Source organism: bacterium (genome assembly GCA_030652805.1).
GTDB lineage: Bacteria > JAHJDO01 > JAHJDO01 > JAHJDO01 > JAHJDO01 > JAHJDO01.
Window position 1 is genome coordinate 1 of the sequence record JAUSPT010000092.1, and the last position, 56,790, is coordinate 56,790.

Annotated in this window: 68 protein-coding genes, 2 tRNA genes and 2 pseudogenes (1 of these 72 only partly in view); 46 read left to right on the forward strand and 26 right to left on the reverse strand. The window is 36.5% G+C overall.

Annotated elements, in window-relative coordinates; translation table 11 throughout:
• The 41 genes and pseudogenes from tuf to Q7J67_09015 all read left to right on the forward strand — a co-directional run.
• On the forward strand, positions 1–127 hold a 127-nt coding region (gene tuf / locus Q7J67_08815; GenBank protein ID MDO9465383.1), incomplete at its 5' end, for an elongation factor Tu.
• Between the two features lie 37 nt (positions 128–164).
• Positions 165–473, forward strand: coding sequence for a 30S ribosomal protein S10 (gene rpsJ / locus Q7J67_08820; protein ID MDO9465384.1), 309 nt, complete (start codon positions 165–167; stop codon positions 471–473).
• A 14-nt stretch (positions 474–487) separates the two neighbouring features.
• Entirely contained in the window at positions 488–1,129 is a 642-nt protein-coding gene (gene rplC, locus Q7J67_08825) for a 50S ribosomal protein L3 (GenBank protein ID MDO9465385.1), read from the forward strand.
• A 109-nt stretch (positions 1,130–1,238) separates the two neighbouring features.
• Complete coding sequence (locus Q7J67_08830) at positions 1,239–1,523, forward strand: nucleotidyltransferase family protein (protein ID MDO9465386.1); 285 nt, start codon at positions 1,239–1,241, stop codon at positions 1,521–1,523.
• Entirely contained in the window at positions 1,520–1,864 is a 345-nt protein-coding gene (locus Q7J67_08835) for a DUF86 domain-containing protein (GenBank protein MDO9465387.1), read from the forward strand. The genes Q7J67_08830 and Q7J67_08835 overlap by 4 nt, the downstream gene beginning before the upstream one ends.
• Positions 1,865–1,922: 58 nt before the next feature.
• A complete protein-coding gene (gene rplD / locus Q7J67_08840) occupies positions 1,923–2,555 on the forward strand; it encodes a 50S ribosomal protein L4 (protein MDO9465388.1) in 633 nt (210 codons plus the stop codon).
• A complete protein-coding gene (rplW, locus tag Q7J67_08845; GenBank protein ID MDO9465389.1) occupies positions 2,552–2,833 on the forward strand; it encodes a 50S ribosomal protein L23 in 282 nt (93 codons plus the stop codon). The genes rplD and rplW overlap by 4 nt, the downstream gene beginning before the upstream one ends.
• A 9-nt stretch (positions 2,834–2,842) precedes the next feature.
• On the forward strand, positions 2,843–3,673 hold the full coding sequence (gene rplB, locus Q7J67_08850) for a 50S ribosomal protein L2 (GenBank protein ID MDO9465390.1): 831 nt from the start codon (positions 2,843–2,845) through the stop codon (positions 3,671–3,673).
• Positions 3,674–3,675: 2 nt separating this feature from the next.
• A complete protein-coding gene (gene rpsS / locus Q7J67_08855; protein ID MDO9465391.1) occupies positions 3,676–3,978 on the forward strand; it encodes a 30S ribosomal protein S19 in 303 nt (100 codons plus the stop codon).
• Positions 3,979–3,988: 10 nt separating this feature from the next.
• Positions 3,989–4,315 (forward strand): annotated as a pseudogene (gene rplV, locus Q7J67_08860) (50S ribosomal protein L22).
• Between the two features lie 100 nt (positions 4,316–4,415).
• The gene (gene rpsC, locus Q7J67_08865; protein MDO9465392.1) at positions 4,416–5,039 is read left to right on the forward strand and encodes a 30S ribosomal protein S3; all 624 of its coding nucleotides are present in this window, start codon (positions 4,416–4,418) and stop codon (positions 5,037–5,039) included.
• 1 nt (position 5,040) lies between these two features.
• The gene (gene rplP, locus Q7J67_08870) at positions 5,041–5,469 is read left to right on the forward strand and encodes a 50S ribosomal protein L16 (GenBank protein ID MDO9465393.1); all 429 of its coding nucleotides are present in this window, start codon (positions 5,041–5,043) and stop codon (positions 5,467–5,469) included.
• Positions 5,469–5,696 (forward strand): 50S ribosomal protein L29, encoded by a 228-nt coding sequence (gene rpmC / locus Q7J67_08875; protein MDO9465394.1) that lies wholly within the window; start codon positions 5,469–5,471, stop codon positions 5,694–5,696. Before rplP ends, rpmC begins: the two co-directional genes overlap by 1 nt.
• The gene (gene rpsQ / locus Q7J67_08880; GenBank protein ID MDO9465395.1) at positions 5,668–5,928 is read left to right on the forward strand and encodes a 30S ribosomal protein S17; all 261 of its coding nucleotides are present in this window, start codon (positions 5,668–5,670) and stop codon (positions 5,926–5,928) included. Before rpmC ends, rpsQ begins: the two co-directional genes overlap by 29 nt.
• Before the next feature lie 2 nt (positions 5,929–5,930).
• Positions 5,931–6,299, forward strand: coding sequence for a 50S ribosomal protein L14 (gene rplN, locus Q7J67_08885; protein MDO9465396.1), 369 nt, complete (start codon positions 5,931–5,933; stop codon positions 6,297–6,299).
• A 20-nt stretch (positions 6,300–6,319) separates the two neighbouring features.
• Complete coding sequence (gene rplX / locus Q7J67_08890; protein MDO9465397.1) at positions 6,320–6,652, forward strand: 50S ribosomal protein L24; 333 nt, start codon at positions 6,320–6,322, stop codon at positions 6,650–6,652.
• Positions 6,653–6,654: 2 nt separating this feature from the next.
• Positions 6,655–7,203, forward strand: a complete 549-nt coding sequence (gene rplE / locus Q7J67_08895; GenBank protein MDO9465398.1) for a 50S ribosomal protein L5 — start codon at positions 6,655–6,657, stop codon at positions 7,201–7,203.
• A 15-nt stretch (positions 7,204–7,218) separates the two neighbouring features.
• On the forward strand, positions 7,219–7,404 hold the full coding sequence (locus Q7J67_08900; protein ID MDO9465399.1) for a type Z 30S ribosomal protein S14: 186 nt from the start codon (positions 7,219–7,221) through the stop codon (positions 7,402–7,404).
• Between the two features lie 15 nt (positions 7,405–7,419).
• A complete protein-coding gene (gene rpsH, locus Q7J67_08905) occupies positions 7,420–7,815 on the forward strand; it encodes a 30S ribosomal protein S8 (protein ID MDO9465400.1) in 396 nt (131 codons plus the stop codon).
• A gap of 9 nt (positions 7,816–7,824) precedes the next feature.
• Positions 7,825–8,376, forward strand: a complete 552-nt coding sequence (gene rplF / locus Q7J67_08910; GenBank protein ID MDO9465401.1) for a 50S ribosomal protein L6 — start codon at positions 7,825–7,827, stop codon at positions 8,374–8,376.
• A 12-nt stretch (positions 8,377–8,388) separates the two neighbouring features.
• Positions 8,389–8,742, forward strand: a complete 354-nt coding sequence (rplR, locus tag Q7J67_08915) for a 50S ribosomal protein L18 (protein MDO9465402.1) — start codon at positions 8,389–8,391, stop codon at positions 8,740–8,742.
• Between the two features lie 17 nt (positions 8,743–8,759).
• Entirely contained in the window at positions 8,760–9,251 is a 492-nt protein-coding gene (gene rpsE, locus Q7J67_08920) for a 30S ribosomal protein S5 (GenBank protein ID MDO9465403.1), read from the forward strand.
• 1 nt (position 9,252) lies between these two features.
• Positions 9,253–9,693, forward strand: a complete 441-nt coding sequence (gene rplO, locus Q7J67_08925; protein ID MDO9465404.1) for a 50S ribosomal protein L15 — start codon at positions 9,253–9,255, stop codon at positions 9,691–9,693.
• Complete coding sequence (secY, locus tag Q7J67_08930) at positions 9,693–11,006, forward strand: preprotein translocase subunit SecY (GenBank protein MDO9465405.1); 1,314 nt, start codon at positions 9,693–9,695, stop codon at positions 11,004–11,006. The genes rplO and secY overlap by 1 nt, the downstream gene beginning before the upstream one ends.
• 18 nt (positions 11,007–11,024) lie before the next feature.
• Positions 11,025–11,684 carry an adenylate kinase gene (locus Q7J67_08935; GenBank protein MDO9465406.1) on the forward strand — a complete coding sequence of 220 codons (660 nt, stop codon included), beginning with the start codon at positions 11,025–11,027 and terminating at the stop codon, positions 11,682–11,684.
• Positions 11,677–11,895, forward strand: a complete 219-nt coding sequence (gene infA / locus Q7J67_08940; GenBank protein ID MDO9465407.1) for a translation initiation factor IF-1 — start codon at positions 11,677–11,679, stop codon at positions 11,893–11,895. Before Q7J67_08935 ends, infA begins: the two co-directional genes overlap by 8 nt.
• 2 nt (positions 11,896–11,897) lie before the next feature.
• On the forward strand, positions 11,898–12,011 hold the full coding sequence (gene rpmJ / locus Q7J67_08945) for a 50S ribosomal protein L36 (protein ID MDO9465408.1): 114 nt from the start codon (positions 11,898–11,900) through the stop codon (positions 12,009–12,011).
• A gap of 20 nt (positions 12,012–12,031) precedes the next feature.
• Positions 12,032–12,430 carry a 30S ribosomal protein S13 gene (gene rpsM / locus Q7J67_08950; protein MDO9465409.1) on the forward strand — a complete coding sequence of 133 codons (399 nt, stop codon included), beginning with the start codon at positions 12,032–12,034 and terminating at the stop codon, positions 12,428–12,430.
• A complete protein-coding gene (gene rpsK / locus Q7J67_08955; protein MDO9465410.1) occupies positions 12,430–12,828 on the forward strand; it encodes a 30S ribosomal protein S11 in 399 nt (132 codons plus the stop codon). The genes rpsM and rpsK overlap by 1 nt, the downstream gene beginning before the upstream one ends.
• A 19-nt stretch (positions 12,829–12,847) precedes the next feature.
• Positions 12,848–13,474 carry a 30S ribosomal protein S4 gene (gene rpsD / locus Q7J67_08960; GenBank protein MDO9465411.1) on the forward strand — a complete coding sequence of 209 codons (627 nt, stop codon included), beginning with the start codon at positions 12,848–12,850 and terminating at the stop codon, positions 13,472–13,474.
• A gap of 9 nt (positions 13,475–13,483) precedes the next feature.
• Positions 13,484–14,512, forward strand: coding sequence for a DNA-directed RNA polymerase subunit alpha (locus tag Q7J67_08965; protein ID MDO9465412.1), 1,029 nt, complete (start codon positions 13,484–13,486; stop codon positions 14,510–14,512).
• A 5-nt stretch (positions 14,513–14,517) separates the two neighbouring features.
• Positions 14,518–14,871: a 50S ribosomal protein L17 gene (gene rplQ / locus Q7J67_08970; GenBank protein ID MDO9465413.1), complete on the forward strand. Its 354-nt coding sequence runs from the start codon at positions 14,518–14,520 to the stop codon at positions 14,869–14,871.
• A 45-nt stretch (positions 14,872–14,916) separates the two neighbouring features.
• Positions 14,917–16,104 carry an electron transfer flavoprotein subunit alpha gene (locus Q7J67_08975; GenBank protein MDO9465414.1) on the forward strand — a complete coding sequence of 396 codons (1,188 nt, stop codon included), beginning with the start codon at positions 14,917–14,919 and terminating at the stop codon, positions 16,102–16,104.
• Positions 16,101–17,033: a signal recognition particle-docking protein FtsY gene (gene ftsY, locus Q7J67_08980; protein ID MDO9465415.1), complete on the forward strand. Its 933-nt coding sequence runs from the start codon at positions 16,101–16,103 to the stop codon at positions 17,031–17,033. Before Q7J67_08975 ends, ftsY begins: the two co-directional genes overlap by 4 nt.
• Positions 17,026–17,259, forward strand: a complete 234-nt coding sequence (locus Q7J67_08985) for a hypothetical protein (GenBank protein ID MDO9465416.1) — start codon at positions 17,026–17,028, stop codon at positions 17,257–17,259. Before ftsY ends, Q7J67_08985 begins: the two co-directional genes overlap by 8 nt.
• 50 nt (positions 17,260–17,309) lie before the next feature.
• Positions 17,310–21,824 (forward strand): M28 family peptidase, encoded by a 4,515-nt coding sequence (locus Q7J67_08990; protein MDO9465417.1) that lies wholly within the window; start codon positions 17,310–17,312, stop codon positions 21,822–21,824.
• 80 nt (positions 21,825–21,904) lie between these two features.
• Positions 21,905–23,896 carry a peptide transporter gene (locus tag Q7J67_08995; GenBank protein MDO9465418.1) on the forward strand — a complete coding sequence of 664 codons (1,992 nt, stop codon included), beginning with the start codon at positions 21,905–21,907 and terminating at the stop codon, positions 23,894–23,896.
• 33 nt (positions 23,897–23,929) lie between these two features.
• Positions 23,930–24,265, forward strand: a complete 336-nt coding sequence (locus Q7J67_09000; GenBank protein ID MDO9465419.1) for a PqqD family protein — start codon at positions 23,930–23,932, stop codon at positions 24,263–24,265.
• The gene (locus tag Q7J67_09005) at positions 24,265–24,912 is read left to right on the forward strand and encodes an FtsX-like permease family protein (protein ID MDO9465420.1); all 648 of its coding nucleotides are present in this window, start codon (positions 24,265–24,267) and stop codon (positions 24,910–24,912) included. The genes Q7J67_09000 and Q7J67_09005 overlap by 1 nt, the downstream gene beginning before the upstream one ends.
• Before the next feature lie 15 nt (positions 24,913–24,927).
• Positions 24,928–25,659: an ABC transporter ATP-binding protein gene (locus Q7J67_09010; protein ID MDO9465421.1), complete on the forward strand. Its 732-nt coding sequence runs from the start codon at positions 24,928–24,930 to the stop codon at positions 25,657–25,659.
• A gap of 132 nt (positions 25,660–25,791) precedes the next feature.
• A complete protein-coding gene (locus Q7J67_09015) occupies positions 25,792–26,778 on the forward strand; it encodes a sensor domain-containing diguanylate cyclase (protein MDO9465422.1) in 987 nt (328 codons plus the stop codon).
• Positions 26,779–26,781: 3 nt separating this feature from the next.
• Here Q7J67_09015 and Q7J67_09020 read toward each other — a convergent pair whose 3' ends face one another.
• The 14 genes and pseudogenes from Q7J67_09020 to Q7J67_09085 all read right to left on the reverse strand — a co-directional run bounded on the left by Q7J67_09020 (position 26,782) and on the right by Q7J67_09085 (position 43,374).
• Positions 26,782–27,867, reverse strand: coding sequence for an LptF/LptG family permease (locus Q7J67_09020; GenBank protein MDO9465423.1), 1,086 nt, complete (start codon positions 27,865–27,867; stop codon positions 26,782–26,784).
• 202 nt (positions 27,868–28,069) lie between these two features.
• A complete protein-coding gene (locus tag Q7J67_09025; GenBank protein ID MDO9465424.1) occupies positions 28,070–28,609 on the reverse strand; it encodes a hypothetical protein in 540 nt (179 codons plus the stop codon).
• Positions 28,610–28,681: 72 nt separating this feature from the next.
• On the reverse strand, positions 28,682–31,867 hold the full coding sequence (locus tag Q7J67_09030) for a type ISP restriction/modification enzyme (protein MDO9465425.1): 3,186 nt from the start codon (positions 31,865–31,867) through the stop codon (positions 28,682–28,684).
• Between the two features lie 141 nt (positions 31,868–32,008).
• Positions 32,009–33,100 (reverse strand): LptF/LptG family permease, encoded by a 1,092-nt coding sequence (locus Q7J67_09035; GenBank protein MDO9465426.1) that lies wholly within the window; start codon positions 33,098–33,100, stop codon positions 32,009–32,011.
• 19 nt (positions 33,101–33,119) lie between these two features.
• Entirely contained in the window at positions 33,120–34,376 is a 1,257-nt protein-coding gene (locus tag Q7J67_09040; GenBank protein MDO9465427.1) for an MlaD family protein, read from the reverse strand.
• A 56-nt stretch (positions 34,377–34,432) separates the two neighbouring features.
• Entirely contained in the window at positions 34,433–35,173 is a 741-nt protein-coding gene (locus tag Q7J67_09045; protein MDO9465428.1) for an ABC transporter ATP-binding protein, read from the reverse strand.
• A 27-nt stretch (positions 35,174–35,200) separates the two neighbouring features.
• Positions 35,201–35,566 (reverse strand): annotated as a pseudogene (locus tag Q7J67_09050) (PilZ domain-containing protein).
• A gap of 4 nt (positions 35,567–35,570) precedes the next feature.
• Positions 35,571–36,344, reverse strand: coding sequence for an ABC transporter permease (locus Q7J67_09055; GenBank protein ID MDO9465429.1), 774 nt, complete (start codon positions 36,342–36,344; stop codon positions 35,571–35,573).
• Between the two features lie 29 nt (positions 36,345–36,373).
• Positions 36,374–36,447 (reverse strand) — tRNA-Arg (locus Q7J67_09060).
• A gap of 4 nt (positions 36,448–36,451) precedes the next feature.
• A tRNA-His gene (locus Q7J67_09065) sits at positions 36,452–36,528 on the reverse strand.
• A 68-nt stretch (positions 36,529–36,596) separates the two neighbouring features.
• The gene (locus tag Q7J67_09070) at positions 36,597–38,786 is read right to left on the reverse strand and encodes a PKD domain-containing protein (GenBank protein ID MDO9465430.1); all 2,190 of its coding nucleotides are present in this window, start codon (positions 38,784–38,786) and stop codon (positions 36,597–36,599) included.
• A gap of 71 nt (positions 38,787–38,857) precedes the next feature.
• Entirely contained in the window at positions 38,858–40,288 is a 1,431-nt protein-coding gene (locus Q7J67_09075) for a hypothetical protein (GenBank protein ID MDO9465431.1), read from the reverse strand.
• Between the two features lie 4 nt (positions 40,289–40,292).
• The gene (locus Q7J67_09080) at positions 40,293–41,873 is read right to left on the reverse strand and encodes a sugar-binding protein (GenBank protein ID MDO9465432.1); all 1,581 of its coding nucleotides are present in this window, start codon (positions 41,871–41,873) and stop codon (positions 40,293–40,295) included.
• Positions 41,874–41,889: 16 nt separating this feature from the next.
• Complete coding sequence (locus Q7J67_09085) at positions 41,890–43,374, reverse strand: NTP transferase domain-containing protein (GenBank protein MDO9465433.1); 1,485 nt, start codon at positions 43,372–43,374, stop codon at positions 41,890–41,892.
• Positions 43,375–43,488: 114 nt separating this feature from the next.
• Between Q7J67_09085 and Q7J67_09090 the strand changes: the two genes are divergently transcribed.
• Complete coding sequence (locus tag Q7J67_09090; protein ID MDO9465434.1) at positions 43,489–44,226, forward strand: ABC transporter ATP-binding protein; 738 nt, start codon at positions 43,489–43,491, stop codon at positions 44,224–44,226.
• A gap of 7 nt (positions 44,227–44,233) precedes the next feature.
• On the opposite strand, the gene Q7J67_09095 is transcribed toward Q7J67_09090, so the two are convergent.
• The 7 genes from Q7J67_09095 to larE form a co-directional block, all read right to left on the reverse strand.
• Positions 44,234–44,932: a hypothetical protein gene (locus tag Q7J67_09095; GenBank protein MDO9465435.1), complete on the reverse strand. Its 699-nt coding sequence runs from the start codon at positions 44,930–44,932 to the stop codon at positions 44,234–44,236.
• Between the two features lie 25 nt (positions 44,933–44,957).
• Positions 44,958–45,725, reverse strand: coding sequence for an ABC transporter permease subunit (locus Q7J67_09100; protein MDO9465436.1), 768 nt, complete (start codon positions 45,723–45,725; stop codon positions 44,958–44,960).
• Entirely contained in the window at positions 45,722–46,648 is a 927-nt protein-coding gene (locus Q7J67_09105; protein ID MDO9465437.1) for an ABC transporter ATP-binding protein, read from the reverse strand. Before Q7J67_09105 ends, Q7J67_09100 begins: the two co-directional genes overlap by 4 nt.
• 70 nt (positions 46,649–46,718) lie before the next feature.
• Positions 46,719–47,630: a quinolinate synthase NadA gene (gene nadA / locus Q7J67_09110; protein ID MDO9465438.1), complete on the reverse strand. Its 912-nt coding sequence runs from the start codon at positions 47,628–47,630 to the stop codon at positions 46,719–46,721.
• Between the two features lie 16 nt (positions 47,631–47,646).
• Complete coding sequence (mnmA, locus tag Q7J67_09115; GenBank protein ID MDO9465439.1) at positions 47,647–48,729, reverse strand: tRNA 2-thiouridine(34) synthase MnmA; 1,083 nt, start codon at positions 48,727–48,729, stop codon at positions 47,647–47,649.
• Positions 48,730–48,731: 2 nt separating this feature from the next.
• A complete protein-coding gene (nifS, locus tag Q7J67_09120; protein ID MDO9465440.1) occupies positions 48,732–49,895 on the reverse strand; it encodes a cysteine desulfurase NifS in 1,164 nt (387 codons plus the stop codon).
• Positions 49,892–50,710 carry an ATP-dependent sacrificial sulfur transferase LarE gene (larE, locus tag Q7J67_09125; protein MDO9465441.1) on the reverse strand — a complete coding sequence of 273 codons (819 nt, stop codon included), beginning with the start codon at positions 50,708–50,710 and terminating at the stop codon, positions 49,892–49,894. Before larE ends, nifS begins: the two co-directional genes overlap by 4 nt.
• Positions 50,711–50,825: 115 nt before the next feature.
• On the opposite strand from larE, the gene Q7J67_09130 reads away from it, so the two are divergent.
• Together Q7J67_09130 and Q7J67_09135 are read left to right on the forward strand one after the other, a co-directional pair.
• Positions 50,826–51,047 (forward strand): helix-turn-helix transcriptional regulator, encoded by a 222-nt coding sequence (locus Q7J67_09130; protein MDO9465442.1) that lies wholly within the window; start codon positions 50,826–50,828, stop codon positions 51,045–51,047.
• 1 nt (position 51,048) lies between these two features.
• The gene (locus tag Q7J67_09135) at positions 51,049–51,750 is read left to right on the forward strand and encodes an MvaI/BcnI family restriction endonuclease (GenBank protein MDO9465443.1); all 702 of its coding nucleotides are present in this window, start codon (positions 51,049–51,051) and stop codon (positions 51,748–51,750) included.
• Here the strand turns inward: Q7J67_09135 and lexA are convergent.
• Positions 51,747–53,612, reverse strand: a complete 1,866-nt coding sequence (lexA, locus tag Q7J67_09140) for a transcriptional repressor LexA (protein MDO9465444.1) — start codon at positions 53,610–53,612, stop codon at positions 51,747–51,749. The two genes, Q7J67_09135 and lexA, sit on opposite strands and share 4 nt — an antisense overlap.
• A gap of 93 nt (positions 53,613–53,705) precedes the next feature.
• Here lexA and Q7J67_09145 point away from each other — a divergent pair, with 93 nt between their 5' ends.
• Both Q7J67_09145 and Q7J67_09150 read left to right on the forward strand, forming a co-directional pair.
• A complete protein-coding gene (locus Q7J67_09145; GenBank protein MDO9465445.1) occupies positions 53,706–53,981 on the forward strand; it encodes a thermonuclease family protein in 276 nt (91 codons plus the stop codon).
• Between the two features lie 28 nt (positions 53,982–54,009).
• Positions 54,010–54,969, forward strand: a complete 960-nt coding sequence (locus Q7J67_09150; GenBank protein MDO9465446.1) for a radical SAM protein — start codon at positions 54,010–54,012, stop codon at positions 54,967–54,969.
• A gap of 21 nt (positions 54,970–54,990) precedes the next feature.
• Here the strand turns inward: Q7J67_09150 and cysK are convergent, their stop codons facing one another.
• The 4 genes from cysK to Q7J67_09170 all read right to left on the reverse strand — a co-directional run.
• Positions 54,991–55,920 carry a cysteine synthase A gene (cysK, locus tag Q7J67_09155; protein ID MDO9465447.1) on the reverse strand — a complete coding sequence of 310 codons (930 nt, stop codon included), beginning with the start codon at positions 55,918–55,920 and terminating at the stop codon, positions 54,991–54,993.
• Positions 55,921–55,937: 17 nt separating this feature from the next.
• Positions 55,938–56,138, reverse strand: coding sequence for a hypothetical protein (locus tag Q7J67_09160; protein MDO9465448.1), 201 nt, complete (start codon positions 56,136–56,138; stop codon positions 55,938–55,940).
• Between the two features lie 115 nt (positions 56,139–56,253).
• On the reverse strand, positions 56,254–56,412 hold the full coding sequence (locus Q7J67_09165) for a hypothetical protein (GenBank protein ID MDO9465449.1): 159 nt from the start codon (positions 56,410–56,412) through the stop codon (positions 56,254–56,256).
• Between the two features lie 79 nt (positions 56,413–56,491).
• Positions 56,492–56,790, reverse strand: the 3' portion of a protein-coding gene (locus Q7J67_09170; protein MDO9465450.1) for a cytochrome c biogenesis protein CcdA. The gene runs 403 nt beyond the window's last position; the window shows 299 of its 702 coding nt (coding positions 404–702); the start codon falls outside the window, past its right edge; it ends in the stop codon at positions 56,492–56,494.

Here is a 56,790-nt window from a genome sequence, read left to right on the forward strand (position 1 = left end):
AGGAGACAATGTAGATTTAGAGATAGAGTTAATAGCGCCGATAGCGATGGAAGATGGGTTAAGATTTGCGATAAGAGAGGGAGGTAAGACGGTAGGTGCTGGTGTTGTATCTAAAATTATTAAGTGAACTTAGTAGATAGGGGTAATACTTATAGGATAACAAAATGCCAAAAGAAAAGATAAGGGTAAGTTTGAAAGCCAATGACCATAAATTGCTTGACCAATCTGTTAAGGAGATAGTTAAAACAGTTGAGAAAACAGGTGCTGTTGTTATAGGACCTATTCCATTACCAACAAGAAAGGAAAGATTTACAGTATTAAGATCCCCCCATGTTGATAAAAAATCACGTGAACAGTTTGAAATAAGAACACACAAAAGACTGGTAGATATTATAGATCCGACTCCTAAGACTGTGGATGCATTGATGAAGCTTGACTTACCATCTGGGGTTGATGTTGAGGTTAAATTATAGGAAATGAAATTATAATGTTCTCTAGTCTAATAGGTAGAAAAGTAGGCATGACACAGATTTTTGGGGAGAAGGGAGAAGTTATACCTGTTACTTTGATTGAAGCTGGGCCGTGTGTTGTTTTGCAAAAAAAGGCATCAGATCAAGAAGGATATGAGGCTATTCAGTTAGGATATGAGGACATAAAAGAAAAGAAATTAACAAAATCCTTGAGGGCTAAGTTTACTAAGATAAAAGTAGAACCTAAAAGATATATAAGAGAATTCAGGGTGAATAATCCTAATGATTATGAAGTAGGACAGGAACTAAAGGTTGATATTTTTGAGGAAGGAAGCTTTGTTGATGTATGTGGAACTTCCAAAGGAAAGGGGTTTGCTGGCGTAATAAAGCGATGGGGATTTAAAGGAGGGCCAAAGTCTCATGGCTCAAGGTTTCACAGAGCTCCTGGATCCATAGGCGCTAGTTCTTCTCCCTCTCGTGTGTTTAAGGGACAGAAATTGCCGGGGCATATGGGAAACAAGAAAGTTACTATACAAAGTCTTGAAATTGTGCGGTTGGATAAGGAGAAAAATTTATTAGTTATAAAGGGAGCTGTCCCTGGAGCGAGTAGAGGAATTGTGATAATAAAACAGGCTATGAAGAAGGACAAGAAACAATGACAGGAGTTGATAAAAAACTCTCAATATTCTTACTCGTATTTTCAATAATTTTAACCAGTGTAACTCCAGCATATAGTTGGCCGTGGTCCAGAAGTCGCAAACCAGTTCGATGAATAGAGAAGAAATCTTTAAAAAGATTGCTCAGGAACTTAAAAATCAAGGGGCAAGCAAAATAGCTATTTTTGGTTCTTACGTTAGGGAAGAAGAAAAATCAGGAAGCGATATAGATATTATCGTGGAATTTTCAGAGAGAAAAAGCCTTCTTGAACTTGTAAGTATAGAGAGAGAGTTGCATGGAGTCCTGGGAGTAAAAGTGGATTTGTTGACGGAAAAATCTATTAGCCCATATTTAATTGATAGGATAAAGGAAGAGATGGAGGTAATTTACGGGTGATTAAAGATAATTCCGTTTATTTGAATCACATGTTAGACGCTATATCCAAGGTAGAAGAGTATACTCAGGGCGTAAAATATGAAAGATTCATGGATAATCATCTTATACAGGATGGAGTAATAAGGCAAATAGAGATAATAGGTGAAGCTACAAAGAGATTATCTAAAGATATTATGGAAAGGTATCCTGAGATACCATGGAAAGATATAGCTGGAATGAGAGACAAGTTAATACACGATTATTTTGGTGTAGATCTGGATGCTGTCTGGGATACGGTTGAAAAGGATATTCCAGTTTTGAAAAACAGATTGCGAGATCTTATTGAAAAAGAGAAGAACTAAGCATGATTTATAGTTATATTCAGAATATTAAAACTAAAAGCATTTGTGGAGATAACTAATGGCTATGATTCAAGTATACGATATTAATAAAAAAGAAGTTGACAAGATAAAAATAGATAGTAAAATCCTTGATAAAAAGGTTAATGAAGCAGTTATACAACAAGCAGTGAGAATGTATCTGGCAAACAGGAGAAATGGTTCTGCTAATACGAAGACAAGGGCTGAAGTTAGGGGAGGAGGCGCAAAACCTTGGAAACAAAAAGGAACAGGTAGAGCACGCGCAGGGAGTAATTCCTCTCCTCTATGGAGAAAAGGCGGCGTTACTTTTGGTCCGAAGCCAAGAGACTTTCATTACTCTATTCCTAAGAAAGTAAAGGATTTGGCTTTAAGGTCTGCAGTGAATATTAAGTATAAGGATAATCAAATAATGCTGATAGATAGCCTTGTTATTAAAAGTGGAAAGACGAAGGATGCAGCCAGCATTTTTTCTAAGTTTTGTCCTGGGAAAAAAGTTTTGGTTATAAAAGATAAAATAGACGAGAGTACAGCCGGGTCTATTAGGAATTTGCCGGATATAAAAGTTATGAGTTCAGCAAATGTTAGTACATATGATATTTTAGCACATGATATTTTATTTTGCGACAGGGATAGCTTTGCTAATTTCTCAAATAGGATGATGCATAAAGAATGAAAAGCGTCTATGAAATTATAAAAGGTCCGCTGATTACGGAAAAGAGCACAGATCTTGGTGAGAAGCATAACAAATATGTTTTCAAAGTAGGTTGTAATGCAAATAAAATTGAGATCAGAAACGCAATAGAGAAGATATTTAACGTAAAGATAGAGAAAGTTAATACTGTAAAACTACAGGGTAAAAAGAAAAGGGTTAGGAAAGTTGAGGGAAAAACGCCTGATTGGAAGAAGGCTATTATAACACTTAAGGAAGGCAATAAAATAGAATTTATTTAGCGAGTAATTATGGCAATAAAAAAACATAAACCAACAACTCCAAGTAGAAGATTTGCGGAGCTGCCTGCATTTGATGAGCTTACAAAAAGCAAGTCTGAAAAGAGTCTCACTGTATCATTGAATAAAAATAGTGGGCGTAATGTTAGAGGCAAGATTACTGTAAGGCACAGAGGCGGTGGGCATAAGCGAAAATACCGTATTATTGATTTTATGAGAAGCAAGAAAGATATAGAGGGGAAAATAGTTTCAATTGAGTATGACCCAAACAGAACGAGCAGAATTGCTCTAACGCAGTATCTTGACGGCGAAAAGAAATATATAGTTGCGCCGGCAGAAATTAGAGTTGGTGACAAAGTTATATCTGGGAAAACGGTAGAAATAAAAGCAGGTAATAGTTTGCCTTTAAGAAATATACCTGCGGGTACTTTAATTCATAACGTGCAATTACATAAAAATAAAGGTGGTCAATTAGCGCGTAGCGCTGGAGCAAGTGCTCAGTTAATGTCAAAAGAGGGGAACTATGCGCATGTAAGACTTCCATCAGGGGAGGTTAGAGCTGTTTTCCTAGATTGCATGGCTACTATTGGGCAGGTTGGTAATATTGACCATAACAGCATATCAAGTGGTAAAGCTGGTAGAAGCCGCTGGTTAGGTCGGCGTCCAAAGGTACGAGGTGTCGCTATGAATCCTGTTGATCATCCTCTTGGAGGTGGAGAGGGAAAGAGTTCAGGAGGACGACATCCTGTTTCCCCGTGGGGACAGCCTGCTAAAGGATTTAAAACAAGGAAGAAACGTAAAGAGTCTGATAAATACATTATAAAACATAGGAATAAAACATAGAAATGTCTAGATCAATTAAAAAAGGGCCATATTTAGACCAAAGGCTGGTGAAGAAAATGGAAGAAGCCAAAAAATCTGGTAATAAAAAGATTATTCAAACATGGTCGCGCAGTTGTACTATTGTGCCTGATTTTGTTGGTCAGAGCATTGGTGTACATAACGGGATGAAATTTATACCAGTATACATAACAGAAAATATGGTGGGGCACAAGCTGGGCGAATTTTCCCATACACGCACATTTCGTGCACATAGTGGACAAAGGTCTAAAATAGAGAAAGAAAAAAAGGGATTGAAGAAGGAATAATAAAGACATCATGTATGCAAGAGCGAAAGCACGATACATTCATGCATCTCCAAGGAAGTTGAGGGATGTAGTAAATCTTATTAGAGGCAGAGACGTAACTAAAGCGCTCAATATTCTTAAACTTGTCTCAAGAACATCTGCTCCTATTGAAAAAGTTTTGCGCTCAGCAGTAGTAAATGCTGCACAACTAGCAAATATAAATGAGGAAGATTTATATATCTCCAAAATTACAGTTGATATAGGACCTGTTATGAAGAGATTTAGGGCTGCGCCAATGGGGCGGGCAGTCAAAATAAGAAAAAGGACGAGTCATATTAATATAGTACTGCAGGATAAAACTAAAAAGAAAGTATCAGTATTACAGAATAAGCAATCTAGGAAAGAGGGATCTTCTGATAAAATATTAAAAACTGAAGAGTCAGAAAAAGGAATACAGAATGGGACAAAAGGTTCATCCAGTAGGGTTTAGATTAGGGGGAATAAAAACCTCTCAGTCATGTTGGATTGGGAAGAAGAATTATGCATTCCTTATTTTAGAGGATGTACATATTCGTGAATATATTAACAAGAATTTAGAACATGCAGGTGTAGCTGATATAGAAATTCGCCGGTCATTAGGAAAGGCAACTATAGATCTTCATACTGCAAGACCAGGAGTTATTATTGGTAGAAAAGGTACGGAAATTGATCGATTAAGAGAGAGCTTGGAAAAGATGACAAACAAGCAGATTGTTATAAATATTGTGGAAATTGAAAATCCAGCTATAAATGCGCAGTTGGTTGCAAAGGGCATAGGAGCGCAGTTAGTAAAAAGAATTCCATTTAGAAGAGCAATGAAAAAAGCTGTCAGCTTAGCAATGCAATCTGGAGCGCAGGGCATGAAAATAGTTTGTTCCGGGCGTCTTGGAGGAGTTGAGATAGCACGAAGGGAAACAGCAAAGGATGGAAAGATACCTCTGCATACTCTAAGAGCTGATATAGATTACGGTTTTGCAGAAGCACATACTACGTACGGGATAATAGGTGTGAAGGTGTGGGTATGCAAAGGGGAGATTATATAAGATGGCATTAATTCCCAAACGCGTTAAACATAGAAAGATGCAGAGAGGACGTATGAAAGGAATCTCCAGCAGAGGGCATAATACAAGTTTTGGAGAATATGGTTTAAAAGCTTTAGAATGTGCGTGGATAACTAGCCGTCAGCTTGAAGCTGCAAGAGTTGCAATGACAAGATATATTAAACGAGGTGGCAAGGTTTGGATAAGAGTAGTTGCTGATAAGCCTGTAACAAAAAAGCCGGCTGAGACTAGGATGGGAAAGGGGAAAGGAGCCCCCGAGTACTGGGTTTCAGTTATCAAGCCGGGTAGAGTCTTGTTTGAGCTAGGCGGTATTTCAGAAGATTTAGCACGAGAGGCTATGAAACTTGCGGCAACAAAACTGCCTATAAAGACACGATTCATAGTCAGAGGAAAATTGGGTGTGACATCATAATGAAGGTTAGTAAGTTTAGAGATATGACAAATATAGAATTGGATCAAGAGCTTGTTAATTTAAAACAGGAAATATTCAATTTGAATGTTCGTTCATCTACAGGGCAATTGGAGGATACAAAAAGGACTGGACGATTAAAAAAGGATATAGCAAGAATTAATACTGTCTTGAGAGAGAGACAGATAGAGGAAGAGAAAAGTGAGAAGGATTCAAATAAAAAAGACTAAAGCAGGTGTTGTTGTTAGTGATAAGATGGATAAGACGGTTGTCGTTTTAGTAGAAAGGCTGGTTTCACATTCAGTCTATAAAAAAAAAGTTAGAAGATTCAGCAGGTTTAAAGCCCACGATAAAGATAACTCTGCGCATATAGGCGATAGAGTGGAAATTAAGGAAACCAGGCCGCTAAGTAAAGAAAAAAGATGGTATATTTCAAGGATTATAGAAAGGTCTAATAGCTGAATATGATACAAGCGCAAACCATTCTCAATGTAGCTGATAATTCAGGAGCAAAAAAGTTGATGTGCTTCAAGGTATTAGGAGGCACACGCAGAAGGTATGCCCGAATAGGCGATATTGTAGTAGCGTCTGTAAAAGAGTCAACTCCTGAGGGTGTTGTTAAAAAGGGGGAGGTAGTAAAAGTTGTTATTGTGCGAACAAGAAAAGAAATTAGAAGAGAAGATGGTTCCTATATAAAGTTTGATAAAAATGCTGGTGTTATAATTGATGCTCAGAAGAATCCGATTGGGACAAGGATTTTTGGACCAGTTGCCAGAGAATTGCGGGATAAGGAGTTTACTAAAATTATTTCATTAGCTCCTGAGGTTATTTAAAAGGAAAAGTGAAGAATTAAATGGCTAAAGAACATAATTATATTAAAAAAGGTGATCAAGTTGTGGTTATATCAGGGAAGGAGAAGGGCAAGACAGGGCGTGTTTTGCGTGTATTTCCGAAGAAACAGAGAGCTATTGTAGAGAGAGTGAATTTTGTTAAGAAACACACAAAACCTTCACAGAAGAATCGACAAGGGGGGATAATAGAAAAAGAGGCGTCTCTGCATGTGTCTAATTTATTGTTATATTGTGTGCGATGTGAAAAAGGGTCGAGAATCGGATTCAAAATGTTGGAAAATAAAAACAAAGTGAGATATTGCAAACGTTGCAATGAGTTAATTGACAAGAGTTAAAGATGACGCGATTAGAAAAGAAATATAAAGAAGAAGTAGTATCCAAAATGATGCGGAAGTTTGGGTATAAAAATAAACTGCAGGTTCCGAAATTGGAAAAGATTGTGCTTAACACATGTCTAAAAGAGGCTATAGAGAATAAGAAGGTTTTGGATAGTGCATGTTTAGAACTGGGAGCAATAACAGGGCAAAAACCAGTTATTACAAAGGCAAAGAAGTCTGTGGCAGGATTTAAACTTAGGGCAGAAATGCCAATAGGTGCTAAAGTGACTCTACGGCGAAGTAGAATGTATGAATTTCTTGATCGCTTGTTAAATATAACTCTGCCACGTATAAGGGATTTTAGAGGAGTTTCTCCGAAATCTTTTGATGTTAGAGGAAACTATACATTAGGCATTAGGGAACAAATTATATTTCCAGAGATAGATGTTGATAAAACAGAGAAAGTACATGGTTTAGATATTACAATTGTAACTAGTGCGAAAACTCCTGACGAAGGGAGAGAGTTGTTAGGATTGTTAGGTATGCCTTTTACTAGAGATGATACATAAGAAGGAAAAAGAGATATGGCAAGAAAAGCACTTATAGCAAAAGCCCAAAGAGAGCCGAAGTATAAAGTGCAAAAATACAATAGGTGTAATTTGTGTGGAAGACAGCGAGGATATCTAAGAAAATTCGGATTATGCAGAATATGCTTTAGAAAATTAGCTCTGAGTGGAAAACTTCCTGGAGTTATAAAAGCCAGTTGGTAATTTGGGAGGATAAAAATGCCTGTAACAGATCCAATATCAGACATGCTTACATCCATTAGAAATGCTTATATGGCTAATAAAAGCCATTTATCTGTATCAGCCTCTACATTGAAAGCGGATATAATAGAGATTCTAAAAAAAGAGGGGTTCGTTCAGGATTATAAAGTTGAGGCTAATAATAGCCATAAAATCATAGAAATAGATTTGCGCTATGATAAAAAAGAACCTATGGTAAGAGGTTTAGAAAGAGTAAGTAAACCAGGTCTACGTATATATGTCCCTGCTTCTAAAATCCCCAGAGTAAAGAGAGGCTCAGGAATAGCCATCTTATCTACTTCAGAAGGCATAATGACTGATAAAGAATGTCGAAGAAAGAAAATTGGAGGCGAGGTTATTTGCTATGCATGGTAGGAGGAAATGGTGTCTAGAATAGGATATATGCCAGTAGATGTTCCGGATGGTGTTAAGGTGCAGATAGATGGAAATCTAATTAAGATTAGCGGGCCTAAAGGGACTCTGGAACATAAGTTAAGCTCAGAGGTGTCTGCAGTTGTAGAGGATAACAAGATTATTGTAAAGAGAGGATCAGATAGAAAATCAGCAAGGGCAAAACATGGATTAAATAGAGCTTTAATCTCCAATATAGTGTCAGGAGTAACTACTGGGTTTGAAAAAATTCTGGAAATCAAGGGAGTAGGATATAGAGCTCAAGTCCAGGGGCAGAAGTTGCAGTTGCAATTGGGATTTTCACATCCAATAGTATATGAGATTCCGTCAAATATAGAAATCGAAGTAAGGAAAAATAATCAGATTGTGGTGAAAGGAATTGATAAACAGTTGGTAGGCGAGGTAGCTGTCACAATTAGGAATATGAGAAAGCCAGAACCATATAAAGGAAAGGGGATTCGCTACTTAGGCGAGTACGTTAGACATAAGGTTGGTAAGACAGCTACAGCTGATGCGAAGGCATAAAGGATACTGCTGATGAAATTAGAAGGTAGAGCTAGAAGACATAAAAGAGTAAGAAAAAAAGTTATTGGTACAGCTCAAAGGCCAAGGTTGAGTGTCTTTAGAAGTTTGGGGCATATATATGTTCAATTGATTGATGATGAGAATAGTAAGACAATGCTTTCAGTATCAACTCGTTCAAAAGACTGTAGGGGGGAAATAAAGTACGGAGGAAACGTAGCAGCAGCAAAAGCTGTGGGAAAGATGCTGGGGGAGAAGGCGTTAAATAATAAGATTACAGATGTTGTGTTTGATAGGGGGGGATATTTATATCATGGTCGCATAAAGGCTTTAGCAGACGCGGCCAGAGAAGCTGGGCTTAAGTTTTAGCGTGAGGAGGAACTGGTTTGATAGAAAATAGAAGAGAAGAGGATGCAGATAGGCAGGAGCTAATAGAGCGGGTTGTGAGTGTAAATAGAGTTGGGAAGGTTGTAAAAGGTGGAAGAAAGCTTGGTTTTAGTAGTCTGGCTGTAGTAGGGGATGGAAATGGAAAAGTAGGATACGGCATAGGTAAGGCAAATGCAGTACCTGAGTCAATAAAAAAGGCTGTCCAATCAGCAAAAAAGAATATGATAGATGTTTTAGTTGTAGATACAACAATCCCGTTTGAAGGGGTAGGTCATTATGATGCAGCAAGAATTATGTTAAAACCTGCTTCAAAGGGAACAGGTGTGATTGCAGGAAGCGCGGTTAGAGCTGTATTGGAAGCTGTTGGTATTCAAAATGTTTTGACAAAATGTTTGGGATCCACTAACCCGATAAATGTTGTTAGAGCAACAATAGAAGGTTTGAGAAATATATCAGAGATTTATGAGTTATCAAAGAGAAGGCTCAGATAAAATGACATTAAGCAATTTGAAAGTTCCTGAGGGTGCTAATAAGAGAAGAAAAATAGTTGGACGCGGCAATGGTTCTGGCCATGGGAAAACCGCTTGTAAGGGGGATAAGGGGCAGAAAGCTAGATCTGGCGGCAAAATTCGCCGTGGTTTTGAAGGCGGACAAATGCCTCTATATCGTAGAGTACCAAAAAGAGGATTTACAAGTCGCTCAAGGGAGAAAATAGTAGTTATAAATATAGAGAAACTAAATTGTTTTAAGGACGGTTCAGTTGTGGGTCTTGAGCATCTTATAGAGAAAGGGTTGCTAAAGTCTCAGAATGTTTTAGCCAAAATTTTAGGTATGGGAGAGTTAAAGAAAAAGTTAAACGTAAAAGCGCATAGCTTTAGTAAGAGTGCTATTAAGAAGATTATAGATGCTGGAGGAACTGCAGAGGTTATATAATGCTATCAGGATTTCGAGATATATTTAGAATACCAGAATTAAAGAAAAGGGTTTTGTTTACTTTAGCTATTATAGCTGTTTTTAGAATAGGTGCTTTTGTCCCAACTCCAGGGATAGATACTAGTGCATTAGTTGACTATTTTGCCAGAATGCAGGGCACTCTCTTTGGAATGGCAGATCTGTTTTCAGGAGGAGCGTTACGAAAACTATCCATATTTGCCCTGGGCATAATGCCATATATTAGTGCTTCAATCATAATGCAGTTATTGACTCCAGTTATCCCTTACTTAGAAAAATTGTCAAAAGAAGGAGATTTTGGACGAAAGAAGATAACTCAGTATACTAGATATGGAACAATAGTAGTGAGTATAATTCAATCCATTGGTATTAGCTTGTGGTTGTCTAATCCACATAGTTTTGGGGGATTAAAAATAGTTCCTAATCCAGGGTTTTACTTTCACTTCATAGTTGTAATAACTCTTACTACAGGAACAGTGTTCATTATGTGGCTGGGAGAACAGATAACTGAACGTGGGATAGGCAATGGAATATCACTTATAATTTTTGCAGGAATTGTTGCTGGAATGCCTGGAGATCTACGCAGGACTTGGGGATTGCTTGATACCGGGCAGATGAGGTTCTTTACATTAATATTTCTCATAGCAATTATGATTGTAGTTATTGCGGCAGTGGTCTTAATTACACAAGGATATAGGAAGATACCTGTTCAATACGCAAAGCGTATTGTTGGAAGGAAAATGTATGGAGGACAGAATACGCACATCCCTTTACGTGTAAACCAGGCAGGAGTGATCCCGATTATATTTGCAGTTTCTATTATGATGTTTCCGCAGACGATAATGACCTTTTTACCAGCTAAAAGTTCAATAATTGGAACCATTGTTTCCTATTTTTCGATGAACCAATGGCCTGGTATGATAATGTATGTTGTTTTAATTATATTATTCACATACTTTTACACAGCTATTACTTTTAATCCTGTAGAAATGGCTGATAATATGAAGAAGTATGGTGGATTTGTTCCTGGTATAAGACCCGGCAAACCAACTGCTGAATATTTTGATAGGATAATGACTAAAATTGCTTTCGCAGGAGGTATATTTTTAGGGGCTATAGCAATCTTACCAACCTTGCTGACAAAGTGGCTGAATATTCCATTTTATTTTGGAGGAACTTCACTTTTAATAGTTGTCGGAGTTGCTCTGGATACAATGAAGCAGGTAGAATCGCACCTGTTAATGAGACATTATGAAGGGTTTATGAAAAAAGGAAGGTTGAGAGCGCGATACTAGAGAGGTAATAAAGAAGGCATGCATATAATTCTATTAGGGGCTCCAGGAGTAGGTAAAGGAACACTAGCTAAAATGATTGCGAGAAAATTTGATATACTTCATCTATCTACAGGGGATATTCTTAGAGATAATGTTAATAAGAAAACTTATGTGGGAAATCAAGCTAAAGAGTATATGGATAATGGAAAACTGGTTCCCGATGATATTATGATACAAATGGTAAAAGGAAGAGTTCTTGAAGAAGATTGTAAAACTGGTTTTATATTAGATGGGTTCCCCAGGACTATAAAACAAGCCGAGGCATTGAAATTGATATTCGATAAACTTAATATAGTTGTTGACGCGATTCTTAATTTAAAAGCATCTCAAGAGATAATTATAGAAAGGCTTTCTGGGAGAAGGACGTGTAAGAATTGCGGGGCAATTTATCATATTAAGAATATTCCTTCCAAGGTTGAGGACAAGTGTGACAAATGTGCTAATAGGTTGTATCAGCGTGATGATGATAAAAAAGATATTGTGAAAGAGAGATTGATGGTGTATAAGACACAAACAAAAAAATTAATTTCATATTATGAAAAGCAAGATTCATTCTGTGAAATTGATGCTAATAAGAAAGCTGGTGAAATGTTCGTAGAAGTCTGTAACTGCTTAGAAAGAGTGAGTAAAAGTGGGTAAAGAAGAAGCAATAGAAGTAAGGGGCAAAGTAGTAGATTCATTACCCAACACAATGTTTAGAGTAGAGTTAGAAAATGGGCATAAAGTGCTGGCTCATCTTGGCGGTAAGATGAGAATGCGATATATAAAAATTCTTTCAGGAGATGAAGTAAGTGTTGAGCTTTCTCCTTATGATTTAACAAGAGGACGAATCATATACAGGTTTAAATAATTATGAAAGTAAGAGTTTCAGTTAAGAGAATATGTGATCAGTGCAAGGTAGTAAAAAGAGGTCGTGTTCTTAGGATTATTTGTAAGAATCCAAAACATAAGCAGAGACAGAAGTAGAAAGCATAGATAGGAATAGAATGGCTAGAATTCATGGTGTAGATTTACCAAAAGATAAGAAAGTCGTAATAGGATTAACATATATTTATGGTATAGGTAGGGCGTTATCCATAAAGATTCTGAAGATTGTGAATGTTTCTCCAGACAAGCGAGTGAAAGATTTAACAGAAGATGAAATAAGTAAGATTGCCTCTATAATGCAGGAAGGTTATGAAATAGAAGGTCCCTTGCGTCGCAATGTGGCTTCCCATATTAGAAGGTTGATTGATATAGGCTCATACAGAGGCACAAGACATCGTAAAAATTTGCCGCTTAGAGGCCAAAGAACGAGGACCAATGCAAGAACTAGAAAGGGTCCAAGAAGGATAGTAATGAGAGCTAGACAAAAGGAGTCTAAACCTGCTGTTGGGAGCAAATAATGGCTAATGTGAAGAAAAAGGCTAAGAAGTCTGGTAAGAAAGTAACTAAAAATGTTCCTTCTGGTATTGTTTATATTCAGGCAACATTTAATAATACAATAGTTACTATAACAGATCTTTCAGGTAATGTTGTATCATGGGCAAGCGCTGGGAGCAGTGGCTTTTCAGGTTCAAGAAAAAGCACGCCGTTTGCAGCGCAAGTAACTGCTGGAGCAGCTGCACAGAAGGCTATTGCGTATGGAATGAGACAGGTTGAGGTTTATGTAAAAGGACCTGGAAGTGGTAGAGAAACAGCAATAAGGGCTCTCCAGTCAGCAGGATTAGGAATAAATTCAATAAAAGATGTAACGCCTATACCACATAATGGGTGCAGGCCGCCTAAAAGAAGAAGAGTCTAATTAGCAGGAGGTTATAAACTTGGGTAGATATATTGGGCCGGTTTGTAGATTGTGTAAGAGAGAGGGAGAAAAGTTGTTTTTGAAAGGCAGAGTTTGCAATACGGAAAAATGTGCATTGGAGAAAAGAAATGCTGCTCTAGGTAAGCGCGTTCAGAGAAAACGAAAGATGTCAGATTTCGGCTTAAGGTTAAGAGAAAAACAAAAAGCAAAGAGAATATACGGTATTTTAGAGAAGCAGTTCAAAGGATATTATAAAATAGCTGCTAAGAGCAAGGGTGTAACAGGAGAGATATTGTTAGAGTTATTAGAGAGGCGTTTAGATAATGTTATTTTTCGCTGTGGTTTTGCAACGACTAGAAGAGAGTCAAGGCAATTGATAAGACATGGTCACTTTCTTGTAAATGGAAGAGTGGTAGATATTCCCTCTTATTTGGTGAATCCGAATGAAAAAGCACAGATAAAAGCGAAAGATAAAGAATGTGATTTTTTTAAAGATATAATTGAGCTAACAAAGGAAAAAGAGATTCCTCCTTGGCTGGAAGTTGATAAGAAAGATCTCACAGGGAAGATACTCAGGATTCCATCTCGTGAGGAAATGGGGGTGTCCTTAAAAGAGCAACTGATTGTTGAATTGTATTCAAAATAGGAGAAGAATATGCCTTTAAAGTTAAAAGATTTCGAGATGCCCCAAAAAGTGGAATGTGATGATAAAGTGTCTAATAATACATTTGGGAAATTTACAATAGAGCCTTTTGAGCGTGGGTTTGGTACAACCATAGGTAATGCGCTTCGTAGAGTTATGCTTTCTTCGTTAGAAGGTACGGCTGTAAGAGCTGTCAGAATAAAAAATGTTCTTCATGAATTTTCTACAATAAAGGGTGTAAAAGAGGATGTTGTTGAGATAATTTTGAATTTGAAACAGTTAATTGTAAAGAGTTCTGGGGATTCTCCTAAAGTACTGGCTCTTAAGGTGAAAGGCGCTAAAGAGGTAAAAGCATCTAATATTAAAGTAAGCAGCGGAATAGAGCTTATTAATCCGGATTTACATATAGCTACGCTCAATAAAAATGGTGAGTTGGATATGGAGATTCATGTTGCTAAAGGAAGAGGATACATAACTGCAGAAGAAAATAAAGAGAAAAAGCAGCCAGTCGATTTAATAAGTATTGATTCGTTCTTTTCCCCAGTAAGACGAGTGAATTATACTGTAGAAGATGCAAGAGTTGGGCAGCGGACAAATTATGATAGACTAATCTTGGAAGTACGGACAGATGGAACTATTTCTCCATATGATGCTATTGTTTCTGCTGCAGAGATTATTAATGAACATTTGATGTTATTTATAGCTCCTGAAAAGATAAAAACTGAGGAAGTAGAGCAAGTTAGTGAAGAGGAGAAAAAAAGAGAGAGGTATTTAAAGCAGAACATAAACGAATTAGAATTATCTGTTAGAGCGTCCAATTGTCTGAGGGCAGCAAATATTAAAACAATTGGAGAACTTGCACAAAAAACAGAAGCTAACATGCTCAAATATAGAAATTTTGGGAAGAAATCTTTGAATGAAATAAGGGGCATTTTGAGTAAAATGGGATTAGATTTTAAGGGCAAGTCAGAAGCCTCAAAGGATTTGAAAGAAGAGAAAAAAGAAGAAAAATCAAAAACGCAAACTAAAAAGAAGAAGTAAAAAAAATGCGGCATAGAAAAGCGGGTAGAAAATTGGGGCGAACCTCAAGCCATAGGCAAGCTTTGTTTATGAATTTATTATGTGCTCTGTTTGAGCATGAAAAGATTAAAACAACAGAGTCAAAAGGCAAAGAGATCAAAAGATTAGGTGATAAATTAATCAGTTTAGCAAAAAGAGGGGATTTACACGCCAGGCGCATGGCGGCAGCTACAATTGTTAACAAAAAAATATTAACAAAGTTATTTAATAAAATAGCTCCTGAGCTTAAAGATAGGCAAGGGGGATATATACGTTTGATAAAGATAGGTGCACGTCTCGGAGACGCCGCTCCACAGGTTATTGTAGAAATTGTTAAGTAAAGAGTTTTAACTCTTTTAAGTATTATTTCAGAGGTTAATCAAGCAATGTCAATAAAAATTATTCTTAACAAATGCACAGGTTGCAGAAAATGCATCCCTGTCTGTCCATTCTCTGCTATAGAGGTAGTAGAGAAAAAAGCTAAAATTCTGGATAATTGCACATTATGCGGAGCATGTGTGGATGCATGCAGATTTGATGCAATAGTTTTGGACAAAGAAGAGAAAAAAATATTAACTGATGAATATAAAGGTGTATTGGTTTTTGCAGAACAAAGACATGATGAACTTCAGACTGTAACACTGGAACTATTAAATGAGGCAAGGAAATTAGCAGATATATTAAAGGAAGAATTATCAGTAGTTTTGCTTGGAAATAAAGTTGATAAAATTGCCAAGGAGCTGATATTCTTTGGCGCAGACAGGGTATATCTGGCAAGTGATCCTAAATTAGAATCTTATAAGAATAGTGTGTATACGGACGTTCTAGCGCATGTAATTAATAAATATAAACCGGAGATTTTTCTTATTGGCGCAACGACAATAGGCAGGTCTTTAGCTCCAAGAGTAGCTGTGAGGATTCAGACTGGTCTAACAGCGGATTGTACAGGGCTAAGTATTGACATCAATAAGAGACTGTTATTACAAACTAGACCTGCATTTGGCGGTAATATTATGGCAACAATTATATGCCCTCAGCATCGTCCTCAGATGGCAACAATTAGACCTAAAGTTTTTAAAAAGCCAGAGAAAAATCCTGATAGAAAAGGAGAGATAGTCAAAATAGGGTTTGAGCTAAAGATTGATGATTTAGTTGCAAAGATTGTAGATACAATCGTAGTGGAATCCCAGGTAGTCGACCTGCAAGAAGCAGAAATCATTGTTTCTGGTGGACGAGGATTGGGTAAAGCTGAGAATTTTAGCTTAATAAGGGAACTTGCCAGTAGTATTGGCGGAGCAGTGGGTGCGTCAAGAGCAACAGTTGATGCAGGATGGATACCTTCTTATCATCAAGTAGGCCAGACAGGGAAGACAGTTCAACCTAGACTGTATATCGCATGTGGAATATCTGGAGCAGTTCAACACTTAGTTGGCATGCGTTCGTCTGATATAATTGTAGCTATTAATAAAGATCCAGATGCCCCCATATTCCAAGTTGCAACTTATGGAATTGTCGCAGATCTGTTTGATATAGTTCCAGCTCTTACTAGTAAACTAAAACAAGTTTTATCTTGAAACATAATCTAAATAACGCACTTTTCAAAACAAGATCTCGTATACTCTCAGGATTAAAGAAAATAAAGAGTGTTTTGGGACCACATCTAAAACATGAGATTCTGGAGAAATTGGAAGAGATCTTGATAACAGCTGATATTGGAGTTAGGACAACCCATAAGATCATAAATAATTTAGAAAACTCAATACATAATACTGATAAAAATGATTTTCAGGCTATTTTGTGTGCATTAGAAAGAGAATTACTAAAGGTTTTTGAAAGAAATAATCAGAGAGAAATTCTTCCACAACACCAGTTAACCGGATGTAAAATGCCTTTGAAAGTTATATTAGCTATTGGTGTAAATGGGGTTGGCAAAACAACCAGTATTGTAAAGATTGCACATAGACATAAAAAGCAGGGAAAAGAGGTTTTACTTGTTGCAACAGATACATTTAGAGCAGCAGCAAACGAGCAGATAGAGATATTGGCTAACAGGGTAAATTTGGAACTTATAAAGTCTCAATATGGAGCTGACCCTGCTTCTGTTTTGTATGATGGGATAATATCAGCGGAAAAGACCGAAAAGGATATTGTGTTGGTTGATACAGCCGGCAGATTACATACAAAAACAAATCTAATGGAAGAAATGAAAAAGATGAACAGGGTAATATGCAAAAATATACAACCGTCTAATGTTGAAGTGCTATTAATGATAGACTCTACAGCAGGACATAATGCTGTGTATCAGACAAGGATTTTTTTAGAGAATCTGGGAGTTACAGGCATAATGTTAACAAAGTTGGATGGCACAGCAAAAGGAGGAATAGTTATTGCTATTGAGGACGAATTAGAAATACCTGTGAAACTTGTTGGTACAGGAGAGGGAATAGATGATATAGAGGATTTTGTGCCTGCCGACTTTGTAAAGGCAATATTGTATGAATGAAAAAGCAAGCGGACGTATTGAAACAATACTGATATTTCTAGCAATATTTAGCGTATGGCCAACTGTTTTTAGAATAAATAATATTTATTCCAAAATCGGCATGTATGTGTTTTTAATCATTATGTTAATTGTATTTTTTAAAAGAATAAAGAGAATCAGAACATATATGAGGGACTATTCGGATTTTAAAAAGAAAAAAGTGATACATTCAGAGAAAAGCGATTGACTAGTATTTAAAATATATGTTAGTATTTTTGTGTTTATGGAGTAATTAAATTGAATAAGTTCAGAGTCTTGAAGTCAGTATTCTTTTTTCTATGTTGTACAAGTTTGCTGGTTGGAATATCTTTTTCTTCTATATATAGTGATGTAAACTTGGCTAAAGTCGCTCAAGAAGTAGATGAGCAATATATAAAGACTATAGTTTCTGATTTATCTAATCTTAAATCTAGGGTTCCTGGTTATCAAGGTAATGAGGAAGCTTCAGAATATATAGAAAATATTTTCCAAAAGATTGGCCTTGAGAATGTAAAAAGGGAAAGTTTCCCAGTCACGGTTCCAGTAGATAAAGGAGCCTCTCTAGTTATTTCTAATACCAAGAAAGAACTTTCGCTGTATTGTTTATGGCCAAATCTTATCAGAACTCCCACTCTTTCACCGTCTGGTATAAGGAGCCAAATAATTGATGGGAAAACAGGAAACTTTGAGGATCTTAACGGCAAGACCATTCAGGATAGGATTGTCTTACTTGATTTTAACTGTGGAAATAGATGGCTCGATATTTCAATGCTTGGAGCCAAGGCGTTTATTTTTATAGAGCCAGAGGATACAACGCGTGTTGAAGCTGAGAAGAAGTATCTGAATCTGCCATTAAATATACCAAGATATTGGATATCCAGGCAGGATGGGCTTTATCTCAGAAAATTAATAGAAGAAAGTGATGAGAAGTTAGATGTTCATCTTAAGGCAAAGATGGACTGGGAAAGAAAGATTACTAAAAATGTGCTTGGATGGATTTCTGGAAGCGATTCTGAACTCAAAAAAGAAGTTATAGTTATAGAGGCATATTATGACAGTATCTCTGTTGTACCTTCTATAGCACCTGGAGCGGATAGCGCGTGCAGTATAGCCGCTCTTATTCAAATAGCAAAGATTCTCCGTAACAACCCTCCTTCAAGAACAATTCTGTTTTTAGCTACGTCTGGACATTTCTTAGAACGACGTGGGATAGATGCCTTTTTGCAGGCCCACTGTAGATTGGAAGAGCCGTTTAAAAGCAAGATTACAGACCCCATGGATATAAAGCTTTTCTTGTGTATAGATTTATCAAGCCATAACGACGAGCTAGTAATATATCATGATGCGGATGAAAATCCTGGATATTTTGCTAGTTTTGGCAAGACATTTATGTCTTTTGCAACTGAAATTGGGAAAATATTCAGTAAATCCAGAGACAATGTTCTAATTAATGGCATTAGCCCGGAAAAGGGACTGAACATAGATTCAATAACTGTTGGAGAGATTAATACAGACGCAGGCATAATAGGAGCATGTGGAATCCCTGCGCTTTGTTTTATAACTGCGCATGACAGCAGAAGATTAGTAGATACTCCATTGGATAGACTGGAAACTGTTGACTTCAAAAATCTTCTTACACAGGTTAAGCATATTAGTTGTCTATTCTATATGGCATTGAATAAAAAGGAATTTTTTCCTGATGTTAGGGCTAAGTTTAAGGATAATTTATGTACTTTGAAAGGTAGCATAGTAACTTTTGATCCTAGAAAAAGCTTTGTGCCTGATCAGCCTGTTTCAGGAGGATTAGCTGTTTTGAAAGTGCTTGATAGACCCGTGGAAGTTCTTAAGGGCGTAAGACCAGAGTTGATAGAACTAACAGACGAGAATGGTTCGTTTGAAATATCTAGGACAGAAGGGGGTGAATCCCGATTAGAAGCATACTCTTTGGACTCTGAATCCGGGGATATAGTCTATGCTCCGGATATGGGTGTTTATGGAGATGAAATGTATCCAATAGAATTTGAAATAGATTGGAGACTTGTCGAACATACTATTGTTCTGTTTCCATGTATAGCCACTAATGTTTACGAACTATTAGATCCAAGGTATTTGACGCAGCTTGATAATATTGATGTATTTGAAGAAGGGAATAGTATTCCTTCTTCATATGGGTATTCATTTATAAAGGTAAAACCTTGGGATTGGACGTCTTCTATAGAAACATACGGGGTGGTTTATTCCTCTCCAAATACACGTATAAAGCTTGCTTTTGGAGCAGGCCCTCTTGGAATGCGACTGCTCTTGTTAAATTCAAAAGACACGGAAAATAAAATTCATTCTGAAGGCGATGGATTTTTGATATCTAAAGATGGAACAATCGGAAATACTTCATTTCAGGCAGCAAAGGATATGCTGCTTTTAAACCAGTTCAGAATGGAGAACCTAGAAAAATATGGAATATCGAATGACAGGCTTTGGCATTTACATAAAAAAGCTGAACAAGCTCTGCAAAAGGCTACTAAGTCTAAGGAGAATAAAAAATGGGATGAATTTGTAAAGCATTCAAGAAGAGCAGTTGGAATAGAATCCAGGGCGTATCCAGACGTAAAGGCTACAGCAAATGATGTAATAAAAGGTATTATATTCTATCTTGCACTTCTTATCCCATTTGCTTATTTTATGGAGCGGTTGCTATTTGGGTTTGTAGATATTAAAAAGCAAATTGGCGGAGTAGCAGGAATATTTATCGCGATATATATGATCATGCGTTTTGTTCATCCTGCATTTAAGTTAACAAATGCCCCAGAAATAATTCTTCTTGCATTCATTATAATGATGCTTTCTGTGATTGTTTTATTGATAATAAGCTCTAAATTTGAAGAGCGAATGCAGAATTTAAAGCGAAAAATGACAAGGTCTTATGAAAGCGATGTTAGCAGAGCAAGTGCATCAGCTGCTGCATTTTCCTTGGGTATTTCTAATATGAAAAAACGTAAGATTAGAACTTTATTAACCTCTACAACACTTATTCTTCTCACATTTACAGTGCTTTCATTCACGTCAGTAAAGTCATTTATGAAGTTTAATCAAGTTCCTAGGGATAATAATCCTCTTTACGAGGGAGCCATGATAAGAGATCGAACTTGGAATCCGATAGAAGAACCTGCTTATGAATATATAAAAGCTGAATTCAAGGATGTAGCTGATGTGTCTCCAAGAGCATGGTATATTCCTAATAAGGATTTTACCAAAGGTAAGAGCTACATTAAGGTGAATAATGGGGATAAATCTGCTTATGTACTTGGATTAATTGGCTTAACTCCTCAAGAAGAAAGAATTACAGGTATTAGTAAGTATCTTAAGTATGGAGACTGGTTCAATGATAGAGATAAGAATGTATGTATTATTTCAGATAAGTTGGCAGAGTTAATATCAATATCTTCAAAGGATGTAGGGAAAAGCTATATACAGATGTTTGGAAATAAACTATTAGTTAAGGGAATATTTAATGCGTCAAGTATGTTTGATCTTAAGGATCTTGACGATGAGAGGCTGACTCCCGTTGATTTTATGATTACAGATCCTGAATCAATAAAGAAGTTTAAACAGCCAAAAGCTGAAAGGATGAGTATTGGTGGAGGAGGCACGTTAGAATCATTTAATCATTTAGAATATGAAAATGTTGTTATGGTTCCATACAAATTAGTGCAAGAGCTGGGAGGCACTATACAGTCAGTTGCGATTAAGTTTAATGAAAGTGTAGATGTAAGAGAAAACATAGAGAATTTTATATCCAGATTGGCAGTTACTCTTTTTGCAGGAATTGATGGAAAGGTTGCAATATATAGTTCATTAGGACTTAGCTCATTGTCAGGTATGGGGAATTTGTTTATACCAATTCTTATTGCTTCTCTGATAGTTCTTAACACTATGATGGGATCTGTATATGAGAGATTTAAAGAGATTGGAATTTATTCCTCAGTTGGGCTAGCTCCTGTTCATATTTCAGCCTTATTTATAGCAGAATCATGTGTATATGCCGTCTTGGGAGCTGTATCAGGTTATTTGCTTGGACAGGTAGTAGCAAAGGTTTTAACTGTTTTTGACTTATTAGGGGGATTAACTCTAAATTATTCCTCTACCTCAGCAGTAGCTTCTACATTAATTGTAATGGCAACAGTGATTTTATCTACTATCTATCCTGCTAGAAAGGCAGCAGAACTCGCTGTCCCTGATGTAACTAGAAAATGGGAAATTCCCGAGCCAATAGGAGATAATTGGGAATTTGATTTTCCATTTACAGTAAGTGGCACAGAAATTCTGGGGTTGAATGTGTTCTTGAAAAATTATTTTGCATCCTACGAAGAGGAGTCTGTAGGAGATTTCTATACAAATGGAGCAAATCTGTATACTTCCAAGGAGAAAGAAGAAACAGGGTATGCATTAAAGACAAGAACATGGTTGGCTCCATTTGATCTAGGAGTGAGTCAGGATTTTCAGTTAAAAGCAATTCCTGCAGGAGAATACAATGTGTATAATATAAAGTTATTGATTGTGAGACTAAGCGGAGAAACAGGTGCGTGGAAGAGATTAAACAGGCATTTTCTGGACACATTGAGAAAACAGTTTCTTGTGTGGAGAACCATTAGTCCAGAGATAAAGAATGAATACAAAGAAGAAGGAGAGAAACTAGAACTAAAATTCGAAGCACGAAGCACGAAATACGAAACAATATCAAATGACAAAAATACAAATGCTCAAAACAATGTTTAGAATTTTTAAAATTGAGATTTTGAATTTGTTTAGGATTTTGAATTTAGAATTTCGGGTTTCCCGAACGAAGTGAGGTAGGTATGGATAAAGAATTTGAACCTGAAGTAAAGCAGGAATCAGAAGAATTTCTAGACGGATTTAATGTAAAAACCATAATTGCTGGTATTTTTATCGGTCTTATAATGTTGCCGGGATCTATTTATCTTGGCTTAATTACAGGTGGTATTATCCCAACTATGTGGGTAACCATGATCTTGTTTGTTGAAATAGCGAAAAGGTCATTTATTAAGCTAAAGAAACAAGAAATATACATAATTGGATATGTAGCAGCAACCTTGGTTGCTGCTGGCATGACAATGGGCGCAGCCAGTCTGGTTCTTCAGGGAGGTATATTTAGCGAAAAGATCTGGCAGCAGTATTTTATAAGAACTCCGCAAGCGCACTATTTTGGGATTGACAAATTAATTCCTTCATGGGTAGTCCCGTCTCCTGATTCAGGAGTTTTGGTGAAAAGAACATTTTTAGACTCTGCGTGGATAGTTCCATTACTGATTCTTGTTGGAAGCAATATCTTATTTAGGTTAACTCAATTTGGTCTTGGATATGCCTTATTCAGAATAACTAATGATGTTGAAAAGCTAGAATTTCCAATGGCGCCAGTTATATCAGAGGGGGTTATGGCTCTTGAGGATATGAGTGCGAAAAAAGACAGTTGGCGTATGCAGGTATTTACTATTGCAGGTATGATAGGCATAGTCTATGGATTAATTTATGTTGTGATCCCGACTCTAACAGGACTTGTTGCAGCAAAGCCTTTGATGTTGATTCCTATTCCTTGGGTTGATGCAACAGCGAAGATAAGCAGCTTTCTTCCAGGCGCTATATTGGGATCAATGACAGATCTTGGATTTCTCTTTGCTGGCTTTGTCCTACCGTTTTGGGTAATGGCAGGAGGTTTTATAGGCTCTATTTTAGCTAATGTTGTTGGGAATCCCATTTTGCACAAATTTGGATTAATTCCACATTGGACGGCAGGTATGGATGTAAGGCAAACAGTTATAGCAACAAGAATGGATTTCTGGATAAGTATTACAATTGGACTTGGTATTGTAGTAGCTCTTATAGGTATAGGTGGATTAGTAATGAGTATAATAAAAAAGAAAAGAAGCCAAGGAGTCAATAAGACAGTAGTAGACAATTACAGACCTCCAAAGGGTAGAGGAGATATTCCTATATGGGTGGCTCTAGGTATCTGGATATTTGCAACCATAGGATATATTTTACTTTGCCATAAACTTGTTCCTAGCTTTCCAGTATTATTATTAGTATTGTTTGGCTTTATTCTGACACCGCTTCTCTCATATATATCAGCAAGACTTTTTGGTATAGCAGGTATGCCAACAGGTGTTTCATTCCCGTATCTTAGAGAAGGGATATTCATTAAAAGTGGATTTTCTGGGATAGCTATATGGTTTGCACCAATACCATTTTTTAATGTAGGTGGATATACACAAAAGTTTAAAGAACTTGAATTAACAAGAACAAAGCTGAGCAGTCTGATAAAGGCTGAGCTGTTCTCTTTTGTTATTATGGCATTTTGCAGTTTTCTTTTTTGGGAAGTAATATGGCGGATGGGTCCGATTCCTGCTGCAGCTTATGCATATATAAATAAAATGTGGCCTCTTACAGCAACGTTTCAGGCATTATGGGTTTCCACAACAATTAAAGGAGGAAATCCATGGATGCTGGAAGCTATTAAATTATCCAATATTACATGGAGCATGGTAGCTGGATTAGGAGTGTTTGGTTTAATAAGTATTTTAAAATTACCTATTACGCTTTTTTACGGAATAATTGTAGGGATAACTGGTTGGTGGCCGCATCATATAATTCCTATGTTTATTGGCGCCCTATTAGGCAGATTCTATTTTGCTAAGAAATTTGGTGAGAAAAGATGGAGATCGTTTACGCCATTACTGGCTGCAGGTTATGCTTGTGGAGTTGGATTGATAGCTATGGTATCAATAGCCATTGCGCTTATTTTTAAATCAGTGTCACAGATTATATTTTGAATGAGAAGAATATCGAAGAAGGAAAGACTTTTAATGTCAAGACCGATCAGGAATGAGGCAGTGAGTGCGAAAAAAGTCGACAATGATAAATTAGAAATTACTATATATAGAAAGAAAACAAAATTAGTGATTTTATTATCAAAGTTGTTTAGATTACCTGAAACCAGAAAGATTATTTTAGATAAAATAGGCGCTTGTGTGTGGACATTGTGTGATGGAAGCAGAACCGTAAATGATATAATAAAAGTATTTAGTAAGAAGTATAGCTTAGGCAGAGAAAAAGCAGAAAGATCACTCTTAGTATATTTAGAGCAGTTAGTACGTAGAGGACTTATAGCAATCGCAGCGCCTAAACAGGAAAAAATCTAATGACAGATCAAAAAGAGAAGATTGGAAAGCAAGTAATTCTTCCGCTAAGTAAAGCTGTTGAAATAAGTGTAAAGAGTATAAAAACAAGGCTGGGACGTTCTATGATAACAGCAAGCGGTATAGTGCTGGCAATAGCATTTTTAATGTCTATCTTTGTGTCTGGTTCAATAAATAAGGCATTGCTTGAGAAAGGCTCTGTGGAAGTCAGGGTTCAATTACAAAACCTGGGTGGCGAAGAAGAACAGGGTAAGCAAATATGGCTTGTGGTATTATCACTCATGGTTTGTGTTGTTGGAATCGCAAATGCAATGTTAATGTCAGTTACTGAGAGATACAAGGAAATAGGAACAATGAAGTGTCTTGGAGCTCTGGATATATTTATTATTAAATTGTTTCTGCTGGAGTCAGGTTTTATGGGATTATTTGGCTCAATTGCAGGTGCATTATTAGGTGGTTTGCTTATGACTATTGTATCAAGTATAAATTATGGATTAGAGGTTATTACTAAGTTTCCAATAGTTAGTTTTCTATATTATTTTGTAATTGCGGTAATTTTGGGCACAGTATTAGCTGTTATAGGAGCTATATATCCTGCTTATACTGCTGCCAGGATGGTCCCTGCCGATGCAATGCGCTCGGAAATATAAAATGTAAGGAGAAATATGGATGAAGCAAATGTTGTAAGAACAAGGAATGTAAAAAAGGCTTTTATGATGGGTGGTGTTTCTTTGGAGGCATTAAAAGGTATTAATCTGGAGATAAAAAGAGGCGAATACATCTCTATAATGGGCCCTTCAGGCTCAGGTAAGTCCACCTTATTCAATATGATAGGAGGACTTGATAAGCCAACAGAGGGAAAAGTGTATATAGATGAAGTAGATGTCGCTCAATTAGATGCATACGAATTAGCATGGCTTAGGTGTCGAAAGATAGGGTATATATTCCAAACATTTAATTTGATTCCTGTTATGACATCTTTAGAGAATGTTACTTTGCCAATGACTTTTGCAGGAATGTCAACAGATGAGTCAATAGATAAGGGAATAAGACTTCTTACAATGGTAGGGTTAGGAGATAGGATTCAGCACAAACCAATTGAATTATCAGGCGGACAGCAGCAAAGAGTGGCTGTAGCCAGAGCATTGGCAAATGATCCTGCTATTGTTCTAGCGGATGAACCAACAGGGAATTTGGATTTAAAAACAGGTAAAGAGATTATAGACCTTCTGCGTAAGATGAACAAAGAGAAAGAAGTTACTATTATTTCTGCTACCCATGATTTAAAGATGCTGGATGTTTCTGATAGAGTTTTCTGGATTCGTGACGGGAAAGTAGAAAGAGTTGAAAGGCGTGCTGATCTTGATCTTAATATTGGTACTGTTGAGGGAGAGTAGCAAATTAATACTTTCGTGATATTCGGGATTATATTGTTATCTGTTGTTCTTATATGGCATGTTTCCTATACGAATTTGCACAAAAGGCTGGCAATCTTGCGTCGCGAGCATGAAAAATTGGAGCTGCTTTTAATGGATAACCGTAGGCAGTCATATATCTTGAATGTTATAAAGCAAGCTATAGATGTATTTGGAGAGGATCAAAATTTAGAACAAGTATTAAGAAGAATAGTAGATGCTGTAGCTAAGATATTACAGGTAGATGTAATTATTCTACAACTATATAGTGATGAACAACAAGATTTCTTTATGCGGGTTATAAAAGGAAGAAAAGAATTGACTCTTGGAGAGCAGATAAAAGAAGATGTAATAAATAAGGGGCAGTCACATCTGATAAATGATTTATCATCTTTTCCCAAATATAAGTTTTTGAGTGATCAGGGCATAAAGTCTTTGATTGTTGCGCCTTTGCGAAGGAGAAAAAAGGTTATAGGATTAATAGGAGGATTAGCAGATAAGCCGCGTGATTTTACCGGAGAAGAGCTGGATCTTCTAACAACTGTTGCAAGTCAGGCAGGGTTATTAGCAGAAAATGCTCAGCTATTAGAAAAAACAAAGTTGCTTTCAATTACAGATGGATTAACTAATTTATATAATCATCGCCATTTTCAGGAGAAACTAATGGTTGAAGTAAAGAGAGCAAAAGAGGAGAAGAAGCCTCTTTCACTTATAATGGGAGATGTTGATGACTTTAAGCATTATAATGATACTAATGGTCATCCTGCCGGTGATGAAGTGCTGCGACAGATTGGAAGGATATTAAAAAATAATACTAAAAGAGGGGATATTGTTGCCCGTTATGGCGGGGAAGAGTTTGTTATAATCCTTCCGGATACCTCAGGAAAGAGCGCTAAAATTGTAGCAGAAAAGTTGAGAAAATCTGTTCAAGAATATAAGTTTGTTAACGAAGAAAGTCAGCCAGGCGGTAAAGTTACAATAACTTTTGGACTTGCAGATTATCCTGAAGACGCAGATTCAGCAAGAGGGGTTATGAAGAAAGCAGATAATGCTCTATATATGGGCAAAGAGTCTGGTAAAAATCAGGTTGTTGCTGCCTAAAACTTATTTTCTTGCCTTAATTAGTATTCCGAGATGAAGAAGTGCAAAAATGATATTAGCCAACCAGGCAGCCAGCCAGGGATTAATAGCTCCATCTCTTCCAATCGCTAATGTAATAGGAATTGCTATACCATAATAGATAAATCCAATACTTAGAGCAATTCCAATGCTTTCCTTTTTCCCCTTTTTGCCCATAACTAGCATTATAGAAAAAGCGATAATTATCATTACAAGATTTGAAAATGGAAGCGATATTCTTGAATGCAGCTCTGTCAATTCCCTATATGGGTAGCATTTGATTTTCATTAAACTTTTAATGCGGAGCTTTAGAAGCTTTATGTCTAGATACGGTAATTCAGCTTGTTTAATTAAAAGATCACGAGGTGTTTCTGTAATGGCAGATACTAATTGTTTAAAGTTTTCGGTTTTAATAATAGAGCCCTCTGTATCAAATACACGGATCAGCCCATTAAAAAGTATCCATTTCTTATTTATCCATTTTGCCTCTTTAGCATTAATTGTATTTTTAATATTATAATTTTTATCATACTGAGTTATTTTAATATTATGCATATATTTATCTTTAGCATTAAAAAAACCCACGTGAACGATTCTGTTTTTTACATCCAAAAATGCGAAATCAGTCCATACTTTCTTTTTAAGTTGGTATTGTTTGCCAATATTAACTTTCCATATATAGCGCGCTTTTGACATTGATTTGGGAGCAATATTCATACTTACAGGTATAGATGCTAAACTTATAATTGCAGAAACCAACAAAAATGGCATTAAAATTTTTGTAGAGCTTACTCCACTAGCCCACAATGCTGTTAGCTCATTATATTTATTAAGATAGTTCAAGATTATTATTATGCCTATAAGAGTTGAGATGGGCATGATTTTTATATATATATCTGGCAACAGGTTTCTGTAATAGTTTAAAATGTCAGTGAATTTTGCGCCTTCTGCTACAAATTCGTCTGTATTACTTATCAGGTCTATTATCAGATAGAGACATATAAATGCTGTTAGGCAGTAGAATAACGAACACAAAAAGCTTTTTATAAGATAGCGATCTATAACTTTCATTGTAAAATCCCAAATTCTAAATCCGAAACCCGAAACAAATTCAAAATCCTAATTTCTAAAATTCTAAACATTGTTCTCTATTTATAATTTTCTCATTGCGAACAAACTCCGCTACCGGTCATTGCGAATGGAGTGAAGCAATCTCATAGTCATATCCTATATACCTTCAAGTTGAGATTTGTAGTAGAGTATGTAATCACGCCTATCTTATCTTCTTTTGCAAAAGTTCCACTTTTTCGTTTACCATTTTTTTGAGAGAAGATAGGATCTCTTTAATGAAGGTCTCTTTTAACTTTATTTGTGTCGGCAAACTGAGTTTTGACCATCCTGCTTTATTGCTTTCAACTTCTCTAATTTTATACCAAGCCATGAATTTAGCCATTATGTCGTAATAGGTTACATCAGCCCAATAGAGATTAGCTTCCAATATTTCATAGATTCTGTCGGCTTGTTTCCACCATTCTTCTATCCACGCATTTCGGACTCCAACATCTTTTAGAAAATCTTCCCCTTCTTGGGATTGTAAAGTCTCTTGACTTTTTCTAATTTCAACTTCTCTTTTATCTATAATGTGCATGATTTTCAAGTGAACAGAAAGTGGACCGTAGAGATGCAGAAGTTGGCTATTCCAAAAATCTTTTTCCTTTTGCTTTTTGAATAAGAACCAATGCCAAAGAAAAGTTACTATTGAAGCAGTAAGACCAGAAGTGAAAACAACAAAAATCCAATTAACTTTATTCATATTTCTTCCCCAAAAATTTTAACCATTGCTTTCTCGCAAATCTCAAATTTTTTTTTAATGACTTTTCCAAGATCACTTCTCCTCAAATTCAATGACTTCCCTTTCAATCTCAGGATACAGATTATCTATCTCTTTTTGTATTTCAATGGTCTTTTTTAGGGCTGTGGATATCTGGCAATAGTGTTTTATGTCATCAAGAGACAAAGTCCTTTTCTTTCTATCTTTCAGCCATTTGTTTAATACTTGATAGCCTCCGATTTGATATTCCCAGATTTCTTTTTCTATTCCTTCAAAATATTGGTTTTGGTTGATATAAATTCTCGGCAGGTCACAACCTGCCTCTACAGGTTCGTATATCAATTTTTCTACTCTGTTATCACCCTTACCCTGAAACTTTGCAATTGATGTGTCAAGCTCCGCTGATTTAAGCAGGTGCAGGTCAGAGAGTCTCTTGCCATATTTAGCTATTTTACTGAACAGTTCATAATTTTTCGTAAAAGGAACTCGTGGGAAATCTATCTTTAAAAATTCAGCGTATTTTGCGCGGTAGATATTGGAATAGAGAACTGCGTATATGTAATAAAAAATTTCTTCGGGTAAAAGTGTTTTATTAAAAGCGTTATTTAATTGATCAACTATTGCCTGAGAAAGATTTGGCCTTTTCACTTTATAATTTTCTTGAGGCTCAAAAAGCATCATCACCGTGCCTGAAGACTTCTTTTTTGGAGTAGGTTTTTCTGGATATAGATAGAGGGGGAAGAGATTAGAAATTGAAACAGCAGAAGTTATTGAATGAGCATCTATTATTGAACTGGTTACAAAAACAGGTTGTATTCCTGATTTATCCATTTGTCTCGCAGTAATCAACCCCAAATTCTCCTGCATCATATGTCGCATGACTCTCTTTACTGTTCTCCAGACGACTGAATCATGATAAAAAATCCACTGAATATCAAAAGGACGGTAAATTACTGGGAACACAAGATCATTCAAATCAGAATCAGAAACATCTTGTAACATTGTCCATGCTTTTCTTATATTCCAGCCTTTCTTCTTCCTTATTTGAGAAAATTCATGAAGCTCGTTGTCAGAGTATTTGCTGTGCTTGAACAGACGTATTCTATTGATTAATGTATTTTTATTTGTGTCTATGACAAAATGGTCTCTGGCCGTAGTCATACCAACGCCATTTAGTGAAAAAACGTCGGTTATTTTCGGAAACTTTTCATACTGTTCCAGAAGTTTTTCATCGCGTGGAATAAAAAGATAAAATTCCTGCTTTGGAATTATTTTTTGCCATTTAGTTGTTTTGATATCATTATTTGCGAGCCAATCGTATTTTTTCTTTCTCAAGCCCCATATCTCAGAATGGAAAACTTTTCCATCTTTTTTGTTATTATAGCCTTTTTTCTTTATAAACAACGCAATGGCTGTGCCTTGACGTATGTCAAACACGTTTTCATCCTTTGAACCGTCCTTGCATTTTTCCTTTTTCAAACTGTTACCGTGCAAATCAAGCAGATATATTTCATTAAAACTGTTCATCAGCGACCTGCGCATCCCTCTGAAAGTGGGATTGTCAAGATAGCTGTGATTAGTGATAAAACCCATGACTCCTTCGCCAGCCTGATCTATCTTCCACTGGGCAAAACGGATAAACTTTACATAATCATCCTGTAGCCATTTTGGATTTTTTTCTCCAAGAGGTTTACCATCAACTTCATAATATGTCTTAATTTCCTTAGAAATCCACTCGCCGACATTAGAGGAATGTCCTGAGTAAGGCGGATTGCCAAGGATAACTAAGATCGGGATTTTCTTCTTTACTTCTCCTGCCAAGCGGGATTCTTCAGCTAATGACGACATGCCCGGAAGATAGCTCTGCTCCAATTCTTTCATTTCAAGAGTATTTGTAAGGTAGAGTTTGAATCGTTCATCTTTTTTTAGCTTATATCCAAGTTCTTCCAATAGAAAAGACATCTTCAAATGACCCACAGCATAAGGAGCCATCATTAGTTCAAAAGCGTAGAAATTTTTAAGAATATGCTCTTTAATAAACTTTTCCTTGGAGCCTTCACCGTATTTAAAGACAAATTCTTCTACAGCCAATTTAGATGCCTCTGCTAAGAAAGTTAATGTCCCAGAGGCGGGGTCAAGAACGCGAACACTATCGGAAGAAAAGCCTCCCGGACTTTCAAAATGCTCTTTCAGGATAATATTAAGAGAGCGGGCGATGTAGGAGACCACTGGTTCCGGCGTGTAATAAACTCCTCTGCGTTCTCGTTCGGAAGGATTATACTCTATCAAAAACGTCTCATAGAAATGGATAATGGGGTCTTTTCCTTTGCCTTCGTGAAAATACTTATGCAGGATTTTATTTACATCTGCAACTGCCAAAACCTCTGAAATATCGTCCACAATCCATTCCATTTGTTTGGGTAAATCACCACGGGAAATGAACTCAAATACATCTCTTAAGATTCCAATAGTAGGAGGAATATTGTCATAGGCTAATTTCCGATTGAAGCCGTTTTCTGAGCGTGTGCGAGCGGCAAATAATCCATAAGTAATAGTTTGGGAATAGAGGTCAGCAAAGTCTTCCTTGGTAAGTCCGGAGATGAGATATTTTTGAAACGTCTCATAAAATGCGAGAATATGTCCTTTGCCCTTCTCTGTTTCCTCTTTTAATTCTTCAGCAATGACTTGGTCCTTTAAGAAACGCGTTCGTTTAGCCAGCTCAGTGGCCAAGGACTTTGCCGTATATGTTCTGGGAAGGGAGAAAGAGAAAAATTGATCTAAGAGATTGAGGAATTCTTCTTTCTTTTCTACTGGTGGCGTCGTCTTCAGTTGATGGACAATAAAAGGCCGTGCAACCAAAACTTTATTAATCAATTGTCCATTACGATATAAACGAAATTCAAAGAAGTTAGTCAGAATCAGATTAGGGAAGGTTTTGCGGTATCTTTTAAGCTGTTCAGTATCTTCGATATAATCAAGGCTTTTCTCTGTCGGCTTCTTCGCTTCTATGTAACCCACAATATTTTGCTTTCCGTCCCAGATACGGAAATCAGGATTTCCTGCCTCGGTCTTCTTTGGCAGTGTAGTTATTTGAATCCCTTTTTTGCCTGTAGATTCAGCGTAGCTCTTAAGCAATTCATCAAGACAGGAATAGAAGCTTTCTTCTCTTGCATCGCCCCTTTGGGCAACATTGAGTATCTTTTTGAAATATTCTTTAAGGTTACAGTTCATCTCGCCCATTTTAATTTCTTTCAGCTTTCACATCTCTCATTCTATATCAAAACAGAGTTTAAGTCCATTGAGATTGCCACGAGCCGATTTTATCGGCTCTCGCAATGACAAGCGAAGAAGTTTGTATACTTGGACGTGTATTCTATTTTTCTACTTATGACTATAACTAGTTTTGAAAATTAAATATACACCCGCTGCCGCAATTATAATATTTGGTAGCCACATTGCTACAGCAGGTGGCATGTAGCCTTTTTGCGCTATTATTGATCCTGATATCATTAATAAGTAGTGAAGAAGAATAACAGGCATACCTATTCCTATAGCTGCAAATTTACTGCTGCGGTGATATCTAATACTCAAGGAAATGCCGATTAGGATAAATGGAATAAATGAAAAAGAAAGAGAAGTTTTTCTGTATAATTCCACATATAATTTATTCGTATTAGCCTTTGCATTTGTAATTTTGTTTTTCAAATCACTAGAAGTCATTTCAATAGTACTCTTTTCTAACTTAATCGCATCATAAGCAATAGAGCTAAAATCTATAGGGTATATTTTAAAAGAGCCTTTAAAATATTCGTTTGGATTTTTGGGGTTGAACTCTTCAGTAAACACATCCTCTAATTTGAGTACTAGACTTTGGTCTTTTGGGTTAGATATAAAACGTCCTTGTTTTGCAGTTATTGTTCTTGCAGAAGAGTCCGGCTTTAGCTGGTAAATTACCACATTGTACAGAATATTATTTCTAATTTTATCTGCATAAAAAGTGTATCCTTTGAATATCTTCATCGGTTTTTTTTCTTCCAGAAGAGCTGAGGGATTCAAAATACCGATTTCTTTGAATAATTTTTTTGAAGAGAAGTTTGCCTTAGGAGCAATTGTATTATTTAACGGCAAAGAGACTAGACACAATATTATAGCAACAGCAAGGATGGGAGGCATGATTATTCTATAAGGATTTATCCCATTTGCTTTCATGGCAGTTATTTCATTGTCAGAAGAGAGCCTGCCAATAGAGGTAAGAGTAGCCACCAGCATTGCCATTGGCAGGGTATAGGTTAGGATAAAAGGGAGAAGATACACAACTAGTTTTAATACGCTAAGCGTACTAATTCGCTCACCAACAAGCATATTTGCCAGTCTAAACATGTTTCCCAGAAATAGAATAAAGGTAAAGACGCACAGGCTTGAGAAGAAGGGGTCTATAAATTCTCTTAGGATATAGCGTGTTAATATTCGCATAGAAAAAATAGGGGTGTTGTTATCTTGCTACGCCCATTAAGCCAACAAGGTATTTGAGATCCTGGTCATTATATTCTATTTTTACACCTGCTATAAATGACGGTCTGTCCAGAATATCTTCTGCTCCAGCAACTATATAGTAGCTTTTATCTTCCCATATTTTATAGCTCAGACTTGTTCTAAGAAAGAATGGAGAGCTGTAAACAGCACTATGCCCTTCAACTGTAATGCTGGTTTTTTTATCAGGAAGTATATAGTCCGCTCCCAGCCCTGCGCCTGAGTTTATCAAACCGCCTCTGACTGTCAGATTATTGTCAAAGAATTTTAATGCAAGCTGTACATCATATTCAATTTTATGTCTATTTTCTTTCGAATTGCCTGTGCCTAGCTTGCTTGCTCCCACAAGATAATATTTATCCTCAGCAGGTTCAATCCTTATATAACCTTTATTTCTAAAAGCTCCCTCTCTGGCAGAATATACGCTTTCGACGCCTAACCAAGTTTTTATTTCTCTCATTTTGCCCAGTACATCTTTTGCACCTTCAGAGGCAGCCTTTGCTGATTTCATAGTTTTTCTAGCGTCATTATACAACTCCTCGTCATAAATTAGTTTCCCAACAGTACCTTCTCCTTTATCAATTTTTTTTACAATTTTTTTAATTGTTTTAATTGTCTCTTTTGCTTCTATACCAACCTCTTGGAATTCATCCATAATTTTTTGTGCTTTATCAGACGTTTCCTTTGCAGACTTCATAAACTCGGAAGTATTCTTATAAAGTTCTTCGTCAGTTAAGAGTTTTCCTGCTGTTCCCTCTCCCTTTTCAATTTTCTCCACAAGTTTCCCAATACTATCTGATATTTCCCCTGCTTTAGTAAAGAGCTGATTCAGCTGATAGGAATCTCTACCATCAACAATACTCCCGGGCTTTAGAACAGAGCTATCTGTAGTTCCCATTGTAATGCCAACATATTTGCCTCCCATGAGACTTACATCGTTAATGCTGAATATAGAGTTTTGCCTGAGTATTGTTTCTTTTTTTATCCACAAAGAAACCTGTATTTTATTATCTTTTATATCAAAGCCTTCAACACGTCCTACCTTCATTCCAGCCAGTGTTACCGTATCTCCTCCTTTGAGCCCGCCTATCTGGCTAAAGTTAGCTTTTATTATATATCCATTTTCAAACAATCTGATTTTCCCTATCCAAAAGGTTAGAGCCATAAGCAGTACGATGCCTACAAAAAATGCTATACCGACCTTCTTTTCAATATTCAAAACATACCTCCATATTCTTTAAACCCACGATTTAAATCGTGGGTTTAGTTCCGTTTTTAAGTTATGGGACCCACATTACTTCCTGTAATAAACTGTTTGACAATGGGATTATCCGTATTTTTAATTTCCTGAACAGTTCCCACCTGAATAATTACGCCATTATATAACATTGCTATGCGATCTGCAATCTGATATGTGCTGACCATATCATGAGTTATTACTATTGATGTGGTATTTAATGTATTTTCAAGCTCCAAAATAAGTTTATTAATAGAATCTGCTCTAACTGGGTCAAGTCCCGTTGTAGGTTCATCATAGAGTATAATTTCGGGGTCCATACTAATTGCTCTTGCAAGCCCAACTCTCTTTCTCATACCTCCACTCAAGTCAGCAGGTTTTAATCTTTGTGCACCGTCTAATCCAACTATTCCAAGCTTATTTTTGACTATTTTATCCATATCTTCTTCGCTCAGGTTTGTGTGCTCTTGCAATCCCAGTTTTATGTTTTCTTCAACAGTAAGAGAAGCAAGTAATGCAGCAGATTGAAAAAGCATGCCGAATTTTCTTCTGACATTATCAAGTTCATTATCCGAAATTTTTGAAATGTCAACACCGTCCACTTCTACTATGCCAAAATCGGGTTTTATAAGACCAATTATGTGTCTTAAAAGCACGGTCTTGCCGCATCCGCTACATCCAATAATAACAATTGTTTCTCCACGTCTGATTTTAAGATTAACGCCTTTTAATATCTTTTTATCTCCAAAACTTTTGTGCAGTTCACTAATCTTAATTATTATTTCTTTAGTTTTTACAAATTCAATAATTCTTTGCTTTGCGTTTTTCTCTATTTGCGCAAATTCCAGTCCTGTTTCATAGTATTTTTCTCCACTTGAAATCACCATTGTTCTCTGCCGTTTCACAATACCACTTGCAGATATTTCTTCTTTACTACTGCCAGGAAGGGAGAACCTTAAATGTATCAGAGAATTAGCTTTCATCTGCTTTTTAGTCTTAAAACAGATGCCTCCACCGCTTATATCTTTGGATTTTCTTTCTTCTTGGTGTGCAAAGGCTGTATGTTCGGGAGGCTCAGTGCTTATTGATACGTTTATTTCAATTGGCAAACGAGAATATCTTCTGCGTTCATGAAAACTAATTTTTTCATCCAGCTTGTCTATTTCTATCATTTTATTAGCTCTTTTGAAAAAACATTCTGGTTAAGAAGTAATCAAACACTATAATCAATAGAAACGAAATAACAACAGAGGCAGTAGTTGATTTACCAACACCTTCAGCTCCGCCTCTGGTTCTAAATCCCTGATAACATGATATTATTGAGACAACTATGCCAAAGACAAATGCCTTTACCAATCCGCTATATACGTCCTTTATTGTTAAGAAGTTTTTAATGCTGTCTAGGTATGTACTGGTGTCTACGCCTATCTGAAATTTTGATACAATAAATCCTCCTGCCATGCCTACGCAATCTGAGTATATAACCAGAATGGGAAGCATAATTATGCATGCCAGAAATCTGGGCATTACCAAGTATCTGATAGGGTTTATTGCCAGTGTTTTAAGCGCGTCTATCTCCTCAGACACCTGCATTGTTCCAAGTTCTGCTGTCATTGATGCTCCGACTCTTCCTGCAACTATAAGCCCGGTAAGCACAGGCCCCATTTCTCTGCACATGGATGCTGATACTATTGATCCTATCAGGTGCTCTATATGATATTTTGAAAGTTCAGTTCCTGTCTGGAGTGCGAGCACCATTCCTGTGAAAATCGACATTAAAGATGTGATAGGAAGCGTATAAACGCCCATTTCCAGCATTTGTTTTGCAATAGGTTTTAGATTTTTAAATGCTGATTTACACCAATATACAGTTTTTGCCAGTAATATTAAGACTTCCCCTGTATAATCCAAAGCGTCTGCAATTCTGCTATATATACTTGGCTTCATCATATTAATTCAAAATTTGCAATTTTTTTTAGTACGCCTGGCCCGATTCGAACGGGCGACCTTCAGATTCGAAGTCTGCCGCTCTATCCAGCTGAGCTACAGGCGCAGGTTGGGGTGAGTGACGGGAGTCGAACCCGCGACTTCCAGAACCACAATCTGGCGCTCTAACCAACTGAGCTACACCCACCACGACATTGAATGATACTAATATATAGGAGTAGGAAAAGCAAGGTATTAATTCGGCGTCAGTAGAAGCTACATTTTGGATTTCGCCTCAATTGCAAATATTGTTCCTGGATAATCAGTGATTATTTGTCTGTAAAGTTTATCTGCTTCTGAGGAATTTCCTGTAGCTCTGTAGCAATGAGCAAGGAATAATTTGGCTTCTTGGAGTATGGTGCTTTCAGGATTGATTTTCATCAACATATTTAGCTCTTTTATTGCTTCTGAATAGCATTGTGTATAGTAATAACACTCAGCTTTATATAACGAACTATATCCTAGTTTACTCATAGGATACTGATCTTCCCATTTTTTTATTTTTTCCATAGCATCACTGATCTTTTTTCTTTTTATATAGTTTGAGATTGTATGCATATAGTAACCTTGCATATAAATATCTTTTTTACTGGATGCACTAATGATGTAGTATTTAGTTGCATTATTAATGTCACCCAGAGCCTTATAAGAATCTCCAAGATTAATGAGAATTTGTTTTGTCTCCTCATTTTTTTTATTTTCATATTCTTTCAGGATATTTTTATATTCAATAATAGCTTTGTCATAGTTTTTAAAGTCAAAGGCTACTATATCTGCCATTTTCCGCCTTGCAAGTAAAACTGTATTTTTCTCATTAGAAATGTGTAAAACTTTTTTATATGTTTCAAAAGCTTGTTTGGGATTTTTTTTGCTGTTTTTATAAAAGTCACCCAAGATTATAAACACTTTGGCAATTTGAGTTGGATCCAGGTTGCTAAACTGTTCTAGAAACAAGTTACATGCTTTAGCAGTAAGGGAATCCTCTCCAACTTGCAAAAAGAAGTTTATGCTTGCCATGAGTGTTTTTGGAGAATCGCATTTATTTAAATATTCTGAGATAATCTTAGTATATTTTCTAGAGCGGTTTTTATAGTCTTCGTCCTTATTAAAAAAAACATCCACGGTTCTTATGTTTTGGCTGGTAGTGTCTGATATGTCTTTTTCTATTGACCGAACCTCTTTAGCTGGGAATAAACATGTTCCATTTGGGATTTCAATTTCAAGAGCAGGAGAGATACTTTTAATTTGTCCTCTGATTTCTCTAGCATCTTTAAGAATTACTTTATCTGCTATTATTTTGAGTTTAACTTTATATTCTCCAGGTTGAAGGTAGACATGTAGAGGATTTGTCTTTTTACTTGTTGTTCCGTCTCCAAAGTCCCAGATGCAGAGACCTCCAAGTTTTTGGTCTCCTGATAGATTATAGAATTGTAAGCATGAGTAAATATTTTTATCTATTTTATAATTGCTTATTTGCTCCCATGTAAAGTCAGCCGCTATAGGATTATCATACTTCTCAAAGTTTGTTACTTTAGTATGAATGGGTGATAAAAACGCTTGAGCAGGTATAAGCTTAAAGTATTTATCCTCAGGTTTCTTCCATCCTGCTACAGCAGTGGTAAGACCGCTGAATTGAGTATGATAATAGTCAATCTTGTGTATGCCCGCCTTAAGATGAATTTTCCCTCTGTAATTGCCATAGATTCCTTCAGATGCCCCATGAGCTCCAGGCCACTGTGTAATAAGTCTATTATCTATGAATAAGAAAGAGGCATCATCAGAAGCAGTTGCAAACCAGTGCACACCTGTTTGGGCGCAGTATATATATCCACTGTAGATGCTAATAAATCTTTCAGATGGACCAAATAGATTATAGCCCTGAAAAATATTAGGAACATATCCTTTCCCGTATATCTGCTTATTCCTATCTAGTAATCTTTTCATTTGGTGCCAATTCTTGCAGTATCCTGAGCCAAATTTTCTGGTTTCCAGTAAAAGTCCTGTATGTAGAGGATCCCAGTTATGGTTCGCAGGTTGTGCGTTTGGATTATTGAAATAAATGTAGTAATTTTCAAAACTGGTTTTATCCTCAAATATGATCTTTGTCTTGCCAAATGGGTCACAATGTATCAATTTATGCGGCACAATATTGCCCAAATTATCTATTACTCTTATGTCAGAACCATTATCATTTATAAGACCACCAGTAGTAAAGATTGTGTATACTATGCCAGAGGATTGTTGGGTCTTTTCCCATAAAAGTGGATAAACAGTCTTTCTGCATTTAAAATCAGAATTCCACCATTGGATATTAGAAGAAGAGCGTTCAGGGAGCGGTGAAGCGAGAGTAGGGAAAATAGAGAGGCAAAGAATTAATAATGTAAGGATAATGGTTTTATACTTCATGTTTTATTTTTTCTTGCTCTTCTATATTAGGCTATTCTTTAGCATACATATAGCTTTTTCTGATAAATCCATTACCCGAAGGTAGCAATAACTTTAACATTCCTAACTTCTTGGTCTGTGTCCTCATTTTTTACAGTTACTTTTACAAACCTGGCTCCTATTGAGATGTCTCTAGTTGTTCTTTCTATATTTCCTGGGCTGAATGCCATATTGCCAAAAACCGGTTTGCCAGAATTATCTTTCTGCTCCTCAGTATCCCAGTTTTTTCCATCATAACTGGTATAGACATGAATCTTAGCCGGATGCGATGCTTTCTTGTGATATGTACATTCGCAAGTGAGGGCAAGCTTTTCTCTTGGCTCAAGACGGATTGCAGGGTAAGAGTCGCTTAACTTTGTGCTCCTGTGAGGTTTCAAAATGGGCTCATCTACAATGATATTGTAAGGCTTCCCAATATACGGGACTTTAGCCAAACAAAACCTGTTTGGCTTGCCATGGTCGTAAACAAAATAAGCCCAGCCTGACTCAGTAACTAAAGGACTGAGATGACTGTATAGAAAATCTTCATCAGGATGAGTATCCCAAACACTCCTTAGGCTACCATACCAGTTCTTTATATCCCTGGAGACTAACCAGCGTTCAGGCCAGTTCGAATTACCGTTGAAGTCATAAGCATGCCCACTATCATGAGTCACGAGTAAAAAATACCAACCAAATAGAGGAACAAGCCCATGCGGGTCATAGATAGAACCTGACATATCCTGTGGAATGATTACTTTTTTAAATGAATAATTTTTCCCATCAACAGAGGTCGCTAAACCTGTAAAACCCTCATTTTTTGTGTGCTTCCTCATTAAAGAAGCGGCAAAAATAAGGTAGTATTTTCCTTCTTCAACATTATAATGCAGGACAGGCTTTTGCGGGAAATAAGTGTTTTGACCTATTTTGAATTTCTTAAAGACCTGTTTTTTATTTGTCCAGTTTTTTCCGTCAGTTGAAGTAACCTTCCCGGTAGAGGAAACCCGACAGCGGTTCTGGCCATATATTTCGGTGGTACAAGCAGTGTATAGCATCTCATAAGACTTTGTACCTGGAACACGAATAACATAGGGGTTGTGGTTAGTAGGAACATTTTCCCAATTCTCTGTCATCTGGACAACAGGATTACCATCATGCTTTCTAAGATTCTCTAAGCTGCTACCATAGGCAAGACCTATATGCATCTTTCCATCAGAATTTTGTCCCGAATAATAAAGCTTGAACTTTTCGTCCTCAGGAGCATCGTAGTCATAAAACAGCATTGGATCTCTGATAAGAGCTTCATCCCATTCTCTGGAAGTTCCCTTCTCAAGTATAGGATTTCCATGCCAACGGAAGGAGTTTAGAGAGCGGTTAAGCGGAAATTGTTCAAGGGCTCGCATATGTTCAGAGACCATTAAGGGATTCTTATTATCGATGTCCACTCCATTTTTCAGAACATCTCTAATGGTTTTATACTTCATATTATTATTCAAATACCAAGTATCCAAATCTCTCTGGGACATGAAATGATTCTAATGTAAGTGACCAGCAGCTGAGTTCTGTTTGGCCAGCTCTGCGAGCTCTATTAAAATTTATTCCCCAGACTTCATTATTATAAATAGGATGTTTTACATTTAAGGAAGAATAACTAATGCTTGCCTCACCTGTCCAATAACCTTTTGAACTCTGAATTTTGGCTTTCCTGTTCCAGGTTCCATTCCAAGCTTCTGAATAGGACTTATATCCACCAGGTGTGAACGCATCATAAAAAACTTCCTTTGGATTCATGATAAAATGGTAGTAACTATAATAATCTCTTTTGGTATCCAGAAAAAGTTCTACACAGTCATCACCCCAAACCTTGCCGTCTCTGGTTTTGGCTTTAATAAGTAGCTTTGATAGATTTTCTTCATATAAAATAAATCCAAAGTATATTTTTTTATCATCATAAGTAACCATAGCTACACTCTGTGAAGAAGCCTTTTTATTGGTTGTGTATTCAACATAGTCAGTAGCTTTCTGGGCTTTGCTCCAGCAGGCATCAGATAGGGATCCATCTATTTTAGGCGGAGAGGAAGTTCTTTTTGCAATATATACTCGTTTGGGACATTTGAGAGAGCGGTCACGTACCCAGAGCTCTCCCATCGCATTTTTTGCCCAGATTGTATCTGGACTATTGATTATAATATCATTATATATTTTAATTGCAGCACTTGATCTACCTAGTTTTTCTTCTGATTTGGCGACATGGAAATTAATCAAGGCTATTTGTTCTAAAATCCGCATTTTATCTTTTTCAACTGTGGATGATTCTAATGCGTTATTACATATATTGATCGCTTCTGAATATTTCCCCTGAAAAGAGAGAATGCTGGATTTTGATAGATATATTTCCACAATATCTTTTTCTATATCCATGAAGTCCTTAAGTATCTTATCATAGATTTCAATTGCTTTTTGGTTATCTCCTGATTCAAAATATGCTTTTGCAGACTTTTTAAGAATGTTTAATTGTTCCTTTCTTGAGGCATATTTTGCAGCTATTTCATAGAATTTCAGAGCTTCTTCTTTTTGTTTTCTATCCTCCAGCATTTTAGCATATTCCTTGTATACATCTGCCATACGCCTATCATCAGGAAATCTTTTACTCACATCCCGATAAACTTTAAATAAAGCTGATTTTTTATCTTTAAGTGAATTCATAAGAAGCAGGTAGATTTTTATGATCTCAGGATTATTTCCCTCTTTTCGAATGGCAGATTTATATGTCCAATATGCTTCTCGTCTTGATTTTATTTGCTCAAAAATTTTACCAAGCTCGATATATTTATTTATTACTTCGGGAGTATGTGGATGCTTTTTAATGAATTTCCTCAGCTCTTTTATTTGCTCCCGTTTGGACATGTATGGCTGCAGGTAACCCTCTGTTCCTTTCTGGCTGATTTCTATAAGCAGCGCAAATTTAAATTTTTTTGATAAATAATTGTTGATAACAACCAGACAGAAGACCAATATAAGCAGTGTTATAAGAATGGACAGATTCCCTTTATCCCTAAAATTGATCATTTTTGATACTTGGCATCTAATCCTTATCTAGTGATTCGAGAGAATCAATTCCCTGAGGGAGCGGAAGAATATATTTTACTTTTTGTATGCTACCATCTTTTCTTATTGTTCTGCATACGCGCTGCTTTATAAGGACAGAATGTTCAATCCAGTTATCTTTTTCTATTATTGATCCAAAGATATAACTAGTTCCTTTGATCAGACAATTATCATTAATACGTGTAGGGAATTCGTCGCTGCCTGTTATATTAACTCCGGATTCAATCCTAGCATTTTCCCCAATAACAGTATTCCCTTTAATAATATCTCCCTGCAATATCATGGAGTTTTCTCCGATTTTTAGTGTTTGATTTGAATACGTTGAAATACAGACATTTTTATCAATCCACGTATTTTCTCCAAGTACAATATTGCCATCAAGCACAGTATGATTACCTATGACAACCCCCCTGTTTAACTTAACGCTGCCTGAAATATAAACATCCTCTCCTATTGAAATATCCAAAGGCCCATATTTTTTATCCTGTTTAATAATATCTTTTATTACCTGTTCGTGTATAAAGAATTTTTCTTCGTCCTGAATAGTTATTATATTCTTTAATTGCTCATAATATTTTTTCCTTAGAATTGATTCCATATATTTAAGAACAGTTTTGTTGTTGAAAGCAATGATTAAATCTTCATTCTCTATTTTAAAACCGTCTACAGAAAGCTCTAATCTGTTATAAATTTTTACCATATCAGTGAGATATCTCTCTCTTTTTACATTATCTGTCCCTATCTTATTAATATGTTTAATGAGTTCATTTATTCTGAAAGCATACATTCCTGAGTTGAATTCGCTGTTCTGGAGAAGTTTTTCTTTTGAAAAAGAATATTTCCTGTTTTTATATTCAATATCATGCTTCTGGCTATTTGTAAGCTTAAGTATATCTTTATATTCGATAAGGTCTATTATTCTGTAATTTTGCGAATCGTCAGGAGCTCTTAGTATTCTGCCATAATAATTTAGCTCGGGAGGTCCAGTATAGATGCCAGTAGCAAACATCATATCTGAGTTCAGGGACTCAAAGTATTTGGCAAAGCTTCTGATTGTGTCCGAGTCCATAAGACACATATCCCCAGGAAATATAAACACACTGCCTTTAAACTTGTTTTCCAATGCATCAAGAGCTATTTTCACAGCATGGCCCGTTCCTTTTTGCTCTGGCTGATAAACAAAAACTGTGTTTTTGGTCTTGCCTATTGTATCAATTACTTCAATAGCCTTATGCCCAACAACAATGATCTGATTTTTGCATGCAAGACCTTGCTTAACAGATTCTGATATTCTTTTTACAGAAGGTATTCCCCAGACTTTATGCAGTACTTTCTGCGATTCTGTTTTAAGCCTTTTTCCATGACCAGCTGCAAGAATTATTGAAACAATATTCTTTGAATAATCAATGTTATCCGAATATTCTGATATGTATTTCTGGATTTCTTTATTATTATTAACCATAAACTTATTGCTAACTATATGTTTAACGAATTATAATATATATAGGTATTAGTGTCCAATGAAAATTGCTTTGTCATTTATCCATTTCTGACTTATAATCAAAAAGGGTTGGTTATGAATATAAGACTAAAAGATATCTCGAAAGTATTAAAAGAGAGAAACGGAGTTGAGAAAGTTATCCTTGATAAGGTTAATCTTGAAATTAACGAAGGAGAAATTGCATGTATTATGGGTCCTTCAGAGTCTGGGAAAACGTATCTATTAAAAGTACTTGCTGGTTTAGAACCCTTTGATAGTGGAGACATATTTATTGATAACATTCACGTGGATCATCTTCCTAAAGATAAATGGCCTATTTGCACAGTATATGAGGATTACTTTTCCTATAAAAAGTGGAGAAAACGTAAATTCTCACTCCCTTATTTTTTAGCCATTAGGAAATGGAGAAAAAACACAATACCTGAAAGGGTGAAAACTGTTACAAATTTTATGTGTATTAATAAAATGGAACTATTAGATAAAATGCCGCATAAACTATCTAAAGGCGAGCAACAGAAGTTAGATATTTCAAGATATTTAATAACAAAACATCATGCCTATTTATTTGATAACCCTCTTGCTGCGCTTGATACAAGGACAAAACTTGAAGTACAACAGCAGTTAAGACAGATTATAAAAACTCTAAATGTTCCAAGTGTGTATGTCAGCTATATGCTGGATGAAGCCAAGGCTCTGAGTGATAAGATTATCATAATGAATGAAGGCAAAATCGAACAGATAGGAAAATACGCCGAAATCGTTTCACATCCTGCTAATCACTTTGTATCTGATTTTATTGGATGTCTTTCCTGATTGATTTTTACAGAATTCCTTTTATTACTCTATCAGCTTTATTTCTTAATTTGTTATCAGTTGAAGTCTTAAGTATTTCTGCAGCAACTCGAACCAGTTCCCTTCTCGCTATTTGCACACTAGCCGAATCTGAGGAGTTGTATAATGATTCCCACAGTATCAGAGCAGTGCCTAGATCCCCTGCTCGGGCTTTTGCTAAAGCTTGCATTCTTTTTAAAAACATTGGACTGTCTTTTACTTCTGAGGCGAGAGCAAAGTACTTAGCGGATTTATCATAATTTTTCATATTATGCATACTTACAACTCCTGCGAACATAGGTATACGCCAACCTATATTGGGATTGTGAGCAATAGCTTTATCAAATAGTATTAAGGATTTTGCAGGAGCCTTGTTTGATATTACCAATCCACCAAATGTGTATGCTGTAGTAAACAAAGGATCCAGATCTGTTACTCTTTCAAACATTTGATAGATTATATCAGCTGATTCAACATCCATTTTTTCCACACCCGCCATGTATTGTATTGTTTTAATCCATAATACGTCTGAAGCAATATTATCAAAACCCAATGCAGGTCGCTGAATAAACCTGTCCGCTAACCCAGCATCCTCTTTTATGTCATTTAGAATATTTCCCAGCGGCATTAACCCAACAAGTAACATAATTGCTATAATTATCTGAATTGAGACTTTTGAAGATTTCATAATTATTTCTCCTTGTTTTTTTTGTTTATGCAAAATCTTTATTCTTAAATATTGCGAGTGAAACCAGCAACATTATCGCAGTATATATAGCTCCATACAGAATAACACCAAATATCAATCCCCATGGAACATAAATTCCATGAGCGACTGGAGCCTTTATATTGAAGTACTGAAAGTTCGGTAATGCATAGTAGAGAAGTAGTCCTGCGAACTTAGTTACTACATTACCTGCCTTTTCCACTAGAAATGGTATCTGATAGGACAGATGTCCGGCTATATAAACCACTATAGCTAATATGGAACTTACCATGGATGAACAAAAAGTAGAAAAAAGTACAGACACTGCTACCAGAATCATGGCTTCAAAACAGATAAGTATCAATGGCTTAAACATAACTAAATTTAGAGCGTGAGTTTTTATAGCTAGGATTACTATAAACCCTACAGCCATTATAGCTATTGAAAGTAATGCAACGTATACTGCTCCCAGGAATTGTCCAAGGATAAATTCATGCTTTCTTACAGGTTTTGATATTAATGTTTGAATCGTTCTTGATTCTATCTCCGTTGGAATAGCTGTAGAACCCACCATAATTGATATTAGCATTGCTGCTACAGCAATGCCTGCCAAGCCAATATCTTTCATAAGCTTTGTCTCTTCACCTGCTGTAACTGCACTATACAATGTAGAATATGCTATAGCAAACAAACAAAAAACGACTATTACATAGAGAATTCTACTTTTTATCACCCTTTGATATACACCTTGCGCAATCGTTAAGATAATGTTCATGCTTTCTCTCCTCCCTTTTTTTCTATTGATTTCAAAAAATACTCTTCTAATGATTCCTTGTGTGACGTTACAGAGATTCTTTTCCCATTATTAGCTTCCATTATATCTTCAATCTCCGAAACTTGCCCTATGTCATTAACAGTAACAGTCACTATATCTCCATCAATTCTAAATCCATCTACTTTTCCTCTTACCATATCAAGTCCTTTTTTGTCAAGCTTTTCTACAGATATTTCTATTTCTTTTGCTTCGAGCAAATCTTTTAGTTTGCCAGAGACAATAAGTTGTCCTTTATCCAGAATCCCTATACTGTCACAGAGCATTTCTACATCATGCAGAACATGAGAACAAAAAAAGACTGTTCTACCCTGCTTCTTTATATTAAGTATCGTATTCATTACCTCCTTTCTCCCCACTGGGTCTAATCCCGTGATTGGCTCATCAAAAAAAACTAAATCTGGATCATTAATCAATGTCTGAGCAATACCAATACGTTGAAGCATGCCTCTGGAAAACTTTCTTAAAGGGATTTTTCGACTGTCTGTTAATCCAACCATGTCCAACAACTCCTCGATTTTCTTGTATCGTTCTTTTCTTGGGATTTTAAATATCTTGCCATAAAAATTTAATAACTCAACAGACGAAAACGACTCATAAAAATAGGGGCTCTGTGGAAGAAATCCTATTTTTTGCTTTATTTCTATATCCCCAATTTGTTTTTCTAAAATCCAGGCTGTACCAGCTGTAGGCGCAGTAAGACCCAGCAACAGATTAATAGTTGTTGTTTTGCCTGCTCCGTTTGACCCTAAAAATCCATATATTTGATTAGGAGAGACTTGAAGATTCAAATCTTCAAGAGCCTTTGTTTCTTTTCTGCTACCTTTATAAATCTTGGTAAGATGCTCTGTCTTTATAGCTAACATTATCCAGTAAAATTTATTTATACTTTTTTAATGCTACTAATAAATCTTTCTAAAAGCAAGTGATTTTATTTCAAGGTGTCACCTCTAACATTCTATCTACTGCTCTCTTGGCTCTGATTTGAATATCTTCAGGGACTTTGACCTCATAACGCATATCTTCTAAGCACCATAATGCTTTTTCCAAGGTGGTCAGTTTCATGTTTGGGCATATGGCTTGAGCTGAAAGAGGGTAGAATTTCTTTTCAGGGTTTTCTTTGCGTAATCTATAGAGCAGTCCTACCTCAGTGCCTACAATTATCTCAGAAGCTCCGGACAGTTTTGCGTACTCACACATTCCACTGGTAGAGAGAGCTTCATCAGCGAGTTGAATTACTTTGAGTGTGCACTCAGGATGAACAATAACTTTCGCTTCAGGATGGGCTTTTCTTTGTATTGTAATATCATCAGGTAGAATCTTAGAGTGAACAGGACAATAACCATCCCAAAGAATTAGATTTCGATTAACTTTTGTAGACACATAATGTCCCAAATATTTATCAGGGACAAAGATAATCTCTGATGCATCCTTTAAGGACTCTATTACCTTAACGGCATTTCCGGAAGTACAGCAGATATCAATCTCTGTCTTAACCTCAGCAGAAGTATTGACATAACCTACTACAGTTGCTTTTGGATGTGCTTTTTTAAAAGCTTTTAGCTCGTCTCTGGTAATCATATCAGCCATAGGACACCCGGCATTTATATCAGGCATAAGAACTAGTTTGTCCGGACAAAGGATGGATGCTGTCTCAGCCATAAAACGGACGCCGCAGAAAACGATTACATCAGCATTGGTCTTGCTGGCTGTTTGACTTAATCCTAAAGAATCACCAATATAGTCAGCAATATCCTGCACTTCACCTATTTGGTAATTATGGACAAGGATTACAGCATTCCTTTTCTTTTTTAATTCTAATATCTTTTCTACTAAATTTTTATTTATTTTTAATTTTTGCATTTTAATTTTGTATTATCGTTCCTCCTCCGATAACTTCTTCCCCGTTGTAAAATACCACTGCCTGCCCTGGTGTAACTGCTCGCTGAGGAGCATCAAACTTTACCTTAACCTTGCCTTCGTTTAACGGAATGACAGTTGCCTGCGAGGGCTGATGCAGGTATCTTATCTTTGCTTCCACTTTAATAGGGGTTTCCAATTTACCTATATTTATAAAATTCATATTATCGGCAATTAATTCATTTGTATAGAGCTCTTCTTCCTTGCCTGCCCTAATGGCATTGTTCTTCTTGTCAATAGCAATTACGTATAAAGGGTTCTTATCCGCTATCCCCATTCCTTTGCGTTGTCCAATGGTATAAAAAATAATTCCTCTGTGCTCTCCGATAACTTTCCCTTCTTTATTTATGATAGGACCGGGTTTTATCTCTTCAGAAACACATTTCTTAACGAACTCTCCATAGTTATTATCAGGAATGAAACATATTTCCTGAGATTCCGGGCTATTGACCACATGTAAATTTTTCTCTTTAGCAATCTTCCTTACTCGCTCTTTAGTAAGATCTCCCAGAGGCATTAAAGTGTATTTCAACTGTTCCTGAGTCATTGTATATAACACATAGGACTGATCTTTTTTAGTATCAATCCCTTTTTTAAGGACATATCTGTCCTCTGCCCTCTGTCCTCTGCTCTCCATCCTCTGTATCCTTGAATAGTGGCCTGTAGCGATATAATTTGCACCTAACTCTTTTGCTTTTTTAGCTAAAGCGTCAAACTTTATGTATTTATTGCATCTGATACAAGGGTTTGGTGTTCTTCCTGCCTTGTACTCCTCGCAGAAGTTGGAAATCACCATATCTTGAAAAACATCCCTGAGATTTAACACATAATGAGGGATTCCCAACTTGTGAGCTACTCTCTTTGCATCCTCAATGCCCTCTGCGCCGCAACAGCCATCCCAATCTTTGGAACGCTCCCAGATATGCATAGTAATGCCGATAACTTCAAATCCCTCATCTTTAAGTAAAGCGGCAGTAACAGATGAATCCACTCCACCGCTCATTGCCACAACTACTCTTTTTCCCATCTTTATCCATTCTTCCACAATGGCGACATAGAACGGAGCTTCTCTACAATTCTTGGCAATACTTCTAAAACATTATCAATATCCTTCTCCTCGGTATATCTGCCCAAAGTAAACCTCAAAGAGCCATGTGCTAATTCATGTGATAACCCCAGTGCCAGTAAAACATGCGATGCTTCAAGGCTTGAAGATGTACAGGCAGAACCTGTAGAAGCAGCAATCCCTTCCATATCCAGATTAAGCAGTAAAGATTCTCCTTCTACAGATTCAACGGAGACATTTACATTGTTAGAAAGTCTTTTTGTGGGGTGGCCGTTCAGGCGGACATGGTTTATCTTTTTGAAGATACCCTTTATTAATTTATCTCGCAAAATGGTTAATTCTCTTCCTTCTTCCTTCATCTTCTCTTGAGCAATCTCCACCGCTTTACCGAATCCAACAATAGCCGGTACATTTTCGGTAGATGCACGACGGTTCTTTTCCTGATCCCCTCCGTGCATAAACGAGACCATTCTCGTACCCTTTCTTACATAGAGCGCTCCAATTCCCTTAGGTCCGCAGAGCTTATGGCCGGATATACTGAGTAGATCTACATTAAGCTCATCAACATTTATTGGGATGTGCCCAAAGGTCTGAACAGCGTCTGTGTGAAAACAAATTTCCTTTTCTTTAGCGATTTTACCTATTTCTGTTATTGGTTGGATTGTCCCTATCTCATTATTGGCGTGCATAATAGAGATAAGAATAGTTTTATCATTAATCGCTCTTTTTACCTCTTCCGGATTAAGAAGACCATCCCCATCTACAGGAAGGTAGGTCACTTTAAAGCCCCTCTTTTCTAAAAACTTACAAGGCTCAATTACGCAATGATGTTCAATAGACGAAGTAATTATGTGATCTCCCTTATGCTGATTGGCATAGGCTACACCTTTAAGAGTAAAATTATTACTTTCTGTCCCTCCACTGGTAAAGATGATCTCTTCTTGTTTTGCACCTAATAGAGAAGCTATCTTTTCTCTGGCTTCCTCTATTGCTGCTTTGCCTTCCTGTCCAAAGGAGTGAATGCTTGAAGGATTACCAAATTTATCAGTAAAATACGGTAACATGGTCTTTACTACTTCCGGGTCTGTAGGCGTAGTAGCCGCATAGTCGAGATATATTCTCCTCATCTTTTAGTATCTCCTTTCAAAGTTTCATTCATACTACCTGTTCTATATCCTTCTAAATCAACTGTCACATAAGTATAACCTAATTTCTTGAATTTAGTTATAATCTTATCCATTGTCTCTTCTTTTAATAACTTGGGTATTTCATTTTTATAAACTTCTATTCGTGCAATCTGATCATGGTGCCTTACTCTAACCTGGGTTATGCCAAATTTTCTTAAGAATGCCTCTGCTTTATCAACTTTGGCAAGATTCTCTTTGGTTATCTTCATTCCATAGGGAAAACGACTGGCAAGACAAGCAAAGGATGGTTTGCTCCATGTAGGTAATCCAAGCCTTTCTGATAAGCTACGAATTTCATCCTTACCAAAACCTGCCTCTTCAAGCGGGCTCCTTACACCCAATTCACTCGCTGCTTTCATTCCCGGTCGGAAGTCCTTTGTGTCATCATAATTCGAACCATCTAAAACATAGTTTAATTTATATTCCTTAGCTAATGCAATTAATTTGGAGAACAATTCCTTTTTACACCAATAACATCTATCAGCAGAATTCTCTACAAATTTCTGATTTAAAAATTCATCGGTTTTAATAACTAAATGTCTCACCATTAATCTCTTTGCTATGGTTTTAGCATCTTTTATTTCACAGGCAGGATAAGTTAAAGAAGTTGCAGTGACAGCCACTACTTTATCATCATCTAATACATCTTTGGCTACTTTGAGCAAAAAAGTGCTATCCACACCCCCTGAATAGGCTATTAAAACACTCTCCATCTTACTCAAAATTTCTTTTAGCTGCTGCATTTTTCTATTCATTATAGAAAATATATCAAAGATTGCTTGTTGTGTCGATATTTTTTGCGATGTTGTTCTATGGTAATATTCCAATTTGGCATATTACAAAATGGAATATAGTATAAAGGATATCATTATGAAGAAAGCTTTATATTCAGAAGAGCATAAATATTTAGTTGATCGATTAAAGCAGGCTCGGAAAGATGCTGGGATTGATCAAATGCAGGTTGCTAATTTGTTAGATGTTTCTCAATCTTATATTTCTAAGGTAGAAGCCGGGCAGCGTCGTATTGATGTAATTCAATTGAAGGAATTTGCAAAGATCTATAAAAAAACACTGAACTTTTTTATAAAGTAATATGGATTTAAAAGAGCTAAAACAAAAACTTCAACAAATAAAAAAAGAAGGATTCATCAAAACCCACCGCATTAGTGACACGGGAATTGGTAAAACCTTAGAAGATTTACTCGATATACCAGAGAACAATATTCCTCTCCACGATATTGCAGGTGTTGCTGAACTAAAAGCGTACCGCAAAGAAGCAAAATCCATGTTGACACTTTTTACGCTAGAACCATTACCAAAAGGCGGAGATAGAGATAGATTGCTGCTAGATAATTTTGGTTACTCTCGCAGAGATAATAAACGTTCAAAAGAGTTACACAGCACGCTTTCATGCAAAAGATACAATGCCCAAAAATTAAGATTATCCGTTAGCAAAGATAAGATCAAAGTTAAAGGAGAAGGAAAACGATTAAATATCTATTGGGACATTGAATCGGTAAAAAAGAAATTTGAAGCTAAATTACCGGCTCTTGTTTATGTTTTGGCTGATAAAAAAATCATAAATTCGTTTGAACATTTTCACTTCAATGAAGCTTATTTATTGAAGGATTTTAGTTTTGAATTATTTAAGAAGATGGTCAAAAAAGATCAGATAGTAGTTGATTTTAGAATGTATTATAGACCTAATGGGACGGTAAGAAATCACGGAACAGGTTTTAGGGTTAAGATCAATAGACTGTATGACTGCTTCAAAACCAAGATTAGATTGGTTTAGTTCTTCCTCAAAACAACGATGCTTTCCTTTGTCATTGTTTCTTCCAGTTCTCCTGCGATATTTGTAGGAGAATTTTTTGAAGGCATTCTTTTGCCGGGGATATTTCTAACAAAGATATCTTCACAGGTAAAACCAATTTTTTCGCATAATTCTGCGATGATGAAATCAGTCGGTATGCGTACCTGCTTTACTAATCGATTGCCGATGACTAGGCAAAAATATTTTTTTCTTTTCAATATCTCATAGGATTTCTTTAGACATTCATTTAAATCTATATAAAAGCTTAATACATCCCTTGCTCTCTTTTTATCCATTTCTTGAATTCTTTCTAAAGATTCCCTTAAGTGAGAAGATTCAAGAGAATGAAGCAGATTGCCAGTTGGTTTACCTCCCAATAATTTATTGTCAACGCCTGATGCAGTGTTTGGATCTTCAAAAATGTCAATCCACTGAGCAGATAATCTTGAGAATTGTCCATATGCCACAGTTGTTCTGCTGTCGCCATAGGGCGGAGATGTTATAATGCAATCTATGGAATCGCTTTTTATTGTGCTGATTAGAGAAGTATCCTCATAGATGGGTTTAGTCCATGTATTTTTGTCAACTTCTTGATAGAACTTTCTCATCCCTTCAATATTTAATTCGGTTTTTTTTCTAAAAATGTCAAGCACATTAGGATTGTGATTTTTCAGTTTATCAGCTTTTATTCGCACAAGTTTAAATTCCCCGTTCTTTGTATTTGAAGAAAGTCTAACTGCTTCGCTAAAGGAAACTAAAAAAAAGTTTTTAATCTTTTCATTTTTTGTATCATTAATAGCCTTTTTCAATTTTGCCAATTTCAAAATAACTTTCTCTTTAAACCAAAAGTCCACATTCATAAAGTCTGGCAGTACGATTTTATCGTTTTTTATATGGTCAAACCTATTAAGTAAATTGAAATATTCTTTTGTAAGCGCAGATGGGTTTATTTCAGTTGTTTTTACTTTTGCTAAGAATATAGCAAATGGATTTAGATCAATTCCGTAAGCATTTCTACCTAGTAACCTACTCTCAACTAAAGCGGTTCCAGAGCCGCAAAAGATATCGCAGATAGTATCGCCTTTCCTGCTGTACGTCTCTATCAGACGTCTTGCGACCTGAGGGATGAACATTGCTGGATAACCGTGCAAACCATGAGTATAAGATTTTGTTTTCTCACCTCTATAATCCCATGAATAGTCAATGCGCCTTTTTAGTTTTGCATCCTTATATTTATCTTTTTCTAAAAGAGGTTCTAGATTTCTAATTATCTTTACAACGATACCTCTAATTTCGACCTCCTGCCTATAAATTGGCAATAGCGTAAGATTTGCAGGTTGTAATCTGAATTGGTTATTTTCTCGGTAAAGTTTTTTTAATGTGGCTTCATTTTCATCGATTATCGCTACAACGGTTTGGCCATTGTCAGCAGTTTCTTGCTTTTTAATAACAACTATATCGCCATCAAAAATGCCCTCTTCAGTCATGCTATCACCAGTAACGCGCAAAGCATAATATTTACCTGCCCTGCTAGTTTCATTTCTGGAAAGAGTGATTGTTTTATCGGATAGTTCAATTGCTTCAATTGGCTGGCCGGCAGCAATAGTGCCGACTATGGGTATTTCGATAGATTGGGCATTCTTTTTAGGAATCAATGCTCTAGGTTGATTATCTTCTTTGTGTAAGTAACCCATATTCTGAAGAGCTTGGACGTGATAGTGAGCAGTTGAAACGGAGGAAAGCAGTAAGTGTTTCTTGATTTCCTCAAGAGAGGGAGCGTAGTCGTGCTTAGTGATATATTTTTTTATGTATTCCAATACTTGCTTTTGTCGTTTTGTGAGCATTCCCACCTCCGCAGAAAAGATTCTTGACTTTCGATTTATTTTCGATTATAATACGATGCATTGGATGAGTCAATAAAAAAATGGAGGTATAATATGTCAAAAGGGAGAGTAACGGAAATTATTGATGGAGATACTTTTAAGGTAGTAGGTGGAAAAACTATTCGTCTTGCAAGTGTGAGGGCGCCAGAGATTGGGACTAAGGGAGGTGCTAAGGCAAGAAATGATTTGGAGAATATGATAGGGGACAAGACGATTAGTTACGATACAGTAGCCAAATCCTATGGAAGAAATGTTGCTGAAGTAAAACTTGCAGGAAAGTCAGTTAATCAAGGGATGAGAAATAAAGGCTATAGAAATAAAGGTATATAGATTATGCAAGAGAAATTTATATATCTTCATGCTTCCTAAATACCTAGAAACCTATAAATCTGGTCTTCTGGAAGAAAAAGTTAAGAGAGCTCATGAAATTCTTTCTTCATGCACTCTCTGTCCTCGTAACTGCAGGGTCAACAGGCTAAAAGATAAAAAGGGATTTTGCAGATCTGGTAAGGATTTGATTGTCTCAAGCGCCGTGGCGCATTTTGGGGAAGAGCCGCCAATATCGGGAACAAGTGGTTCTGGAACAATATTTTTTTCGAATTGCAATCTTAAATGTATCTTCTGTCAGAATTATCAAATTAGCCAGCTGGGTATGGGGAATAAAGTAACAACAGAAGAGCTTGCGGATATGATGCTCTCTCTTCAAAATAGAGGCTCTCATAATATAAACTGGGTTTCTCCCACCCACTTCCTGCCACAAATACTCGAGGGATTATATAAGGCGATAGGGAAGGGATTGAAAATCCCGATTGTTTATAATACAGGAGGTTATGACTCTCTGGAAATTATTAAGCTCCTTGATGGTATAGTTGATATATACTTACCTGATATGAAGTATTCAGATAATCCAACAGCAGAAAAACTCTCTTCAGCACCCGATTACCCACAGCACAACCAAGCTGCTATTGTGGAAATGTTTCGCCAGGTTGGAAACCTTAAAGTTGATAAAAGTAAAGTAGCAGTAAGCGGTCTTTTAATAAGACATCTTATTCTGCCGGATGACCTTGCTGGTAGTTACAATACGCTGTCTTTTTTAGCAAATAAAATTTCCAGGGATGTATTGATTGGACTGATGAGTCAATATCATCCCTCGCACATGGCAAATAAAGACAAAAGACTAAATCGAAAAATTACAGGCAAAGAATATAAGAAAATCATTAACTGGGCAGAAGAGCTAGGATTTAAGAACTGCCTGATTCAAGGAATGGATAGTTCGGATCTGTTCCTGCCGGATTTTGAAAAAGACCAGCCGTTTTGAAAATTTCCAGTAGCACAAGTTTTACTGTTCTTGGAATAAACCGGTGCTTAAATAGCGTTCGCCTGTATCAGGGAAGATTACAACGATAAGTTTGCCTTTGTTTTCTTTTCTTTTACCTATTTCTATCGCTGCCCAGGCTGCCGCACCAGAGGAAATACCTGCAAATATACCTTCTTCCTTAGCTAATCTTCTTGCGGTCTTAGCAGCATCTTCATTGCTTACCTTAACTACTTCATCAACTAAATCCATTCTTAAGACATCAGGCACAAACCCTGCCCCAATACCCTGAATTTTATGCGGACCAGGTTCTCCGCCGGACAGGACTGGCGAATCTTTGGGCTCAACAGCAATTGCTTTAAACTCGGGCTTTCTTTTCTTAATTACCTCAGCTATCCCGGTAATAGTTCCACCTGTGCCCACACCACTGACCAATATATCTATCTTGCCATCCGTATCGCGCCATATCTCCTCGGCTGTAGTCTCTCTATGAGTCTTAGGATTAGCTGGGTTTTTGAATTGCTGCGGCATAAATGAATTTGGAATGCTCTTTAGGATTTCTTCTGCCTTTTTCACTGCGCCGCTCATACCTTCCTGCCCGGGGGTCAGAATAACCTCTGCTCCAAGTATGGATAGTAACTGTTTGCGTTCAACAGACATCGTATCAGGCATGGTTAAAATCAGGCGATAACCTTTTGCAGCGCAGACAAAGGCTAAGGCAACTCCTGTATTGCCGCTCGTCGGCTCAATAATTGTAGTATCTTTTTTAATTAGTCCTTTGCTTTCTCCATCCTCAATCATAGAGACCCCAATTCTGTCTTTTATACTGGATAATGGATTAAAGGATTCAAGTTTTGCTGCAACAGTTGCATATGTACCTTGTGTAATCTTATTTAACTTTACCAGAGGTGTATTTCCTATTAGTCCGGTTACATCATCTGCTATCTTGGACATTATTACTGCATCTCCTTTCAAACAATTCTATTTAGATCCTCTAACAAACTTTTGGCATCTATGCCATACATTTTACAAACTTCGCCTATCTTTAACTTTTCCATTTCCATCTTTGCCATAGGGCAGTGTAAACACGGCAACTGATATTTAGCGAGCATTTTTTCAGCACCTTCAATTTTTAGTATATCAGATAATGTTGTATTTTCATTTACTTCCATTTTTTTGCTCCTCTGATAAATTGTCAATTAACTATTTTGTTCTCGTGATTCCTTCCTTTTCAAGAACAAAGGCAAGGGGTAAATAACCTTGCCTTTATATCTTTCTACTTAATTATTACGAACAGCAGGAGCAGGAATCATCTTTTTTAACCATCGGCTTTCCACAGCATTCTGGAACAGGCTGGCATTCTTCAACTTCTATTGTTTTGTCGCAGCAATTGTCAGCGCATTTGTACTTTATCTTTTTCTTAGGCTCTGAACCGCAGCATCCCATCTGACTCACCTCCTTTTAAACTCTTTACAAGCTTAATAATATCACACTTTGACCGCTCCTTCAAACAAATGCAGGGGTCTTAACAACTCCAGATTAGATATATTCCGCCTAATAGAACAAGAACTCCGCAAATCTTTTTTAAAATAATCGTACCTTTGGATTTCTCATTCCAGTTCAAATAATGCTGGACAACTTCTGTAAAAGTTCCTGCGAAAACAATCACTGAACAATGACCAATGCCGTAAACAAATAGCAGTGTTACCCCGTAGAGAAACTGTGTCGATGCTATCTTAAATGCAATGCCAAGCATAGGCGCCATATAGGCAAAAGTGCATGGCCCGAGGGCAATGCCAAAAACGAGGCCAAGTATAAACCCAG

Bases quoted from the DNA above. Each gene is read 5' to 3' on its own strand.
- rplR (MDO9465402.1), top strand. From the start codon at position 8,389: ATGAAATTAGAAGGTAGAGCTAGAAGACATAAAAGAGTAAGAAAAAAA.
- rplC (MDO9465385.1), top strand. From the start codon at position 488: ATGTTCTCTAGTCTAATAGGTAGAAAAGTAGGCATGACACAGATTTTT.
- Q7J67_09105 (MDO9465437.1), bottom strand. From the start codon at position 46,648: ATGTTAGCTATAAAGACAGAGCATCTTACCAAGATTTATAAAGGTAGC.
- secY (MDO9465405.1), top strand. From the start codon at position 9,693: ATGCTATCAGGATTTCGAGATATATTTAGAATACCAGAATTAAAGAAA.
- rplX (MDO9465397.1), top strand. From the start codon at position 6,320: ATGGCTAAAGAACATAATTATATTAAAAAAGGTGATCAAGTTGTGGTT.
- Q7J67_09150 (MDO9465446.1), top strand. From the start codon at position 54,010: ATGCTTCCTAAATACCTAGAAACCTATAAATCTGGTCTTCTGGAAGAA.
- Q7J67_09075 (MDO9465431.1), bottom strand. From the start codon at position 40,288: ATGAAGTATAAAACCATTAGAGATGTTCTGAAAAATGGAGTGGACATC.
- Q7J67_09000 (MDO9465419.1), top strand. From the start codon at position 23,930: ATGTCAAGACCGATCAGGAATGAGGCAGTGAGTGCGAAAAAAGTCGAC.
- rpsM (MDO9465409.1), top strand. From the start codon at position 12,032: ATGGCTAGAATTCATGGTGTAGATTTACCAAAAGATAAGAAAGTCGTA.
- rplP (MDO9465393.1), top strand. From the start codon at position 5,041: ATGGCATTAATTCCCAAACGCGTTAAACATAGAAAGATGCAGAGAGGA.
- Q7J67_08975 (MDO9465414.1), top strand. From the start codon at position 14,917: ATGTCAATAAAAATTATTCTTAACAAATGCACAGGTTGCAGAAAATGC.
- Q7J67_09015 (MDO9465422.1), top strand. From the start codon at position 25,792: ATGGATAACCGTAGGCAGTCATATATCTTGAATGTTATAAAGCAAGCT.
- rplO (MDO9465404.1), top strand. From the start codon at position 9,253: ATGACATTAAGCAATTTGAAAGTTCCTGAGGGTGCTAATAAGAGAAGA.
- rplW (MDO9465389.1), top strand. From the start codon at position 2,552: ATGAAAAGCGTCTATGAAATTATAAAAGGTCCGCTGATTACGGAAAAG.
- Q7J67_08900 (MDO9465399.1), top strand. From the start codon at position 7,219: ATGGCAAGAAAAGCACTTATAGCAAAAGCCCAAAGAGAGCCGAAGTAT.
- rplE (MDO9465398.1), top strand. From the start codon at position 6,655: ATGACGCGATTAGAAAAGAAATATAAAGAAGAAGTAGTATCCAAAATG.
- Q7J67_09135 (MDO9465443.1), top strand. From the start codon at position 51,049: ATGGATTTAAAAGAGCTAAAACAAAAACTTCAACAAATAAAAAAAGAA.
- lexA (MDO9465444.1), bottom strand. From the start codon at position 53,612: ATGCTCACAAAACGACAAAAGCAAGTATTGGAATACATAAAAAAATAT.
- rplQ (MDO9465413.1), top strand. From the start codon at position 14,518: ATGCGGCATAGAAAAGCGGGTAGAAAATTGGGGCGAACCTCAAGCCAT.
- Q7J67_09025 (MDO9465424.1), bottom strand. From the start codon at position 28,609: ATGAATAAAGTTAATTGGATTTTTGTTGTTTTCACTTCTGGTCTTACT.
- Q7J67_09090 (MDO9465434.1), top strand. From the start codon at position 43,489: ATGAATATAAGACTAAAAGATATCTCGAAAGTATTAAAAGAGAGAAAC.
- Q7J67_08965 (MDO9465412.1), top strand. From the start codon at position 13,484: ATGCCTTTAAAGTTAAAAGATTTCGAGATGCCCCAAAAAGTGGAATGT.
- rpsJ (MDO9465384.1), top strand. From the start codon at position 165: ATGCCAAAAGAAAAGATAAGGGTAAGTTTGAAAGCCAATGACCATAAA.
- cysK (MDO9465447.1), bottom strand. From the start codon at position 55,920: ATGTCCAAGATAGCAGATGATGTAACCGGACTAATAGGAAATACACCT.
- Q7J67_09005 (MDO9465420.1), top strand. From the start codon at position 24,265: ATGACAGATCAAAAAGAGAAGATTGGAAAGCAAGTAATTCTTCCGCTA.
- rpsH (MDO9465400.1), top strand. From the start codon at position 7,420: ATGCCTGTAACAGATCCAATATCAGACATGCTTACATCCATTAGAAAT.
- Q7J67_09020 (MDO9465423.1), bottom strand. From the start codon at position 27,867: ATGAAAGTTATAGATCGCTATCTTATAAAAAGCTTTTTGTGTTCGTTA.
- Q7J67_09010 (MDO9465421.1), top strand. From the start codon at position 24,928: ATGGATGAAGCAAATGTTGTAAGAACAAGGAATGTAAAAAAGGCTTTT.
- rplN (MDO9465396.1), top strand. From the start codon at position 5,931: ATGATACAAGCGCAAACCATTCTCAATGTAGCTGATAATTCAGGAGCA.
- Q7J67_09030 (MDO9465425.1), bottom strand. From the start codon at position 31,867: ATGGGCGAGATGAACTGTAACCTTAAAGAATATTTCAAAAAGATACTC.
- Q7J67_08985 (MDO9465416.1), top strand. From the start codon at position 17,026: ATGAATGAAAAAGCAAGCGGACGTATTGAAACAATACTGATATTTCTA.
- Q7J67_09035 (MDO9465426.1), bottom strand. From the start codon at position 33,100: ATGCGAATATTAACACGCTATATCCTAAGAGAATTTATAGACCCCTTC.
- mnmA (MDO9465439.1), bottom strand. From the start codon at position 48,729: ATGGGAAAAAGAGTAGTTGTGGCAATGAGCGGTGGAGTGGATTCATCT.
- Q7J67_09100 (MDO9465436.1), bottom strand. From the start codon at position 45,725: ATGAACATTATCTTAACGATTGCGCAAGGTGTATATCAAAGGGTGATA.
- Q7J67_09070 (MDO9465430.1), bottom strand. From the start codon at position 38,786: ATGAAGTATAAAACCATTATCCTTACATTATTAATTCTTTGCCTCTCT.
- rplD (MDO9465388.1), top strand. From the start codon at position 1,923: ATGGCTATGATTCAAGTATACGATATTAATAAAAAAGAAGTTGACAAG.
- Q7J67_09165 (MDO9465449.1), bottom strand. From the start codon at position 56,412: ATGGGATGCTGCGGTTCAGAGCCTAAGAAAAAGATAAAGTACAAATGC.
- Q7J67_09095 (MDO9465435.1), bottom strand. From the start codon at position 44,932: ATGAAATCTTCAAAAGTCTCAATTCAGATAATTATAGCAATTATGTTA.
- rplB (MDO9465390.1), top strand. From the start codon at position 2,843: ATGGCAATAAAAAAACATAAACCAACAACTCCAAGTAGAAGATTTGCG.
- Q7J67_09160 (MDO9465448.1), bottom strand. From the start codon at position 56,138: ATGGAAGTAAATGAAAATACAACATTATCTGATATACTAAAAATTGAA.
- nifS (MDO9465440.1), bottom strand. From the start codon at position 49,895: ATGAGGAGAATATATCTCGACTATGCGGCTACTACGCCTACAGACCCG.
- rpsK (MDO9465410.1), top strand. From the start codon at position 12,430: ATGGCTAATGTGAAGAAAAAGGCTAAGAAGTCTGGTAAGAAAGTAACT.
- Q7J67_09080 (MDO9465432.1), bottom strand. From the start codon at position 41,873: ATGATCAATTTTAGGGATAAAGGGAATCTGTCCATTCTTATAACACTG.
- Q7J67_08935 (MDO9465406.1), top strand. From the start codon at position 11,025: ATGCATATAATTCTATTAGGGGCTCCAGGAGTAGGTAAAGGAACACTA.
- rpsS (MDO9465391.1), top strand. From the start codon at position 3,676: ATGTCTAGATCAATTAAAAAAGGGCCATATTTAGACCAAAGGCTGGTG.
- Q7J67_09085 (MDO9465433.1), bottom strand. From the start codon at position 43,374: ATGGTTAATAATAATAAAGAAATCCAGAAATACATATCAGAATATTCG.
- Q7J67_09145 (MDO9465445.1), top strand. From the start codon at position 53,706: ATGTCAAAAGGGAGAGTAACGGAAATTATTGATGGAGATACTTTTAAG.
- Q7J67_09130 (MDO9465442.1), top strand. From the start codon at position 50,826: ATGAAGAAAGCTTTATATTCAGAAGAGCATAAATATTTAGTTGATCGA.
- rpsC (MDO9465392.1), top strand. From the start codon at position 4,416: ATGGGACAAAAGGTTCATCCAGTAGGGTTTAGATTAGGGGGAATAAAA.
- rpmC (MDO9465394.1), top strand. From the start codon at position 5,469: ATGAAGGTTAGTAAGTTTAGAGATATGACAAATATAGAATTGGATCAA.
- Q7J67_08995 (MDO9465418.1), top strand. From the start codon at position 21,905: ATGGATAAAGAATTTGAACCTGAAGTAAAGCAGGAATCAGAAGAATTT.
- Q7J67_09055 (MDO9465429.1), bottom strand. From the start codon at position 36,344: ATGATGAAGCCAAGTATATATAGCAGAATTGCAGACGCTTTGGATTAT.
- Q7J67_08830 (MDO9465386.1), top strand. From the start codon at position 1,239: ATGAATAGAGAAGAAATCTTTAAAAAGATTGCTCAGGAACTTAAAAAT.
- larE (MDO9465441.1), bottom strand. From the start codon at position 50,710: ATGAATAGAAAAATGCAGCAGCTAAAAGAAATTTTGAGTAAGATGGAG.
- rpmJ (MDO9465408.1), top strand. From the start codon at position 11,898: ATGAAAGTAAGAGTTTCAGTTAAGAGAATATGTGATCAGTGCAAGGTA.